Raw genomic sequence first — 57,118 nt, 5'->3', positions numbered from 1 at the left:
GCAGTCTTTTCGACCTTGGACAGGTCAACGCAGCACACCTGTGGAGCGAGGAAGACCTTGAAGCCCGCCTTCTTCGTCGCGTTGATATGCGTGATGAGGTCGGCGTCGGGGTAGGTGTGACCGAAGCCTTCATTGGTCATCACCGGCGGGTTCGTCTTGGCGTAATCCCAGGTAGGCGCGATCTCCACCCACTGCACCCGATCCCGCTTCATGGAGGCATTGGTCGTGTCCAGCAGGGTATGGAAGTTCCCCCACCAGAAGTCCGCGAACTCCATCCCCTTCTGGAACTGCCGGCTACCCACTCTGGGAAGGAAGCTTGTATTGCCTGCTGCGCTCGGTGGTACCACCAGAGCTGCGTCAGACTTCGGCAGCCATCGCCACTTGTTCACCGTGTCCGTGAGGCTCTTTGTGGCACGAGTCACCTTGATCGCCCGATGGCCCTGCTCGGAGTCCGGCGTGAACTCCTCAGCAGCCGTGAACCCCCAGCCGTTGCGCATGTAGCGGTACAGCAGGGTTCCAGGAACGACGTCGATCGTGGCCCCATACAGATTCGAGCCAAGGCTCTTCAACTTGTCCGTGCGCACGCCGATGCCGGCCTGGCTCAGCCTCTCGACGTACACCTGCGTGCCCGCAGGCGTATTTGACGGCACGCGAACCCGAACAGCAACGGGAACGCCTTGAGCACCATTTGCTGCAGCGACGCCGACGCGTGCCGTTCCTGCGGAAGTGGATGAAACTGCCACCGGAACTACGGCCACAACCGCGAATGAAGCCACCGTCGCAAACAGCCGAGCAAATCGGAACGTGCTCATGATTCAAGGCTAGGGACCCGCGGGCGCGCGAAGGAGGGAAGAAGGTCCGAGTGTCAGGTGGAACTGCCCAAGTCCATGCAGCATTCCTGGGCACTTCCGGACAAATTCCATGGATTGGTAACGTCGTCAGATGAGTTCCCTCACGGATGCCATCGACTCCTCCACGGAGGAGCGCTGGGTTACCGGCGACAATTTCGGTCTGCCGATTCCCGCCGATCCCGAGGCACTCCTGGCAGGTGGTGCCGAATTTCTGACGAGGGCCTTTCGCGCTGGCGGCGTCTTGGACGCGAACAACAGCGTCACCTGCATTGTGGAGTCATCGGAGTTCTTCGACGGTGGAAGTGGCAAGAAACTGAAGTTGACCGTGACCTATGAGCATCCGGATACCGCTCTGCCAAATCGCCTCTTCGTGAAGTTCTCACGTCACTTCGACAACGAACTCTGGGACAGCGCCAAGTGGATGATGCTGTCTGAAGTCAATTTCGCGCTCCTTTCACGAGCGCCGGACTTTCCCGTCATGGTCCCCCAATTCATGTTTGCCGACCTCGAAGGCTCATCTGAGACAGGCCTGCTCATCACCGAGCTGATTCCCTATGGCGAAGGCAACGTGGAGCCAGCCCACGCCAAGTGCATGGACTACCTGATTCCTGATGCCGTGGAGCATTACCGAGCCATCTTCAGAAGCCTTGGTCGGCTGTCCGGTGCCCACAGCGCCGGGAAGCTCTCGCCGGAATTCGACGAACTCTTTCCTGATGCGGAGGCGGGGTCAGCAATGTTCCGTATTCCTGTGTCGGACGAGCAGTCGATAGTGCGGGCTCACAAGATGTTCGACTTCATCCAGCGTTATCCGAAGCTGTTCCCCGCGGATCTCCTTGATCCGGCGCTGCGCGAGCAGTTCATCGACTACATGGGTGACGCATTCGCCGCTCGCGACCGGATCAACGAGATTCTCCTGAGCGGCCGTCCGCGCTTTGTTGCATTCGCTCACTGGAACGGCAACATCGACAACTGCTGGTTCGAACGCGATGCGCAAGGCGTGCTCGAGTGCGGCTTCATCGATTGGGCCAACTGCGGACAACTGCCGCTGACACAGGTCGTCGGCGGCGCTCTTGGCTGTGCCGAGTCCTACGTGTACGCCGAGCACTTGGATGAACTGCTGGGAATCATGCTTGATGAGTTCGAGGCTCAGGGTGGCCCGAAGTTGGACCTTGAGGAATTCGGCCTGCACGTCCGCCTCTCCATGGCATCCAATTTCGGCCTGTCGATGGCAGCACCGGTGGCGATCGCTCGCGACACCGATGACATCGATTCCCTCACTGGCCCTCGTGATCCCTTCTTCCGCGACCACTACGCATCGCGAGTCATGCTGCACACGATGACGAGCATGCTGGAGAACTGGAAGAACCTTGGATTGGGTGACCTGGTTCGTCAATTGCATTGACGGCTCTGGCAACGGCACCACCGCCAGGAACTACTTGTTCGTGAAGGTGAACAACACGTCGATCGGCCACGGATTCGGAACGTTCGTGGACGTTCCGCTTACGCCTGCATTCAGGCCGGTTCCTCCGGTGATGGGCATTATCTGAACTGTTGGTGATTGTGCCGCGACATTCGACATCCAGACCTCATTGCCGCCAGTGAGGATCGTACCCTTGGGCAACTCGTAGGTCGTGGTGTTGAGAATTTCGTAGGGGCCGTTGGCGCACACGGACAGCACAGTGTGGACTGACGAGTAGGTGCCGATGACCGTGCCTTGCGGGGTGGCCAATATAGAAGGGCGTTACAGCGATCAGCGAACTCATGACAAGAACGGCTAGGCGTCGCAATTGAACCCCCTCTTCTGCAAGGGGCCGAGCGTGCGACAAATCCCCGCATGAGCGGAGGTCCTCAAAAGTCAATTCTCTCGACTTTCGTCAAAGGATGCGACGGCCTCGTCGACTGTGGCATACAGCGCTTGCAGAACATCGGTGTCCGACCCAGCCCTTTGTAGGAAATCTCGCACTTGGCCAATGCCATGCGCGACCACCAAGCGGACGCCGCGCCCTCGCAACTCCTGGGCTAGCTGCGCCAGCATCTCGGTGGCGGTTACGTCTATTGCAGGAGTGGTCGCCAAGTCCAGGACCACTCCGATCGTCTTCTCTGTGATGTGCTGTCGAATAGCCGAGCGCACATTGTCAGCGTTAGCGAAGAACAGGGCAGATTCCACACGCAGCACCGAGATATCGTCACGGACCAGAATTTCGGGATGGCGTGTCGTATCTACCCACATACTCTGCACGCCTCCCGGTTCGATGCTTCTGCCAAGAGCTGCGACCTCCGGGCGGGAGGAGCGAAAGACCAGTAGCAGCACCGAGATTGTGATGCCGATGAACAAGCCCGGCAGAGTGTCAAAGACGAGCACTCCTACTAAAGCTGCCGTGGCAGCAATAAAGTCGGCCCTGGCAGCCCAGCCGTATATCTGGCCGAGTGCTCCCGTCCACACACGGTAGAACCTGGCCAGTGCAGGGAAGTCGACGAGTTCGATCACTGCAGCGATAACAACAGCCGCCAGGGTCGCCTCAGGGAGGGATTCGAATAGGCCTGTGAGAAACAGCAGCGTGATGACCGTGAGGGCAGCGACTGTGAGTCCGGAGAGCTGCGTTCTGGCTCCACTGTTCGCATTGACAGCACTCTTGGACAGGCTCCCGTTGACAACCATCCCCGAGGTCAGGCCCGCCCCGAGATTGGCCGCACCAAGGCCGATGAGTTCGCGATTGGCATCGACGTCGTAGCCGTCGCGCGCGGCATATGTCTTGGCCGGACCAAGACCTTCCACGAAGCCCAGGAGGAGAACCCCCGCAGCCGCAAGCCCCAGTGCGAGGTAGTCCTCGAAGCCCAGGCCATCTGGCAAACCCACGCTCGGCAAACCTGCAGAAATGGGGCCGACAACCTCAACGCCTTTGGCTGGCAGGTCCAGCAGTGTGGTTGCAAGGATGCCGAGCACGACTGCGGCAAGCGATCCAGGAAGCAGCGGCAGCCACCGACGAAAGCCAAGGACCACTGTGAGACTCACCAGCCCGACAGCCAAAGTCGCCGAGTTCGTAGACGGGAGGTTCCCGATGAGTCCAGCGATCTCTTGAAAGAAATTGCCCGACTCTTTGGTGACGCCGAAGAGCTCGGGCAACTGTCCGGCGATGATGGTCAGTGCGAGTCCGACGATGAACCCCTTGAGCACAGGCTCAGAGATGAAGTTGGCCAAGAAACCCAGGCGCGCCAAACCTGCGGCGATACCTAGGATCCCGGTGACGATTGCAAGCGCGGCGGTGATCGCGATGAAGTCCTGACCCGACGGAGCAGCGAAGTCAGCCACGATGCTTGCCGACAGCGCAGCAGTCGCAGACATTGTGGCGACGACAAGGATCCGAGAAGACCCGAATATGGCGTAAAGGATCAGAGCCGGAATGGCCGCGTACAGCCCGACAACGGGTGGCACTCCCGCGATAGTCGCATATGCGAGCGACTCAGGGACGAGGACAGCCCAGACCGAAACACCTGCGACGAGGTCAAGTCGCAGCGTCTTGGGCCGGTAGCTGCGCAGGGAACTCAGGACAGAGGGCATTCGTTTTTGTCAGTCGGTGATGAGCGCATCCGCCCACCAGGACGGAGGCGGATTGGGCGAGTTCATCGGAGGACCGCTGATGTCCGTGGGGCCCACCACGGGCCAAGCGAACGGATCAATAGTTGTCTGTCGTGCCACGATAGATGCCCGGCTGACGGTGAATGCGGTGAGATCCTGAGCAATAGTCACAGGGCCGTCATATTTCGTACGCATCTCACTGAATACAGGACCCACGGTGTCATGGTCAACGGCGAGATGCCACATCACCGACATGCGCGCTCCAGCCTTCGCAAACACCATGCCAGCGGCAGCCGGGCTGGTGTGCACCCCGTTCACCACCTGCTCTGCAAATGCCAATGGGACACCCGCCTTCTGCGCGAAGACCCCCGCCGAGGGAAATGTCTCGTGGATGAGCAGATCCGTGCCGTCGCATGCATCCACGAGAGTATGACTGGGTCTGGTGTCACCTGAGAAGACCACGCTCAGCCCGTTGTAGTCCAGGCGGTAGCCCACTGCTCCATTCAAGATGTGAATGACAGGGAAGGACGAGATTCGGACACCATTGCGCTCGTACACAGTTGACGTAGTGTCGAACGGTACTTCTGCCACCTCCATTTGAGCGCCAGACTGACCTGGATGTCCGTTGAGTGAAGCGGTGTCCCACGCATGTGCCGCAGTCAAGTGATTTGCGTACGCCCGCGTGCCCAGTTCGGGTCGCTCACCACCGGGGCCCCAAACTTCCACCGGGTCCCGGCGCCCAGCCTTTGCCATGCTCCACACCAGCGTCGGCAGGTCTCCTACATGGTCAGCATGCAGATGGGTGAGGAATACCTTGCGCGTTGCTGTCACCGGCAAATGCAGGCCATTGAAGTTCGCCAAGGCGCCCGAACCCAAATCAAAGAAGAAGAAATCGCGTTCTGCATTGCCCACTTCCATCAACACGGATGCAGAAGCCTGAGCCTTATTCGTGAACGGGTCTCCACTGCCCAGAATGGTGACCCGGATCTCGCCATCCCCCACTCGCTCGGCAAGTGGGAGCACCGTTGGCGCATATTCACGGCTCGGGCTACCAACGACGGGAGTCATCGTCAGGGGCATTTCATTGCCCTCGTATGCAAGTTCGGTCATGTCATTGATCTCAGCGTTCATGTCTAAGCCCTCCTCAACACCTGCGGCATCTCTGACCGCGCCAATACTTTTGGCGCGGTCGCTCAAACTGACTCCAATTACCCTGCGAGGGCCTTGGTCTTCAATGCTGCGAACTCGTCCTGAGTGATGGCGCCGGAGTCGAGCAGCGACTTGGCTGAACTGATCTGGTCTGTCGCGGTTGTGCTCGCGCCGGCCACTGATTTGATGTAACTCGCCTGAGCCTGCTGCATTTGTTGGGCCTGTTCGATCTGACGCTCCTGCATGCCCTTGCCGCGAGCGATCAGGTACACCAAGAGACCCAGCCACGGAATGATGATGACGAAGAAGATCCAGAAGGTCTTTGCCCCACCACCGATGTCCTTGCTGCGGAAGATGTCACCGAGAACCCAGAACAGGCACATGAACCAGGCGAAGAACAGGAAGAACTCGAACATCGCCAATAGGAACGAACCATTGTCATTGAACATGGGAATCACTCTCTCTCGATGATTTGGTGCTGGCCGTCAACCGGTCTGAGACCAGTAGGCATTCCGTGCCAGTTCATACGTCGAACGTACGCTCCGCGATGACACCTGCGCCTCAACCGGAAAGGAGGACATTGCGGGACAACGAGGACTGCGCTGAATGGCATTCAGCCGCCAACCATTGGCTGGAGAACCTTGATGACGCTTTTCAGTCGCTTAGCGGGCCCTCGACAAGCCCAAGCGCCCGCGCCTGCACCACTGCTTCAGCGCGCGAGCCGACCCCGAACTTTCGGTAGATCGAAAGAACATGTGTCTTAACTGTCGACTGCGAAACAAATAGTCGGTCACCGATTTGTTGGAGAGTCAGGTGGCTGGGCAGGAATTGCACTATGCGTAATTCAGCCGGCGTGAGCGCGCCCGCCGGACCTCCAAGATCAGCCATCTGCGCGAGTGCCGACTCGACTTGTTCGAGGCTCTCAGCCACTGTCGTTGCGCGTAGTTCGACCGTCATGCGCCTGCGAGCCTCGGAGATCAACACACGTGCTGTGGGAGAGTCACCGAGCAGAATGGCGGTTCGTGCTTGGATGATTCGTCCCGACACAGCGAACCATGGCGCGATCTCTCCTGCAACCTCCGCCAGGCGGCGCGCAGTGGCAAAAGTCATCGACGCCGCCGCCTTCTCGCCTTGTAGAGCCTGGACGTATGCCTGTGCAGCCAAGCACAGTGCTCCTGTTGCCAGACGATCCAGATGATGGCGGCGGATGACTTCGGAGGCTTCGGCGATCACGCGCATGCCGTCATCGTGCTGTCCGTCGGCAATCGCCAACAACCCCAGCCATGACTTGGCATTGGCCTGAACAACAGGGACGCCAAGTGATCGGCCAAGCAATTCGGCCTCGATGAGGCTGGCTCGACCACCTTCAAGATCCCGTTGCAGGGAGAGGGCTACGCCAAGCTGCTGAGCGGCTGAGGCGCGAAAACAATCATCCGGGGGCAGCCCACTCAGAGCCCGCTTACAAAGGTCACGCGTGTCATCCAGTCCGCCCTGCCCCACGAGCGCGTGCAGAACCCCCAGAGTTGCCGCATACGAGTCACTGCTCGCGATCTCCCGCCACGCAGTTCCCGCATGGCGCTCGGCATGCCTTGCCCAGCGTCCCATCGCCGTGCCATCGCCTTGCTGCAGGGAAGCCCAGGCAGCTGCCAGACACAGCCAACGGTCCTCGGAAATCTGCCGTTCCGACAGTCCGCCCAGCCACGAATGCAGAATACCGAGTCGACCGGATGCCAAGCACCCAGCTACTTGCGGCCAGATCATTCGCGAAGCCAAGTTGGTATTTCCTGAAGCTGTTGCGTGCCTAATCGCAGAGTCAATGTCGCCATTTGAGTCGAACCAATGGCACGCGCGTTCATGCAGCCCTGCAATTGAGGCTGGCTCGAGCACGTGCAGATCCGCAAGAAGCTCTTCACTGAGCAACTGGTGGCAGCGGAACTGCTCACGGTCGGGGCCGATCGCAATGACAAGTTGCACACGAGTGTGGATTTCGGCCAGAACTTCAGCCGAGTCGCTTCGCTCAAGGACCGCGTCGCACAAGGAGCCGTTGAGTTCCTCGAGCACAGACGTGCGGACCAGGAAGCGTTGCTGGTCCTCGCTGAGCGAGCGCAGCACCTGCGTGCGCAGATAATCAGCAACGAAGCGGTCCGAGCCCTTGGCGATACGCACCTTGTTTGAGCCCTTGGCGGCGTCATCGCGAAGGCTCAAGGCAGTCAAGTACACGCCAACCGCCCAGCCCTCGGTGTGCTCGACGATGGCCGCCACTTCAGACTTGTCCAGGTGCACCCCCATGCACTCCAAGAGCAAGTTCGCTTCATCGAAGTCGAAGTCCATCTGGTAAGCCGAGATCTCCAACAGTTCGCCAGTCGAGCGAATACGGGCCATCCAGTCCGGAGTCATAGTTCGGGTAAGCAGCACGATCGTCGAATCGTGCGGGATTGCCTCGCACACGGCCTGCAGTACGTGATGGGCGTCGCTCGATTCCAGAAGATGGACATCTTCCACGACAAGGACAAATGGCTCGGATCGTGTCTGGACCACTCGTGACAGCGCAGGCAGGAGGATGGTGGAGAAAGCTGGTTCAAGGTTGGTAGCACACGCTCTGGCCTCGGGCGCCTGGGGACCGAAGCTCTCAAGGACTTCGATGATCTGAAGGCTGAGCAGGGCGGGGTCGTCCATATATCTGCCAAGTCGCAGAACTGCGTGCGCTCGAGTGCCACGAGAGATCCACTGGCGGGCAAGGATTGACTTACCCGAGCCGGCGGGCGCACTGATCACGACAACACGGTTCGTGCTGTCGTCGAGAATTCGCAGAGTCCGTCGTCGTTCGACTTCACCCACGATCGCATTGCTCCGCACGGTCAACTCAGACGGCACGAAGCAAGTGTATGAACACACGCCTCCCTTCATGCGGCATTGGAACCATTCGAGTAGTGCCGAGAAATATCCACCCAACAGGTGGATTCGCGATGGTCGCAGTGGCGATCACGATGAGACGCACCCACGACAGGAAGCAGGTCAGCCATGACTGAAGCACTCGAGATCAATGTCGACGAACTCGGTCCAGTCGATTACCTCATCATTGAATTCCCCGCTGACGCACAGAACTTCACAGGCGAGATGGCCGAAGAGTTGGTGCGGCTTTCCAATACGGGCATCATCCGTGTCCTTGATGTCATCCTGATCCAGAAGAACGATGACGGCACACTCGACGCCCTCGAACTCGATGAGACCTCCAATCTCGACGAAATTCGATCACTGGAAGCCGACTTTGCTGAGATTCTCGCGGCCGATGACGTCATCTACCTAGCCGCCGCAATGGACCCCGGCACGATTGCAGCTGTGCTGGTGTGGGAAAACGCTTGGGCGGCACCATTTGCCAGTGCTGCGCGTCGCGCAGGCGGCCAATTGGTCGCCACAGGGCGCATCCCCATCCAAGCAATCGCGGCATCAATGGAAGCCGAGATTGCCCTCGAGGAAGGAAACTGACATGCCACTACGACCTGCACGCGCAGCGCGACGAGGTGTCATCGGCGCCCCAGTCGCTCGGACCGCAGCAACAGTCGCAACAGTCGCCGTCGTCGCCAAGGGCGTCGACAGGCGAGGCGATCGGCGTGACGATCGCCGGGATAGACGCTGACCAAGGTCAGTTGCGATTGAACACGCAACACGAGGACTGCTGATATGAGCGACGACGCATCATCCAATGCGTCCCGTCAATCTGTTCACGATGCCTACGGACATCGATCACCTTTCGCCTCGTCTTCCAAGCCGCCACTACTGCAGCGCTTCTTTCCTCTTACGAGTTCCCTGAAGGGTTACTCCACAGGGCGCCTGCGGATCGATGCAACAGCAGGACTTACGGTCGCGGCGCTTGCCTTGCCCGCGGGCATGGCCTATGCCGAGCTCGCGGGTCTTCCGGTTACCGCAGGGCTCTACGCCCTGCTGTTGCCCGTTCTCATCTACGCCGGACTCGGCGCTACGCGCCGTGGAGTGATCGGCCCGGAGGGAGCAGTTGCCCTGCTCGTGGCAACTGCGCTTGCGCCGCTGGCAATCGCCGGGTCTGCGGAGTACACGACACTTGCAGCCGCCCTCGCTATTGCGGTGGGCTGCATCTTCATACTCGCCCGCCTACTGCATCTTGGCTGGCTGGCTGACTACTTCTCTCAGTCAGTGCTCGTCGGATACATCTCCGGAGTCGCCATCCTTATGGCGCTGGGCCAACTTTCCAAGCTGACCGGCGTCTCAAGTGATGCAGAGGGCGACATCAGGGTGGCGCTGGACATCCTTGCCCACTTGAACGATGCCAATGTGTGGACTGTTGCAGTTGCACTGATGAGTTTGGCTGTTCTTGTTCTCCTTCAAAGGTTTGCCCCTCGGATGCCTGGCGCCCTCATCGTCGTGATCTTAGGAATGTTCTTCTCTTGGGCCCTTGACCTCGCATCGCACGGAGTGGCACTCACTGGCCCCATCCCTGCCGGGCTGCCCGAACTCGAGCGCCCCAACATCGATGGGACCGAACTGACTTCGCTGATCGTTCCGGCGATCGCAATCTTCTTGGTCAGTTTCGCCGATGCCATTCTCACCGCCAGATCATTTGCCGCCAAGCATCGTGAGACTGTCGATGCCGACCAAGAACTGCTCGCCTTCGGGGCGGCGAGCGTGGCTTCCGGGTTTAGCCAAGGAATGCCTATTGGGGCGAGCGGCTCGCGCACGGCTGTCAATGATTCGATGCGCGCAACCAGTCAGGTGAGCGGGGTGGTTGGGTTCACGGCGATTGCTTTGATCTTGCTGTTTCTCACCGCGCCGATTCAGTACTTGCCTTCTGCAGTCCTGGGAGCCGTAATCCTGTTCGCCTCGCTTCGGCTGATCGACGTTGAGCAATGGCGTTCTTTGGCTCGAAGCAGCCGCTCGGAAGTGGCAATCGCCGCGATCACCGCTCTGTTCGTCATCACTATCGGCGTGCTGGCTGCCATCGCCGTCGCCGTGGTGTTGTCCATCGTCGATGTCATCAGACGAGTTGCTGCTCCTGATGATGCGGTGCTTGGCTGGTCTGAGAGTGAAGGTCGATACTCGGACGTGCGATCGCATCCGCAGGCTGTTGTGGCACCTGGCGTGGTTGTCTACCGGCTCATCGGACGATTGTTCTTCGCCAATGCGCATTTCTTCAAGCGACGAGTCTGGTCAGCTGTAGACGGTGCACCCAAACCAGTGGCCCATATCGTTCTCGATGCGAGCGCCATCTCCGGCTTGGATGCAAGTGCAGTGGACGCTGTTGCAGAAGTTCACGCTGGCTGTTTGGCACGCAATATCACTCTTGAGATTGCGCAGGCGCCGAGTGAGCTCCGCAATCGATTCGACGAAACAGGTCTGACAGACATCATCGGAGCAGAGCACTTCCACCCGACTGTGCTGGCGGCGGTCGCATCAACGCAAAGCGGTCCTACACCCTGAAGAGGCACGGCACCAAAAGGGAGGGAAGCCAATGAACAACACTGCACTGCCTAGTGCAATTCGGCAACCAGCGGCAGCGGCCATGGCGGGGCTGATCTTCGGGTTCACCCTTGGGTGGATGCTGTTGCTGGTCCACAGCGTCGCTCCCACCGATGCAACGCTGTGGACAGACTGGGCCGACGACGCAAGTCGGCGCGAGGCGATCAACCTCGCGGTTAACCTCATTCCGTTCGCTGGAATCGCCTTCTTGTGGTTCATCGCGGTAGTGCGAGCCCGAGTGGGTTCGAGCACAGATCGATTCTTCGAGACGGTCTTCCTGGGATCCGGATTGCTGTTCATCGCCGCTCTGTTCGTAACAGCGGCAGCTTTGAAGGCCATCTTGCTGCTTACAGACGCAGGTATTGAGCTTTCATCAGACACGTTGGGATTTGCGTGGGCATTTGGCTCAGCCATGCTCGGAACCTTCGGAGCACGCATGGCTGCGATATTCACCTTGACTGTTGCCACAACCGGTATGCGCAGCAAGACCATCCCCCGCTGGCTAGCAATCGCCGGTTACGCCATTGGGATCCTGCTTCTCCTGACACCGCCGCTACCAAGCCTTGTGCAATTCCTGTTCCCGGCTTGGGTAGTAGCTCTCAGCGTCCTCATTCTCGTTCGTAGTCGACGTCGATGAAGAACGTGAACCGTTACGAGTGCACGCCGCTTCGCCTGCAGGCGCACTCATAGTCTCAGCTGATCGGGTTGATGTGCTGCTGTGAGCAGCGCCATAACTTTGGTCGTTGAACAGACAAGGGAGTTGAAATGATCTGGGCAATCCTGATCTTCATTGGCATTCCGCTGTGGCTCATCGCCATGATCCTGATCTTCCTTGTCCGGACACGATCCAAAGTAGGCAGCATCCCTGGTTCGCTCCGCTGCAAGGTGCGTACATCGACGAACAAGATCCCAGGGCTCAACACTGAATTCGCACGTTATACGTCAACTGCCCACTGGGTACATGACGTCCTGATTGTCCATGGCGGCACTTTTCTCATTCGTACTCTGCCATTGGGAATGGCGGGGGGCACCTCGAAACCTATGCCAGCCACCGAGAACTCCAGGACCAAGAAATTTGCGAGCCCCGTCAGTCTTCGATTCACTCACGACTCTGGCATCGAAATTGAGTTTGTATGTGCGGCCTCGGATGCTGCTGGACTCCTTGGTCCCTTCGCGGACTAGTCCCTCTCACCATCGCGATTGAACGCCTCTGCTAGAGCAGCTTCCGCGACACCGAGCCACGGCCAGACCCGCTGAGTTGCACAGAGGAAGGGCGATGGCAAGCGCGAGGGCCTTGGTCTTCAATGCAGCGAACTCATCCTCAGTGATGGCGCCAGAGTCAAGCAGCGACTTGGCTGAACTGATCTGATCAGTCGCGGTCGTACTCGCGCCGGCGACTGACTTGATGTAACTCGCCTGAGCTGCCTGCATTTGTTGGGCCAGTTCGATCTGACGCTCCTGCATGCCCTTGCCGCGAGCGATCAGATACACCAGGAGACCCAGCCACGGAATGATGATTACGAAGAAGATCCAGAAGGTCTTCGCCCCACCACCGATGTCCCTGCTGCGGAAGATGTCACCGAGCAGGTGCTCGCCGATCTGCTTAGTGTCAGATGACTGGCGAAGAACCGCAGAAGGCGCAATGGCATTCAGGTTGATATCGGCGGAACCCTGAAATGAATGTTGCCTACAAAGACCATGTTTGTCGCTCATGAGCACTCCGTAGTTTCAGGAGCACCGAAATGTAAAGCATCTACGTCAGTTACACATGGAGCCGCCTCGGGGATTTGAACCCCGGACCTACGCATTACGAGCGCCATGGCCGAACGGCTTTCCTCACAAAAGTTGTTCCACCGCAAGCCATTTCCCTCATAGAGCTCCGCGGCAGTTCACGCAGCGCCGGGTTATTAGCGGGTTATTAGCAAAGGTCTTCGATCAGCGATTGGAACTGCTGCGAGCACCATCATCACCGATTTCGCGCCACGCCTGCAAGACCGTGCTCCTGGCATCCGCAGCACTGATGTTCAGTCGAGTCTGGTGTGCCAGGTCGCGCTGCCATATCTCTTCGGATGGTGCCGGTGGCAGTGAAGATTCAGTCGGTCGTGATGTGAAGATCCCAAGACGTCCGAAGAGGTCTGTGGCCTCGGATGTGTACGCACCGACGTCAGCAAGGGCGGCAAGGTCCCAGAGGTCGCGCGACGCGCGACGGTCGATGTATGTCGTGGTTTTCCAAGCGACGAAGGCGGGAAGCGTCGGCACTTGAAAAACGGCAGGACCAGTATCTGAGTAGCGCTGTTCAAGCTCAACGGATTCGAATGGCCACGACGGGTAGTGGTCTTCGGGCAGCAATTGAATCTGGACCGTCGACCCGCTGGGGAATGACGCAGTGACTGGCTGCTCAGGCCGCACGTCGGCTAGGGAACGAGTGAATGTCGGGCGTCCGAACTCCCGTGCCAGGCGACGCGTCAGGGTGTTTGTGATGAGTTCGGCAATCTCGGGTCTCGGGCCTATCGCGATGAGGTCGATGTCCTCGCTGAGCCTTCCGCTGGTGAGAAAGCTGCGTGACAGGGCCGTCCCGCCGAAGAATCGGATCCGATCGGGCATCTCTTGAGAGAGGGCCGCCAGCGCGTGCGAGATGAGGTGGTCGCGTCGGACTTGGTCGTCGTCGACTCCGAAGAGTTCTTTGACTCGCCGCCTGTCGTCGTCAGTGAGCATCCGCCACCAGCCTGTTTGCACGTGCGAGGGCAGCACGACCACGCACACGAGTGGCGACTTCATCCAGTCGGTCTGGGTTAGCAAGCGCCATGAGGTTGCGCACCGCCTCAACCCGAGGCTCTGATTCGTCACTGAAGGCTCGCACGCTGAGATCGAGGATCGTTTGCTCAATGCTCGTCACAAGCCCGGGGCCGAGTTCGGTGGTCAGGTACTCAAGTTCAAGCCTTTCGGGATCACGCTTGCGGAACTCGACTTTGCCCTGCCGGACGGTCAGGGCGATTGCACGGTGCTGGTTCGGTCCAAGGGCGAAGCCGGTAGCCAGTGCTCGCGGCAGTGCACCATGCACGCGCGCGGCCGACAGACCCCAGAGTGCGCCATGGCCCGGCCCGTAGATTGCCGTGGCCAGCCCGGCGGTGAGTGTTTCAAGGGATGGCAGCCAGTCCCCCTTGCGTTTGTCAACAGGAATCGCTGCGTAGTAGCCCCGAGCAATCTTGATAATCGCGCCGGACTTGGCCAGCCTGCTCAATTCGGCTCCCGGCTGCGCGTACACCGTTGCAGCACTTCGCCCCGTTAGCATGAGCGTCGGCTGAATGAGCGCTTTCGCGGGCACTGCAGCCTCATGAGTGACGAGGTTCATGGATCAATAGTATGCAGATTCTTGGCTATTAGCCAATAACTCGCATACTATTGGGCCTTCAGGCGTGAGGAAGGCCTTTCATTAGCCCAGCCGTGGATTCGCATAGCAATCGACTGGGACACATCCGTAATGCCTGCGAAGCAGAGAACCGCCGCAAATGCCGCCCATGACTCACGCTCAGCGAAGGGCGTTAGAAGCGCAGGGTTATTAGCGGGTTATTAGGGACACCGAGTGTCCGTTTTGTCATGGAGCCGCCTCGGGGATTTGAACCCCGGACCTACGCATTACGAGTGCGTTGCTCTACCCCTGAGCTAAGGCGGCCTTGCACTTGGGGAGGCCTCGCGGCAGCCCCCCAAGGGCCCGCCGATCCTAGCCCAGTGCCTCGAGTTGCTTTCGCGGTCGGCTGCTAACTTCAGCTTGCTCGCTCAGTGCTCTTCTTCCACGTTGGGATTCAGTGATGTTGGTGGTGTTCGCGTGGTGACCCGTGTCCCGCAGGCCACCTACTTCACGGTGGGTTTGCTCATGCTCACTGCATCAACGGGCATCATCGATGCGGCCTCCTACATCGCGCTCGATCGCGTCTTCACCGGCAACATGACTGGCAATGTGCTGTTCATCGGCTTCGGCTTGATCGGTGTTGACGGTATTCCGTTCGTGAACAACTCCTTCGCCTTGGCCGGGTTCATCGTCGGCGCAGTGCTGGGCGCCAGGACGAACAAGCGTTCAGTGCGACTCGGCTTCGAGCTGTCGGGGGGTCTGGTGCTGGTGGTGTCGAGCCTCATTACATTGGCCATCGCGATCTACTGGCACGCAACCCCTGGTCTAGCTGGAGCCGAGCAGATCGCATTGACGACAGTGCTCGCCGGGTTGATGGGAGCGCAGGTTGCATCGGTACGGCCGATCGGCAATTCCGACATCACCACTGTTGTGGTGACGAGCACGATCACGAACCTTGCTCGCGATAGTCGACTTGCGGGTCACGGTCAGCCTCGACATATCTGGATGCGCCGCTTGGCCGCTATCGCGTCAATAGGAATTGGCGGAGCACTCGGCGCGCTGATGGTGATGCACTGGGGCGGTCCGTCGTGCCTCGTGCTTGCTGCAGTGACCAGCGCTATTGCGACCACGCTCTTGATTCTCGGCTCCCGTATTCACGGAACCTCAAACCTGCTGTAGTCCTGAGCGCGTGATGGTGGTGGAGCTCTTCGGCTACAGCACCATCACAGCGTCAGCGTCATGCTCAGTCATGTCGTCCTTGGTCATGTTGACCAGGAACACCCAGATGAGACCGGCGAAGGCAAGAATGCCCACGCTCCACCAGAAGGCAGTTCCGAAGCCTGTGACGAGCGATTTCACAAAGAAGTCCGGATCAGTCTGCGAGGTTGCGGCATTGGCCACGACGTACGCAGTGGTGGCTGAGGCCGCGATCGTGTTCAAGAAGGCAAGCCCCACCGAGCCACCGATCTGCTGGCTGGTGTTGAGCACAGCTGAAGCCACACCGGCGTCATGGTTGCCAACGCCAAACAGTGCAACGGCTGAGAGTGGCACGAAGATCAAGCCCATACCTAGACTCATCACAATCATGCCGGGCAGGATGTCGGGCCAGTATGTGGCGTCGTAGGCCATCTGTGTGAACAGGACCATGCCGATGACACCCAGCACAAATCCAGCAAAAGTCACCCAACGAGGCCCGTACCTCGGGAGCAACTGACTGGCGATGCCTGCACTGATGACAACACCCACCGAGAACGGCAGGAACAGCAGACCGCTCTTGAGAGCGGAGTAGCCGAGAACTGCCTGGAAGAAGTAGGACAGGAACAGGAACATTGCGAACATGCCGATGCCGACGAAGAACGAGGCGAGATAGGCACCACCGCGGTTACGGTTCAAGAGGATCGAAAGTGGGAGCAGAGGATGGCTCGTCCTTGCTTCAATAACGATGAAGACCATGAGGATGAGCAAGCCGCCGATCAAGAAAGTCAGCGTGCTCGTGCCGGTCCACCCATCGGTGGTGGCTTTCGAGATGCCGTAGACGACAGACACCATGCCAAGAGTTCCAGTGATCGCACCCGGAATGTCGTACTTGGTATTGCCAGTCGCCTTCGACTCGTGCACATAGGCAATGGCGAGGAACACTGCGCCAATTGCAATCGGGACGTTCACCAACAGAGTCCAGTGCCAAGAGGTGTACTCGACGAGAATGCCACCCATGATCAGTCCGATTGCGGCACCTGCGCCGGAGAGTGCGCCATACACGCCGAAGGCTTTTGCGCGCTCCTTGCTGTCGGTGAATGTCACCGTAATGAGAGACAGCGCTGCCGGAGCCAAGAGTGCCGCCATTGCGCCTTGAAGTCCGCGGGCGAAGATCAGCATGCCTTCGGTTTGCGCAACGCCACCGAGTGCTGATGCTGCTGCGAAGCCGATCAGACCGACGATGAGCATGCGCTTGCGACCGGCGTAGTCAGCGATACGACCACCGAGCAGCAGCAGACCACCGAAGGCAAGGGTGTAGGCCGTGACAATCCACTGACGGTTGGCATCAGAGATGCCAAGGTCTTCTTGCATGGCAGGCAGCGCGATGTTCACGATCGAAGCGTCAAGCACCACCATCAACTGCGAGATCGCGATGACGACCAGCGCTTTCCAGCGCATTGGATCCGGGGCAGGAACAACTAAGGGCTGTGACACGAGAACTCCAAGGGCAGCAGAGTCTTACTTGAGTACCGCCGCACGCTACCAGCCCTAAGTGACAGTTCTTAGACGCTGCATACCTCGTTCGCCGAGGGCATAGTCCCCTGAAGCAGGTAGAAATCAACGACTTCGTCGATGCACGAAGATCCCTGCTGATAGGCAGTGTGGTTGTAGGCATCCCACGTGATCAGCCTCGAATTACGAACTTGATTCGACAGTTTCTCACCCCACATCCCGGGAGTGGCCGGGTCATGTGTGGTGCTCACGATGAGGATTGGAGCGGTTCCTTCAATATTCACGTTCTTGGCTGGCCCTGTTTCCTTTGCGGGCCAATTCGCGCACGGGAACAATCCCCAAGCCAATCCGGCACCGAATGTCGGCGAGATTTGCTTCCAACGTTTCGCCAACTCACTGACATCACTCGCTGTGGCTGAGTATTGGCGGTCAAGACAGGTCACCGCGTAGAAAGCATCTGCTGCATTGTCGATGTATCTGCCGTCGATTTGGCGGCCACTGCGCTCATCCAGCAAAGCCAAGAGGGGCTCACCGTTCTTGTCGCTTACCGCAGCCTTGAGAGCTTCACGCAATCGTGGATAGTCACGTGATGGGAAATACAGATACGAGAGCACCGCGCTGGTCGCCAAAGAACCATTGAGCATGCGATCTCGAACAGGAAGCGGATTGCTTTCAAGGCTCACCAGAAAACTGCGAATATTCTCAGCGACCTGCTCGGCAGTGCCCTCGTAAGGGCAGTTGTCCTTGCTTGCGCAGTCCTTGGCAAAGTGCTTGAACGAGTCTTCGAATCCCACCGCCTGGCTCCTGGTGATCTCTTCCAACCCGAGATCAGTAGGCAACACCCCGTCGAGCACCATGCGGCCCACGCGTTGTGGGAAGAGTTCTGCGTAGTCAATTCCTATGGAGGTGCCATAGGACTTGCCGAGGTAGTTGAAGCGAGGGTCGCCTACGAGGTGCCGCACGATGTCGAAATCTCTCGCGACGCTCATGGTGTCGACAAACCTGAACACTGGGTTCGCATTGGCCTTGCACCCTTGCGCTGGGAGTGTGCCAGTCGCAATCAGCGTCGCCTGGTCACGCGCATTCTCTGCTGTGAAATCGACTGCCGCCACTTCATCGCGTTCGGCATCAGTCAGACACACAACGGGTTCGCTCTTGGAGACACCACGGGGATCAACGCCAATGACGTCGAAATGCTTCGTGATGGCTTGGGACAAACTCAAGTTCGCCGACTTGGCATAGTCGAAGCCGCTGCCGCCTGGTCCACCAGGGTTCACAAACAGCGCCCCAAGCGATTCGCCTGTAGCCGGCACCTTGGTGAGAGCTAGGGAGATAGTGGCGCCATCTGGTGCTGAGTAGTCGAGGGGCACCTTGACTGTTGTGCACTGCGGTCCCCCACAGTCCACCCATTGCAGATCTTGGTCGTAGTACTGCTGTAGTTCGACTGGAATGGTCGCCGTGCTCGATGGTGTTGGGATCGGCACAGCGGTGTTTGTGTTGCTGCATGCAACAAGCAAGGTGCACGCAAGAGCCGCAGCGAGTAATCCCGCTGATCTACGAGGCGACACGGAGCCAGGGATCCTTCAGCTCAACCATCAACGCCTCAAGTGCAATCAGCGGTGTGACGTTGGCATCGATCTGCTTGCGCGTGTAGTTCACTGCAAGGAGTCGCCGTCCAGTGTCCTGCTGTTGGCCTTGCGCAGCGAGTTGCGAGAGAACGGGCCGCATTTCTTCATTGATCAGCGCGAGGTCGGCATTGGTCTGTAGCAACAGCACGTCGCGGTAGAGCCCGAGCAAATCAACCAAGGCGCGATCCACCTGATCGCGAATCGTCCGGGTCCGTCGGCGCTTCTGCTGCGCTTCGAGCTGCCTCACTGCACTGTCAAGCGACCTCTTCAGCTGACCTTTCAGGCGCATGTCTGAGTCGGCGCCGAATGCCTTGCGAAGTTGCACCTGCTCGTGTTCATCGAGCGGATCGGTGATGGACTTGGCATCCAGGTTGGCAGCCTCGAGCAGATTTGCGGCGTGCGTGAAGCAGGCGGGCAGGTCGTGCAACTGCATCGGAATGCGCAGCACTTCGTGTCTGCGCAATCTGGCGTGCTCATCTGTGGCCAGAGCTCGCGCGCGGCCGATGTGGCCCTGAGATGCCCTCGCGGCAAAGGAAGCAACAGCGGCGTCGACGCCGTAGCGATCAATCAGCGCCTCCATCACGACCTTGGTCGCAGGAGTACGCAGCACAACGTGACGGGTGCGGGAAAGAATTGTTGGCAAGACATCTTCAGCACTAGGAGCGCAGAGAATCCACACAGTGTGCGGCGGCGGTTCTTCGATTGCTTTGAGCAGCACGTTGACCGCTTGGTCGGTCAGTCGATCTGCATCTTCGACAACCACGACATGCCATTGACTCATTGTCGGTGACATTGCTGCCTGCTTTATGAGGTCGCGCGCCTCATCAACTCCGTAGCTGAGTCCTTGCGGACGAACAATGTCGACGTCGGGATGACCATCTGTCGGGGCATTGCGGCATGCCTGGCATTCGCCGCAGCCACCCTCGTTGCAGACGAGCGCTGCCGCGAAACACGTGGCCGCATTTGATCGCCCGGAGCCGGGTGGACCGGTGAACAGCCAGGCATGCGTCATCGCCGGCCCTGGCTCACCACGCGTCATCAGCTCAGCGTCGTGCACTGCACGCTCGAGTTTGGCGACAACGTCGTCCTGGCCAATGAGCACCTGCCAAATTGGCGCGGTCATGCGGGCTTTCCTGCGATGAACTCATCGACTGCAAGACGAATGCGCTGAGCCACTTCTTGAATCGTGCCTACTGCACTGACTACGCGGTACCGCTGCGGATCGTGGATGGCCAACTCAACAAAGGCTCGTCGCACGCGGTCGTGATACTCCTGCGGTTCAAGTTCGAGACGATCGCGCTCCCCGACACGTGCCATTCCCTCAGCGGCATCGAGATCAAGCACGAGGGTGAGGTCCGGCAGGAGATCAGTGGTGGCCCACAGGCTCAGTTCTCGAATGCGATCACTGCCCAGAGAACGACCGACGCCTTGATAGGCAACCGAGGAATCGATGTAGCGATCGCACACGACAATCTCGCCACGTTGCAAAGCCGGGCGGATCACTTGGGCCACATGCTCCGCGCGAGCTGCTGCGAACAACAAGGCTTCAGTGCGGTCATCGAGCCCGGAAAATTCGGGATTCAGCACTAGTGATCGGATGGCCTCTGCTGCAGGGGTGCCACCTGGCTCGCGCGTCTGCACAACTGTGCGCCCACGACTGGACAGATGGTCAACCAGCAGCCGGGTCTGGGTCGATTTTCCGGAACCATCGGGCCCCTCAAGGACGATGAACATGACCCGCTGGCTGCCTAGACCGCTACTTTTTTCGCAACGGTCTTCTTGGCAGCAGCCTTCTTGGATGCTGCCTTCTTCACCGTGCGCGTAGTGAGGTTACGATCAACGGCCTTGCGCGCAGTTGCCTTCTTTGCCACTGACTTTTTCGCCGATGCCTTCTTCGCAGCCTTTTTGACTGTGCGCTTGGCTGGCTTGCCCTCGAGTGCTTCCTTGGCCCGGCGCTCAGAGAGCAGATCTGATGCCCGCTCGGCCGTGACGGTCATCGGATCATCAGCCGTGCGAAGCGAGGCATTGGTTTCACCGTCCGTGACGTACGGACCAAAGCGGCCGTCGCGCACCACAATGTTCAGATTTGTCGTGGGATCCGCGCCGATGACGCGCAAGGGTTCGGCCGCCTGACCGCGTCCGCGGCGTTGCTTGGGCTGGGCGTAGAGCGCGAGTGCTTGATCAAGGGTGACCGTGAAGATCTCGTCCTCTCCACCAATCGATCGCGAGTCATTACCACGCAGCAGGTAGGGGCCGTAGCGGCCGTTCTGCACAGTGATGTCTTCCTTGGATTCAGGATCCACCCCGACTACGCGCGGAAGACTCAGCAGACGCAGAGCGTCATCAAGGGTGACCTCATTGAGATTCATGTCCTTGAACAGCGAGGCAGTGCGGGGCTTAGCCGACTTCGGTGATCCCTCTGGCAGCACCTCGGTGACGTATGGCCCGTAGCGCCCCGACTTTGCCATCACGTTGAGACCGGTCTGCGGATCCACACCAAGCTCACGATCGCCCGTGGGCTCAGACAGCAACTGCTCAGCTTTCTCAGCAGTGAGTTCATCTGGAGCAAGATCAACTGGGATGTTGGCTCGTTCTTCACCGCGCTCGACGTACGCGCCATAACGACCAACGCGGATCATGGCATCGGTGCCCGGGATCGGCATCGTGGCAATCCCGCGGGCATCAATAGCGCCGAGATCCTCGGTGAGTGGCTTGATTCCCGGGAACGGGCCGGCCAGCGAATCGCCACCCAGCCAGAATGCCTGCAACTGCTCTACTCGATTGGCTTCCCCGCGGGCGATGAGGTCGAGCAGGTTCTCCATGTTTGCCGTGAAGTCGTAGTCGATGAGCTCGGCAAAGTGCTCTTCGAGTAAACGCACAACAGAGAATGCGATGAAGCTCGGTACAAGTGCCGAGCCCTTCTTCCAGACATATCCGCGATCAAGGATCGTGGTCATGATCGATGCATAGGTAGAAGGGCGACCGATGCCGAGCTCTTCCAGGCGCTGCACAAGCTTGGCTTCAGTGAATCGCGCCGGCGGGCTGGTGGTGTGACCGATGGCGTTGAGTTCACGAGCATCGACAACCTGACCCTCAGTCAGCGCTGGCAATTCGTGCTCATTCTCGCTGCCTTCTTCAGGCACATCTTTCAGTGCTGCGTAGAAACCAGGGAACACCACGACGGTTCCAGAAGCGGTGAACTCAGCAACAGTGCCATCAACTGACGTGCCAACGATCTTTGCCGTGGTTGTCGCGACGCGGGCGTTGACCATCTGCGAGGCGACTGTGCGCTTCCAGATCAGGTCGTACAGCGCAAACTCATCGGTGTTGAGTTCACGGCGCAATTGATCAGGGGTCTGGAATGCGTCGCCCGCCGGACGAATGGCCTCGTGCGCCTCTTGAGCATTCTTGGACTTGTTGGGAAATGTCCGAGGCGTGGCTTCGACGTATTGCGGACCGTACAACTCAGTGACCTGCACGCGAGCAGCATTGAGTGCCTGGCTCGAAAGACTGACCGAGTCAGTACGCATGTAGGTGATGTAGCCGTTCTCGTACAGGCTCTGCGCAATGCGCATTGTGCGCTGCCCGCCCCAACGAAGTCGGTTGGACGCTTCTTGCTGCATCGTGGAAGTGGTGAACGGAGCCGAGGGCTTGCGCTGTGAAGGCTTCTGCTCAACTGAACGCACAGTGAAGACGGCACCAGTCAGGCCCGCTGCCAGCGCAGTAGCACGTGCTTCATCCAGAAGCGTGACCTTGTCCTGTGCCTTGAGCGCACCCAATTGATCGAAGTCCTTGCCGATCGCCACGCGAGTGCCATCAAGGGTGGTGAGGCGCGCCTTGAAGTCCTCAGGGGAGAAGACTGCATCGATGTCCCAGTAACCAGCCGAATTGAATGCGATGCGCTCACGTTCACGGTCGACCACCAGGCGCACTGCAACTGACTGCACTCGGCCAGCGGACTTTGCATCCCGGCCGATCTTCTTCCAGAGCACTTCGGAGACGGGGTAGCCGTAAAGACGATCAACAATGCGGCGCGTTTCCTGAGCATCGACCAGTTGCATGTCGAGCTCGCGAGGATTGGCCACGGCTTCACGGATCGCCTCAGGCGTGATCTCGTTGAAGACCATGCGGTGCACAGGAACCTTTGGCTTGAGTACCTCAAGCAAGTGCCAACTGATGGCTTCTCCCTCGCGGTCCTCATCAGTTGCGAGCAGTAGTTCTTTGGCATCTTTCAGTGCGGCCTTGAGGTCGCGAATGGTCTGGGCCTTTGACGGGTGGACGATGTAATAGGGGCGATAGCCGTCATCAACATTTACGGCGAGCTTGGACCAGGAGTGCTTGCGATCGCCCTCCGGAAGGTCCGAGGCCTTCGAAGCCAAATCGCGGATGTGCCCGACAGAGGCCATGACGATGTAGTCCTCGCCAAGATATCCAGCGATCTTCTTGGCTTTCGCTGGTGATTCAACGATCACCAGCGTCTTGTCCTTGGCCACCCGGGTCCTTTCAGTCGGAGCGGAGTCTGACGTTAAGCCACACCCCTATGTCAAATCTCAGGTACCCCCATGAGGGCTTGCTCTGACTTAACCAACAACCTAGTCTGTTTATATGACGATGACCGTTGGCGTGTTCGAGGCCAAGACCAAGCTCTCAGAGTTGTTGGACAAGGTTGCCGCTGGCGAGGAGGTCATCATCACCAAGCGAGGGGTGCCGGTTGCCTACCTATCGGGCATAGAGGATCGACGGGCGCGCACTCGCGCTGCCGTGGCCGCACTGCGAGAGTTGAGCAAGCAGGTAAAGCCCGGGCCCGAATCGGTTATGGATCTCATCGAAGAGGGTCGGAGCCAGCGGCGGTGGTGATTGACGCCTCCGTTGCCCTTGCCAATGCACTGCCCGACGAACAGTCCGCATACGCCGAAAGTATCTTCGACCGACTGAGCGATGAGCCCGCGCTTGTGCCAACCTCGTGGATTTACGAAATCATCTCTGCATTGCGTTTGGCTGAGGTGCGAAACCGCATTACTCCAGAGTTCTCCAATCAGGTAGTCGCACAACTCAAGGAGCTCCACATTGAGGTTGAACACCCTGATGGACTCCGCACCCTCGAAGTCGCTCGCCAGACTGGTCTCACTGTCCACGACGCGAGCTACGTGGCGCTGTGTCTGCAGCACCAATTGCCGCTTGCCAGTCTTGATCGCCGACTCTTGCAAGCCGCACGTGATCTGGGCATCGTCGTCCTGACGTGACCGAACAAAGAACGACCCCGCACTCAGGAAAGAGCGCGGGGTCGTCTTCTATGAATTACGCGTTGATGTGAGCTTCCACTTCAATATCGCCCACTGCAATCGGACGTCGCTTGCTGACGACGACCGCGATCACGACGATCAGTGCTGCACCGAGCGAGATCGCCCAACGCAGACCGGAGTTCGCCGAATCGCCAATGCTCAGGGCCACGACGCCCGGGGCAATCAGCAGCGCGACGAGGTTCATGACCTTGATCAACGGGTTGATGGCAGGACCGGCGGTGTCCTTGAACGGATCACCAACGGTGTCGCCGATGACGGTTGCGGCGTGGGCATCAGAGCCCTTGCCACCGTGATTGCCGTCTTCAACGAACTTCTTCGCGTTGTCCCAGGCGCCACCGGAGTTCGACAGGAACACGGCCATGAGCACGCCTGTGGCAATAGTTCCGGCGAGGTAGGCGCCCAGTGGGCCGATGCCAAGGCCGAAGCCGACGGCGATCGGGGTGAGTACCGCGAGGATTCCCGGGGTGATGAGTTCACGCAACGAGTCGCGGGTGACGATGTCGACCACCTTGGCGTACTCGGGCTTCTCGGTGCCTTCCATGATTCCCGGATGATCGCGGAACTGGCGACGCACTTCGAAGATCACTGCACCGGCAGCGCGGGACACCGCATTGATGGCCAGACCCGAGAACAAGAACACCACAGCAGCACCGATGATCAGGCCCACAAGGTTTGCCGGGCTTGCGACATCCAGGATGCCCAAGTACTCCAGATTGGAGAACACATCGGTAATGCTCGCGCCTGACGTTGCCGTGGCTGACTGCACTGCATCTCGGAATGCGCCGAACAGTGCCGTTGCCGCTAGTACTGCGGTGGCAATGGCGATGCCCTTGGTGATGGCCTTTGTCGAGTTGCCGACAGCATCCAAGCGAGTGAGCACTGCTGCACCCTCTCCGTGGACGTCGCCGGACATCTCCGCGATGCCCTGCGCGTTGTCGGAGACTGGACCGAAAGTGTCCATCGAGACGATGACGCCCACCGTGGTGAGGAGGCCGGTACCAGCAAGGGCAATCGCGAACAGCGAAAGGATCACCACGCCACCGCCGATGAGGTAGGCCGCGTAGACCGCTGCGCCAATGATCAATGCTGAGTACACGGCTGACTCAAGTCCAAGCGAGATGCCGGACAGAATGACCGTTGCCGGACCGGTCAGCGAGGTCTTGGCGACATCGTCAACAGGGCGGCGGTTGGTCTCAGTGAAGTAGGCAGTCAGCTGCTGAATCACAGCTGCCAGCACGATGCCGATGAGCACCGCGAGGATGACGTACCAACGAGGACCAATGCTGTCCAAGCCATTTGCGCTGGTGATGGCATCCAAGGCGAGGCCGGTAGGTGCGTAGGTCGTGAGGATCTCGGTCCACGTGGCAGGGATCCAGACAAAGGCAGCGCCTATAACCAGCAGCAGCGACAGCGCCGCCGAGATGAAGAAGCCTCGGTTGATTGCGGACATCCCCGAACGATCGCCCTTGCGTGGGGCAACTGCGAAGATGCCGACCACGGCAGTCACCACGCCAATGGCGGGCACGACCAGTGGGAACACCAGACCAAGCGAGCCGAAGGCTGCCTGACCCAGAATCAGTGCGGCGACCAAGGTCACTGCATAGGACTCGAAGAGGTCTGCTGCCATACCGGCGCAGTCACCAACGTTGTCTCCAACGTTGTCAGCGATCGTTGCGGCATTGCGTGGGTCGTCTTCAGGGATGCCCTGCTCAACCTTGCCGACCAGATCAGCACCGACGTCAGCTGCCTTGGTGAAGATTCCTCCACCGACACGCATGAACATGGCAAGCAGCGCAGCGCCGAAGCCGAAGCCCTCAAGAACTTTGGGAGCCTCACTCTTATATACGAGCACCACTAGTGCAGCGCCGAAGAGACCAAGCCCAACGGTGAACATGCCTGCGACGCCACCGGTGCGGAAGGCAATGCGCATGGCCTTCTGCTCGCCACCCTCAGCAAGGTTGGCAGCAGCTGCCACGCGAACGTTTCCGCGCACTGCTAGCCACATACCCATGTAACCGGTCGTCGCTGAGAACACAGCACCAACCAGGAAGAAGATGCTTCGGCCGATGCGCTCGCTCGTGGACTGTGCGGGCAGCGCAAGGAGCAAGATCGGGACAATCACAACGAAGACAGCGAGGGTCTTGAACTGTCGGTTCAGGAAAGCTGAAGCGCCCTCTTGAATCGCGCCAGCGATCTCCTGCATCTTCGGGGTGCCTGCATCTGCTGCGAGGACTTCGCGTACCAACACGGCCGCCACAACCAGGGCAGCCAATGCGATGACGGCAACGACGACGACGGTCGTCAGATTGCCTCCGCTGAGCTCAATCATGGGTCTCCTGACTAAACGTGCATGAACGTTCTGGGAATCGCGCGGAGTCTATTCAGCCAGAGCCTGAAATCCGCCGGAATTGGGAAATTGTCCGTTTCGTTCGCACTACGTGTTGCGGAGCGCTTCTTCCACTGTCGAGTAAATCGCCACATGCTCATCGAGTCCAGTGATGGCAAGGACTTTGTGCACTCGAGAACCAACAGCCGCCATTGCGACCCGCCCGCCCTCTTCACGCGCTCGGAGGGCTGCCTTGACCAGGACGCCAAGACCTGTCGAGTCCATGAACGGCACATCACCAGCATCAATCACCAGGCTCTGCGGCGGGATCCACACGTCAGCGATCGCTGATTCAAGCGCCGGTGCCGTGGCCAGATCGACATCGCCATGGACAGTCAGGATGGCCGCGTTCTGACGCATCTCGGCGGAGACCGCGAAGCTCATGGCGAAAGGGTGGCACACCATCGCGCTACGGTGAACAAAATGAGTGGAAGTGTCGACGACGTACTGACGCGGCTTGCGCAAGGCCGCGAGGAACGACTGCGCCATGTTGAGGTGCGTCCAGCGCGCTCTGCCGTGCACGCTCCATGGCCAGATTGGGTCTCCCCGGAGATCAGAGAGAGCTTCCCCGGGATCAACCAACCATGGCTTCATCAGGTCCAGGCAGCTGAGATAGCCCACAGCGGACAACACGTCGTGCTCGCTACCGGCACAGCTTCGGGCAAGTCTCTGGCCTACTCAATGCCGATTCTCACCAGCATCCAGGCCGGGCTGACCGCGGCAAACGGTCGCGGAGCAACCGCCCTCTATATAGCGCCAACAAAGGCACTCGCGCACGATCAGCTGCGCACCTTTGCTGAGCGAGAGCTCCCTTGGCTGCGCGCAGCAACCGTCGATGGCGATAACTCACGGGAAGAGCGGACCTGGGCGCAGAATCACGCAAATCTGATCCTCACGAATCCCGACCTTCTGCACCATTCCATGCTGGGCAACCACGAGCGGTGGGCGCCATTTCTGAAGAAACTCCAATACATCGTCATCGACGAGGCCCATGTGTATCGGGGAGTCTTCGGCGCGCACGTTTCCGCGGTGATCCGACGACTTCGCCGCATCTGCGTCCACCTTGGCAGCGATCCCATCGTCATTGCTGCCTCGGCGACAGTGGCTGATCCGGCAATTGCTTTGGAGCGACTCATTGGCGACTCTGTGCGCGAGATCACCGAAGATGCAGCACCAACGCCAGAGCGAACGATTGCCCTGTGGCAGCCGCTGGACTTAAATGGACCCGAGACCACTCATCGCACTGCTACCACTGAGGCTGCGCATCTGCTTGCTGATCTCGTTGCCGACGGGCGTCAGACCTTGGCCTTTGTGCGCAGCCGTCGGGCAGCTGAAGGCGTGGCCGCACTCACCCGCGATCTGCTGCGTGACATTGATCCCGAACTTGTCCAGACCGTGGCTTCATACAGAGGTGGCTACCTGCCCGAAGAACGCCGAGCGCTTGAGTCCTCCTTGCGCGAGGGTCACATCCGGGCCTTGGCCACCACCAATGCCCTTGAGCTTGGCATCGATATCAGCGGTCTGGATGCAGTGGTCATCGCAGGCTGGCCTGGCACCCGCGCATCGCTCTGGCAGCAGTTCGGCAGAGCTGGGCGCGGAGACGCCCCTGCCCTGGCCATCTTCATCGCGCGCGAAGACCCACTTGATGCATTCGTTGTAGAGCACCCTTCATCAATTCTGGACGCACCCGTTGAGGCCTCAGTTTTCGATCCGACCAACCCGGTGATCCTTGGACCCCACCTGTGCGCTGCGGCATCTGAGTTGCCGCTCACTGATGCCGATGCTGAGCGCTGGTTTGGTACAAACGCTTTGCCGCTGCTCGCGGACCTGGCCGAACAAGGATTTCTGCGCAAACGAGCCAGCGGCTGGTTCTGGACCCGCCGCGAAAGAGCAAGCGACCTTGCAGATCTACGCAGCACCGGTGGGGCTCCAATCCGCATCGTCGAGCAGGAGACCGGTCGTTTGCTTGGCACCATCGATCAGGCCTCCTCGCACAGCACAGTGCATCCGGGCGCGGTGTACGCGCATCAAGGTGTGATTTCACTCGTCACTGACTTGGATCTCGATGAATCTGTCGCGACGGTGATTGAGGAGGTGGTCGACTACACCACCATTGCGCATGAGGTGAGCGAGATTCGCATCATGCGCACGTCGCAGTCGAAGACCTGGGGTGCAGCAACGGTCAATGTTGGGCAGGTGCAGGTGACCAGTCAGGTGCTCAGCTTTCAAAAACGGCGGGTCCTCACTGGCGAGAATCTCGGCGAGCAAGGTCTGGATCTGCCTGAACGCGAGCTCATCACCACCGCCGTGTGGTGGACGATCACCGACGATCAATGTGCCGCGGCATCTGTTGAACTGACTGAAGTTCCCGGCGCGGTGCACGCAGCCGAACACGCCTCGATCGCCCTGCTTCCACTCTTTGCAACCTGCGATCGCTGGGACATCGGAGGCGTGTCAACTGCACTGCACATCGACACGGGTCAGACGACGGTCTTCGTCTACGACGGGTACCCCGGCGGAGCCGGTTTTGCGCAGCACGGCTTTGACATCGCGCGCACTTGGCTGACCGCAACTCGAGATTTGATCCGTGAGTGTCGATGCCGCGACGGCTGCCCCTCATGTGTGCAATCACCAAAATGCGGCAATGGCAACCATCCCCTGGACAAACTCGCAGCAATACGCATCCTGACTGAGATCCTGCGTGGGGCCGACAACGCAAGCTGAGCTCCAGACGCCCGGGTGATCAACACATCACTCGAAGCCAGCTCTTGCGGAAGCCTGAATCGGGGCAGATTGCACGTGCGCGAAATCGAGCAGTGCCGCCACAAGATTCGGCAGATCCGACTCAACGCGCACGACGAAGTCATCGTCCTGCGTTGTGCATTCAACAAGCCGTACCCGATTGGCCTCAGCGACAGCATCGGCATGCGTGCACGCATCACTGGCCGCCTGGGCCGCTGCGATCGCAGCCAGATCTGCGGCGCCTTGCACTGCATGAGTCTTGATGACGGCCTGCACTTGCACCAATACCAGAAGCCCGGCGGCGGCAATCGCGAACATGAAACCGAGACTGAGGACGGATCCGTTTCCGCGATCACGCGGAGTCATGCAGACTCTTGTGGCGCGGCAGCCGACCGCTCAATGGTGAAACTGAATCGATCGAACAAGGGAATGGGCAGGTCGATCTCCTGGCTTAGCGACACCTCGACGAGGCCGGAGTCTGCCGATATTTCAAGTTCCGCATTCGGTGCCATTTGACTTGCCGTCGCCATTGCTTCGACTTCTGGAACCCCGCGCGCGAGAGCGCGCGCAAGGTCATGTGCGGTATCGCCCAGTCGGATGGCCGTGCTGCCAACCGCCACAGCCGTGAGTAGGACAGAGGTGACCGAAAGCAGTACCGGCACCATCAAGGCAGTCTCCAGAATCGCACTTCCGCGTTCGCGTCCTGCGCATCGGTCACATTGGGTCGAGTCGGCACCTGACCGACTCGACCCCGGCAATGTGCACACCTAGAAGAAGACCGAAAGCGCGCTGCTCACGACCTTCCAGATCAAGTTGCGCACCTCTTGGCTGGTGAGCACTTTGATGAGTATCCCGCCGAACCCAGCAGCAGCGACCGTTCCGACGGCGTATTCAGCAGTCGTCAGGCCTCGCTCGTCACTGCGGATGCGTTGCATCAGTTGGTTCATGTGTGTCCTCCCCCGACGCCAGGCCCAATGCCTGGCAAGGACAACGGTGGGACTTCGCAGCGCTCGGCGATACTGGGACAAGAGTCGCTGTGGACGCCGCCAAGGAAGTGCAAGGTTTTGGGGAAGGACTACTCGGCGAACACCTCGATAGCAATCGACGCAACAACCGGCACGATCCCCAGCAAGATGAATGCCGGCAGGAAGCAGGCAGCAAGCGGTGCCACTGCGCGCACTCCCGCTGAGCGTGCAGCAATCTCAACAGCTGACTTTCGTCTACGCCGTTCATCTCGCGCCAAGGCCGTCAATACGTCTGCAATCGGGGCACCTGACACCGCCGACCGCTCAAAGCTCGCCTGCAGGCGAATGAACTCAGGCACAACTACAGCTTCGCGCCAAGCAGTCGCCGGTGAGGCGCCGAGGTTGAGTGCAGCCACCACACGCAAGAGCTCTTCTGATGCCGGAGGCTCACTGGCCTTGGCTACGGCAGCCAATGCGGCCTGCACAGGGGCGCCTGAAGCCAGAGTCGCTGCCAGGAGATCACAGACCTCCGGAAGTTGCCGCTCAAGGCGCATACGCCGATGGCGAGTCGTGCGCGACTCAAGACGATTCATGAACCTGCGAGTGACGACTACGGCAACGAGCCCGATTACTGCTCCCCAGAATGAGGCAAGCAGCACAGCAATCCCAATGCCAAGACAGATAGCCGCCAGATCAGCAGAGGGCAGACTTCGCGCCACCGAACTGCGGCCAGGCACAGCGAACGCGCGCAATCGCTGATGGCTTGATCGAGGAGTCAGGAGCCAACATGCTGTGGCCACCAGGCCAGCGGCGATCAGGATCACAATTGACTTTCTACTTTGCCGACCAGTTGCCTGGACCAGAGCCAACCGGCCGCTGTGAGCAGGAGCCCGCCAGTTGCACAGACCAGACCAAAGGCAGTGCCAAGCAGCCAGCCAAGGGGATCGGCGCCAAGGCTGAAGCCAAGCAGGATGCCAATTGCAGGCAGCAGCATCAGCACGCGTGTTGTCGCGCGCGGACCCGCGAGTTCGGCGTTCAGCGTGGCTGCCAATTCTTCACGTGTGCGAGCTGACTCGGCCAGCATCGCAACTGACTGACCCAGCCCGCTGCCTGTGTGGGAGGCCACCTCCCAACAGGCAGCGAGGTGAAGAAGTACGGGCACCTGGCGCCCGTCCATTCGCAAGCCCTGTGCAACGTCGCCGCCAATGCGCAATGCCGCAATTGCGGATGGCCATACCGGCGGTAGTCCGGCAGCGCGAAGCAGAGCAACACCCGGCGCTTGGCCCGATTGGAGTTCGGCTTCCAGACTGGAAAGCGCATCAATCGATTGTGCGGACTGCTGCTTGCCACGGGCCGATCGAGATCGCATCGCTGCCACGAGGGATCCGGTCGACGTTGCGTCGCTCTTCAAGCGGAGACGATGGAGCCGATTGACAGCCTCGCTCGGCCAGGCAAGCAGCATGGCGATGACCACCAGTGCCGCAATTGTCAGCGCGAACATGCCGCTGAGCCTTGCTGAGCGGGGGCTCTTGATCCGAGTAGTTCAACAAGAGTGTCAAAGGCTTCGCCCGGTTCAAGATGCGATCCACTGCGATGCAGCGCGCAGTGAGCGCGCACGCGATAGTGCTCGTCGACCTCAAACACGTGGATACCTTGCACGCGACGAAATCCATCTCGGTCACGTTCGAGATGAATGACTGCTGCGAGTCCGGCAGCCAGCAGCCCGTGAATAGCCTCGCGACTCAATCCCGCTTGCAAACCCAGGGCCTCAATTCGAGCGGGAACATCTGCCGCGGAATTGGCATGGATTGTGCCGCAGCCACCCTCATGGCCTGTGTTGAGCGCAGACAGCAAGTCGATGACTTCAGCCCCGCGCACTTCACCGATGACGATGCGATCTGGTCGCATGCGCAGGGTTTGCCGCACCAGGCTTTGCATGGTGATCGCCCCCGCGCCTTCAAGGTTGGCTGGACGCGCTTGCAGTCGCACAATGTGTGGATGATCGGGACGTAACTCGGCAGAGTCCTCCACAATGACCACTCGCTCTACAGGACTCACGAGCCCTAAGAGCGCCCCGAGAATCGTGGTCTTCCCCGAACCCGTGCCGCCACTGATGAGGAAGGCGATTCGCGCTTCGACGATCGCGCGCAGCCACGCAGCACCTTGTTCATCAACACTGCCAGCAGCAATGAGATCCTCCAAAGCAAACGCATGCGCTCGCGGAATGCGCAGGGAGATGAGCGTGCCGTCCAAGGCAATAGTTGCGAGCACGGCGTGCAATCGAATGCCCGAATCAAGGCGCGCGTCGACGAACGGACTTGCCTCATCAAGTCGTCTTCCGACAGTGCCAGCCAATCGCTGCGCCAATGCCCGCACCTCGACCTCATCAGCGAAATTCACCGCAGCTCGCTCCATGCCCGAACCCCGGTCAATCCAGACGTCGTGCGCACTGTTGACCAACACATCAGTCACTCCGGGCTGACGAACAAGGGCATCGAGGGGGCCAAGACCCAAGTACTCCCGTCGCAGTTCTGCCACGAGCGACATGAGCGCGCCTTCACCGAGCACGATGCCTTCGTCGAGCAACGCTGCAGCCACTTCAGCCGGCGAAGTCTGCGCCTGGTTCAGGACCAAGCGGGAGCGCACGCGATCGGCAAGCCTCACTTCGGCGACAGTTCAATCGCGAGCTGCGCGCACGCTTTCGCAAAGGCGCCACCACTGACTTCGCCCAACTCACCTGCTGCCATGACGGCGACGTCGTTCGGCACGATGCCCAATGGCGTGCGCCCGAGCGCGCGAGCAAGATCACTGGGCGAGAGTCCTCGCTCGCTGTGTCGCGCGATGACCTCGACTCGTTGCCAGCACTGATCCCAACGCTCCAAACTGACCGCCGCCGCCGCAATCGGGCGGATGCGAGTCGGCACAACGCACCACAGTTCAGTCGCAACATCGGGCGGCCACCACTGATCGGCAACAAGTGCCTGACCGCGTTGCAGGTCGACAATGACGAGATCGAAGTTGCGTTCACCGAAATTCAGCAGCGAGGCCCACGCTTGTGGAGTCGGTTCGGCGATGGAATTGCGCGAACTTGAAAGCAGGGAGATTCCGCACGTGCTTGGCAATGTCGGAAGCAAACTGGCAGTGCTCAATCGGCCGGTGAGATCGGATAGTTCGGGCCAACGAGTGCCTGCCAGACCTTCGCCGCCAAGCAGGAGATCAATCCCGCCACCAGAGAAATCCCCGTCGACAAGGAGCACCGTGCTGCCTGCCTTTTGCACAGCTGACGCCAGGCCGACGGCAAGACTCGAGGCTCCAGCGCCTCCACACACTCCACTGATCGCCAGCACTCGACCAGTGCCTTCATTTGGCTGCTCTGGCCCAGTCAGCAGCTCTGCCAACCATGAGTCGGCTTCTGGCAGCTGGACGACGTGCTCAGCGCCCAGGGCCAGTGCGGTTTGCCACACAACTGACGGGGTCTCCGAGCCCGTGAACGGCTGCCAGAGCAGAACGCTGACGTCACGACGCTTGGGCAGACCGGTCAACTGCTCGCAGAGATCATCACCGACGAGGATCAATAGGCGTGAGTTCCACTGCTCGCGAGCCTGCGCCACATTCTCGGCTACTTCAACGCCGATTCCACCGGCATCAGCGAGGCTGCGCACATGTTCGATGAGTGGGAGATTTGCGCTGACGAGCAGTGGCCTGATGTCCATAGTCCGACCTTCATCGGACCTCAATCACAGATCTTCACTCAGTGATTGCCCTGTGGACACCCTTGCGCAAATTGGTTCGTGTGGATGACTGAGTTACCGTGGAACCATGTCGACGGCAGCATTCTTCGACCTCGATAAGACCATTCTGGCCAAGTCGAGCGCATTTGCATTTGCCCGTCCCTTCTTTCGCGGCGGGCTGATCGGTCGTCGTGAAGTGCTGCGCAGCGCCTACGCTCAACTTGTCTTTGTCACCTCTGGGGCGGACAAGGATCTGATGGAGCAGATGCGCTCCTATGTCTCAAACCTGGTGATCGGCTGGGATGTGGAGACCGTGCGGTCCATCGTCGCGGAGACTCTGGACACCATCATCGATCCGATGGTCTATCAGGAGGCCGTCGATCTCATGGCCGAACATCGCGCAGCCGGACACGAAATCGTGATTCTCTCCGCTTCAGGCACTGACCTCGTTGAGCCCATCGGAGCACGACTCGGCGTTGATGTCGCGATCGGCACTCAGGCTGCAATCGAGCATGGTCGGTACACCGGCGAAATCCTGTTCTACGCATATGGCGAGAACAAGGCAGAGGCGATGCGTGCTCTAGCCGAGCAGCGTGGCTATGACCTTGCGTCTTGCTACGCATACAGCGACTCGCAAACAGACTTGCCAATGCTGCAGGCAGTGGGCCATCCGGTTGCGGTGAACCCTGATGCGGCACTGCGTGAAACAGCACTCGACAACGAGTGGCCGATCATGGATTTCGCCCGGCCAGTGGGCCTGAAGTCGCACTCCAAGCAGATTGCGGCAACCAGTTCTGGGCTAGTGATTGGCGCAGTCGCCCTCGGTCTGGCCTGGTATGCGATCCGCCGCTACACCCGCGCGGCAAGCCACTCCTGAACCCGCGGGATAGTGTCACGTCCTGTGAGTCAGGTCTTCCAGCCAGCGTTCCTCGAGCAGCTCTTGGCTCGCGAGGATGTTGCTGCCGCATTGTTGGGTGCCCGTGAGGACATCGACGCGGTGCTGTGGCGTCGAGACGTCCGCGCGGCAGCCGCGGAAGTAGCGGCAACTTCCGCGCAGCGAGGAGCTCACGCTTCGGCTACCATCGACGGAGCCGATGTCGTGGTGGCTGAGGATTCGCCAATGGGGCGGGTGCTGGACAGCGCGCTGCGGGTGACCGCAGCAATCCCCGGACAAGTCGATGCTTGGGGCAAGGCTCCTCTGCAAGTCATTGCGCATCTCCATGCGATCACCTCAAGTGAGTTCGAACCGGCAGATTCACTTGGACGGCCTCGGTCAGGTGACGATGCGGATGATCCACTGCGAATTGGCGCCTTGCCGCCCACTATCGATTTGGCACCTCACTTGATGGCACTGGCAAGCCTTGTCACCCGAAGAACAGACCTGCCCGGGCTGCTCACGGCCGGGCTCGTGCACAACGAGATTCTGTGGCTGCGACCCTTTGCCTGGGGCTCTGGCCTGATCGGCAGAGCGCTGGTGCGCTGCGTACTGGCCGAGCGCGGACTTGATCCTTCGTTGTTCACCATCCCTGAGCATGGCTTCGTTGAATCAGGCCGGCCGGCGTATGTGCAGGCGATCAAGAACTACGGCTCTGGCTCGGTGGATGGCGTTGCCGAGTCGATCCTGTGGTTTGCCACCTCATGCGCGATGGGCGCTGCCGCAGTCACCGTCTAGGCCTAGACTCCCAACATTCGCCACAGCGTGCTTAGGTAGGCAGATGAGCGAAACAATTGCGAACCTGGGCAGCGAGGATCGCCTCTTCCCGCCGACACCTGCGTTTGCGGCGCAAGCCAATGCACAGCCCGGGATCTTCGAGAGTGCAGACGCTGACCGTTTGGGGTTCTGGGCTGAACAGGCACGGCACATCTCTTGGGAGCAGCCGTTCAACTCTGTGCTCGATTGGTCGAATGTGCCGTTTGCTCACTGGTTTGTCGACGGGAAGCTCAACGTGGCCTACAACTGCGTTGACCGCCATGTCGAGGATGGCTACGGCGACCAGGTCGCGCTGCGTTTTGAGGGCGAGCCCGGGGACCGTCGCGATCTGACCTATGCAGATTTGTTGGGTGAGGTCAGCAAGGCTGCGAATGCTTTGACTTCGCTGGGCATCAAAGCCGGTGACCGTGTCACGATCTACCTGCCGATGATTCCGGAGGCAGTCATCTCCATGCTCGCGTGCGCACGCATCGGTGCACCGCATTCCGTGGTCTTTGCTGGATTCTCAGCAACGGCACTGCGCAGTCGCATAGACGACGCACAGGCCTCGCTCGTCATCACGGCCGACGGGCAGTACAGACGCGGAGCAGCAATGCCGTTGAAGCCCGCCGTCGACGAGGCGCTTGCATCGCCGACGCCGGTCAACAAGGTCATCGTCGTGAAGCGCACCGGCGGCGAAGTTGACTGGGTCCAGGGTCGCGACTTGTGGTGGCACGACGTTGTGGAGGAGCAGTCAGAGCAGCACACACCAGTTGCCTTCGACAGTGAGCAGCCGCTGTTCATTCTCTACACCTCTGGCACCACGGGGAAGCCCAAGGGGATCCTGCACACCTCTGGTGGCTACCTGGTGCAAGCGGCATACACCCATCGTGTGGTCTTTGATCTCAAGCCCGACACTGACATCTACTGGTGCACAGCCGACATTGGCTGGGTCACCGGTCACTCATATGTCGTCTACGGGCCACTGGCCAATCGCGTCACTCAAGTCATCTACGAAGGCACGCCTGATACTCCCACTCGAGATCGCTGGTGGGACATCATCGAACGGCACAAGGTCTCCATCCTCTACACCGCGCCCACGGCAATCCGCACGTGCATGAAGTGGGGCGATGAACTTCCGCAAGGCCATGACCTGTCGTCACTGCGCGTACTCGGATCAGTCGGCGAACCCATTAATCCTGAGGCGTGGATGTGGTACCGCGAAGTCATTGGCAACAACAACTGCCCGATCGTTGACACCTGGTGGCAAACCGAAACCGGCGGCATCATGATCAGCCCGCTTCCGGGGATCACTGCAACAAAGCCCGGCTCGGCCATGGGCCCGATCCCTGGCATCAGCGCGGTCGTGGTTGATGATCACGGAGTCCCTGTTCCACCTGGCTCCGGCGGCTACCTTGTGCTGACAGAGCCGTGGCCAGCGATGCTGCGCGGCATCTGGGGTGACAACGATCGTTACGTCGAGACCTACTGGACGCGCTGGCCAAACGAGTACTTCGCAGGCGATGGAGCCAAGCTCGACTCAGACAAGGCCATCTGGATTCTTGGGCGCGTGGACGATGTCATGAACATCTCTGGCCATCGCATCTCCACAACGGAGGTCGAGTCAGCGCTGGTCTCCCATCCCAAGGTCGCCGAGGCAGCCGTAGTCGGAGCTGAAGACGAACGCACAGGACAAGGAATCGTGGCGTTCGTCATCCTGCGCGCCGGAGCTGAGGACGGGCCTGACTTGGCTCAAGAGCTGCGCAATCACGTCGCCCACGAGATCGGACCTATCGCTAAGCCGAGACAGATCCTGATCGTGGCTGAACTTCCAAAGACCCGCTCCGGAAAGATCATGCGTCGCCTGTTGCGCGACGTCGCAGAACATCGCGATCTCGGTGATGCGACGACTCTCGCGGACCCAACCGTCATGAATCTGATCTCAGCTGGACTTGCGCAGGGGAAGAGCCAGGATTGAACGCCCAACGGGAAGAATTTCTGGGCAAGCTTTCGTCCACTCAACGTGGTTGGGTTGTCGAACAGCTTCGCGACGAGACAGTCGGCGGAGTACTGCTGCTCATTGCAGCAGCAGTTGCGCTGATCTGGGCGAATTCGCCTTGGGGGGATGTCTACGCCGATCTCGTACAGTTCCAATTTGGTCCTGAGGCATTGCACCTGAATCTGTCTTTCAGCGCCTGGTCAGCTGACGGACTGCTTGCAGTGTTCTTTTTCGTCATTGGTCTGGAACTCAAGCACGAACTCGTACTCGGCTCTCTTTCAAATGTGCGCAAGGCTGCCGTGCCGATCGCCGCTGCGATCGGTGGCATGGCAGTCCCCGCATTGTTCTTCGTCGGCGTCAACCTTGCATCTCCTGATGGCATGCCCGGCGGTTGGGGCATACCGATGGCAACGGATATTGCCTTCGCGCTTGCCGTCCTTGCTGTCCTTGGACGAAAACTCCCGATCGCGCTTCGAGCATTTCTCCTGACACTCGCGGTAGTCGATGACCTTGGAGCCATCATGGTGATCGCGATCTTCTACACCGAGAGCATCAACGTCGGTTGGTTCGCACTCTCGGTCCTTTGCTGCGTGGGCTATGCCTGGGCACAACGTCAACGCATTCGATCCGCGTTTCTCTACGTGCCACTTGCTCTGCTGACCTGGGAGTTCATGCATATGAGCGGCGTCCACGCGACGGTGGCAGGTGTGACCCTAGGGCTCCTGACGCGAGTGCGAGCTGATCCAGGCGAGGCTGTGTCTCCGGCTGACCGCCTCGCGCACCGTCTGCATCCGCTGAGTGCGGGCATCTGCGTGCCGATATTCGCCTTCGTGGCTGCCGGCGTCGACCTTCGGTCGATAGGCGTGGTCACAGCGATCACGTCACCCATCGCTGTTGGCATCATGGCCGGCCTCGTGCTTGGAAAGCCGATCGGCATTCTGCTGACTTCATGGGGTGTCGCCCGCTTCACCAAGGCCTCACTTGCACCCTCACTTCGATGGCTCGACATTGTTGCCGTCGGCCTGCTGGGCGGTATCGGCTTCACCGTCGCGCTGCTGATCTCCGAACTCAGCTACACCGGCGACTCACTTGATTCGGCAAAGCTCGCGGTGCTCGCGGCATCACTGATCGCAGCGACCCTTGCCGGTATTGCTCTGCTCCTACGAGGCCGATCATCGGCGGGGCTGCAGGGCGAGGCGGGTGAGGACACTGGGGAGGATTCCCCGACACCGATGGTCCAGCCGGACCAGGACCGGTAACCTCAACTCATGCCTGACAGCCCTCAGCCCAGCATCATGGATCTGGTCTCCAAGACCGTGACTGACGCCAAGCGTCTGGCCAAGGCCAATTTGGCTCTGGCGCAAGCAGAGATGAAGGCCTCGCGCAACGCGATGACCAGCGCCACCGCCCTTGGTTTGGTTTCTCTCATCTCGGCACCTCTTGTTCTGATGTTCCTGCTGTTCACCATCGTCTATGTCCTTGTGCAACTCGGATTGCAGACGTGGGCGGCCTTTGGCATCGTCACTTTGCTCCTGCTTGGAGTCACGCTGCTCACAGCTCTGTTGGCAAGAAATCAGGCGCGCAAGATCAAGGGCCCAGCATTGGCTATTCGTGAAATGGAAAAGACTTCAGAGGCCTTCGCACCAACCGATACACCTTCCTGAACGTGGCGCTCGCTGAGCGCGTCATCTACGCGCCCGGACCTTGGCAGCATCGCGATGTCTCGGCGAATGGAGCTCGATTCCACGTAGTGGAGCAGGGCGCGGGCCCAGCCGTCATCCTGTTGCACGGCTTTCCGACATTTTGGTGGACCTGGCGCCAGCAGATTACCGCGCTTGCCGATGCTGGCTACCGCGCCATTGCTGTTGATATGCGTGGCTACGGAGGCTCCGACCACCCTCCACATGGCTATGACCCCTTCACTCTTGCTGCGGACATCGCCGGCCTGACGCGCAGCCTGGGCGAAGAACGCGCCGTCATCGTTGGTCACGGCTGGGGGGGGATGGTCGCGTGGGCGATGTCGGTTATGCATCCTGAGGTGGTTGCGGCCATCGTTCCCGTGGCGATGCCGCACCCCCGAAGTCTTCGCGGGAATCTTCTTAAACAGCAGCAGTTGAAGCGCTTGATGTACGCCGTGGGATTTCAAATTCCAATTCGCCCAGAACGTCGCTTGGCGAAGAAGGATGCAGCGAGAGTTGAACGCCTGCTGCGCAAATGGTCAGCCGACGATACCTGGGTCAACAATCAGTCTGAGATCTACCGTGCGGCCTTCAGTCGTTGGCCTACAGCCCATACATCGATCGAATACCACCGCTGGGCAGTCCGGTCGCTTCCTCGTGCTGACGGTCGGCGCTTCTATACAGCGATGAAGCAGGACGTCACTTGCCCTGTTCTGCACCTGCAGGGCGCCGACGACCCAATGTGCCTGCCAAGCACAAGCGAGGGCAGCGCCGACAGGTGCACCGGCCGATACGAATGGCATGAATTCTCAAGCGGTCACTTCCCTCAAGAAGAGACACCAGACGCATTCAATGCTGTTCTTCTGCAATGGCTGCGCAGACTTCCATGAGTTCCGAGCGATCCTTGCACTAGTCCCGAAGAACGCAGGTCCCGGTTGACACTGGCTTTTGCGCGCTGCTGCCTTCGATGATTGCCGGCTTCAGCTCACTTGAAGCAATCGCGAATCCAGTCGTCGCATCTCCTATGCCAGAGCCGAAGACCATGCCCAGCACAGCGCCATCAGGTGCAAGCAGAGGTCCACCAGAGTCTCCCTGGATGACATTGCCCTTGAAGGTGATCACTTGCCGCTGCACCCCTGACTTGCCGTAGATGTCGTCGCCACGCGCATCGACCAAAGCCCTGATTCGCGCCGGCAGGATCTGCAGATCTCCACCCCCCGGGTACCCGATTGCGACAGCATCCGATCCCGACGCAGGAGGACTGGTGCGCAAAGCCAGCGGCGGAACAGAGATCACGTCGATCTTCAAAGCCGCAACGTCAAGTTGCGGATCGAAGTAGACGACTGAAGCAGGCCATCTCTGGTTGCCAACCTGCACTTCTGGATTGGTCACGCCAGCAACCACATGCGCGTTGGTGAGAAGGAAGCCCTGGCCGACAAAGAATCCAGAGCCGGACAGACTTGTGCTGCAATCCGCTGCAATGCCAACGATGCGCGCGACCGAACTCGCAGACTGCTGAATGACTGGCGCATTGACCAATGAATCGTCAGGCGCGGGGACTTCAGGGCCAACGATTTCAGCCAGAGTCGAGAACACCCTTGGCAGCGCACCTTCGCCAACGGCATCACGAAGGTGAACGAAGGCATCGCGCACCTGGTCTGGCACGAGCCCGTCCAAGGTGGTGACCACTTTGGATTGCTGGATCATTGATGTGGCCTCTGTGCGCGGCAGCATCGCGATGGCACTGGCCAGAATCCAGGTCATCACCGCAAGTGCCAACACATTGAGCGCCGCGCCAAGAATGTTGTCGACCAATCGCGCTGGTCTCCACGTGATGGCATCACGCAGCCATCGACCAAGGATCGAAGTCAGGCCTTGGCCCAAGAGTGCTGACAACAGGATCGCACCGATCAGTATCACCGCGCGCATAACACCTTCGCTGACCCGAGAGGAGATCACATCGGGCAGTAAGAAGGCCGCCAGCAGGCCACCACCAAGGAATCCCGCGAAGGACAACAGGCCAGCCACGAAGCCCTGCCGCCATCCGGCCCAGGCAAAGACGATGACCGCGCCGATGAGTACCCAGTCGACCAGACTCACTAGCCACGCCCCGCTAAGCGAACCAACTTGGCCGCGGCCACCGGATCAGTGGGCCCCTCGCCATAGGCAGGACACCAGCGCACCAACGTGCATGCACCGCAGGCCGGTCGAATGGCATGGCATCGACGACGCCCATGCCAGATTAAGAGCTGGGATGCCTTGGTCCAATGCTTCTTGGGCCAAAGGACCATCAAATCGCGTTCGACTTTCACCGGGTCGGTGTGTGTTGTCCAGCCGAGTCGTCGAGCAAGCCGCCCAAGGTGCGTATCGACGGTGATGCCCGGAAGTCCGAAGGCTTCGCCGAGCAGCACATTTGCCGTCTTGCGACCGACACCGGGCAGCGTCACCAATTCTTCAAGGGTCATTGGCACTTCGCCATCGAAGCGATCACAGAGCTGCTGACCCAATCCCTGCAGGCTTGCTGCCTTGGCTCGGAAGAAGCCCGTGGGATAGATGATGCGCTCGATATCGGCTCGATCCGCCCCGGCGAAATCCGCCGCTGATCGATATCGCGCAAACAGCTCTGGAGTCACCTTGTTCACACGCACATCTGTGCTTTGAGCGCTCAAGATGGTGGCGGCCAGAAGCTGGAGGGGGGTGGTGAAGTCCAACTCGCACTTCACGTCTGGATATTGCTCCTCCAGGGCGAGAAATACGGCGCGAAATCGCCGTTTTTGTGTTGCCAACTCGACCATCCGGACAGCGTATGCGCCCACGTGATGACTAGCCGTGTACCGGGTCGCCGCCTGATAGGTCAGAATGTGTCTGTGGACGAAGTCGTGATGGGTGCCCCGCTGTTCGCAGCGTTGGATATCGAGGGTGCCACGGCACTGCGTGCCTCGCTGGTAGAGCGCACGGTCGTCAAGGGAGAAGTGCTCTTCGCTGAGGGAGAGCCCGGCGATCGCATGTACGTCATCGTTGACGGCAAGGTCAAGCTCGGTCAGACCTCTGCTGACGGTCGAGAGTCACTGCTGGCAGTGCTTGGCCCTGGTGAAATGTTCGGCGAACTCAGTTTGTTTGATCCAGGTCAGCGCACTTCGACAGCCACAGCACTCACCGATGCAGTCGTGCTCGGCTTGGGCAACGATCAACTCCGCCCGTGGCTTGCCGGCCGCCCCGAAGTTGCCACGGCATTGCTGCAGGCACTCGCGCGTCGCCTCCGACGAACCAATGAAGCCATGGCCGATCTCGTCTTCTCTGATGTGCCCGGACGCGTTGCCAAGGCATTGATGGATCTCGGCGAGAAGTTCGGCACCATCACGCCTGAGGGCTTGATGGTCACTCATGACATGACCCAAGAAGAACTCGCTCAACTCGTTGGAGCCTCGCGCGAGACAGTCAACAAGGCTCTGGCTGATTTTGCGCAGCGCGGTTGGATCCGACTCGAATCGCGTCAGGTGCTAATACTCGACGTCGAGCGTCTTGGTCGGCGGGCTCGTTAGATCCTCGTCAGTTGTGAACTGACCAAGGCCCTGCAAGTGCAGCAACTGCGCCTTCACCGACTGCAGAGCCGCAGGCCGTAGTTTCTCTGGAGTTGTGGCATACACCTGATCGAGCACCTCTTCAGAGGTGCGCAACCCAATAGTCGTTGCCACGCGCACTTCTTCAAGCCGCGCCACCCGATGCTCGTAGTAGCCATTGAGTATGTCGTCCGGCGCATCAAGACACGGGCCGTGGCCTGGCAGCAGCAAGCCGACTGCATTCTGCGCCACCGCATCTCGCATGCGCTTCAGGCTGTCCAGGTAAGCACCCACATTGCCGTCGGGAGCCGAGATAACTGCGGTTCCGCGACCGAGCACGGTGTCGCCGGTCAGCATCGAATTGTCATGCGTCATCAGAAAACTCACGCTGTCGCTGGAATGTCCGGGCGTGGAGATGACGCGAAGCTCTGTTTGATCAACCACGATCACGTCGCCGGTTTCAAGTCCTTCGGCACCCAGGCGAAACTCAGGATCAGCTGCACGCACATAGGACTTCGTCCGCTCAGCCAATGATTTTGCACCTGCCGAATGATCTGAGTGTCGATGGGTCAGCAGAATCGCGCCGATTTCAGCATCGCGCAATTCGGCAGCAGCGATGATCGCTTCGAAGTGTCCCTTCTCATCTGGACCGGGGTCGATCACAATGCACTTTCGCGAGCCCGGCACGTGCAGGAGCCAGGTGTTGGTGCCATCCAGAGTCATCACATTGGGATTGTGCGCCAGCACGCAAACTGCGCTATTCGTTACCGAACCGCCCTCCCACGAAGCCCGAGAACCAAGAAAAGGCAGCGGTCGGCCACTCATACGGGCCTGCTGGTCTCAGTCGGTGGTGCAGGACGATCGCTCGTGAGGATCTCACCCGTGCGGTCGTGCACGATGGCAAAGCTCGTGGAACCGTCGTCGTGCACATGCAGGCGATCCATACGCGGCACGATCTCACGCGCATGCGCGGCTTCGATGAGAAGTTCAATCTGCGAATGCTCAAGTAAATGCTCAAGGGCCGCTCGCGTCGGTGCCATCAGCAAGATCTCTCCGGCATTGGCTTCTTGAATGGCTTGGGCCGGCTCCAGCCAGCGGGCTTCAACCGCCTCAGTGCCCCGAGGTTGCGGGGCCTGGTCATCAGGCAGGTAGGCAACAAAGAATCGAACGTCGTAACGCAAGGGCTCCCACTCCGGCGTCACCCAGTGATCAATCACCACAAGTGTTCGCGGATCAACCACGACGCCCGCTTCCTCCTCCAACTCCCTGGCAGCGCAGACCAGCAAGCCGCGAGCTTCGCGTTCATCGGTGCTCAATCGACTTGCGAGTGCAGTGAAATCGAAGATGGGGTCATCGAGCAGCGCACCCTGTTCAAGATCTTCTGGATCCAGCCTTCCCCCGGGAAAGACATACGCATTTGCCGCAAAGGCCATTGTGCGAGCCCTCTTCATCATGTACGTCTCAAGACCGGATTCGGTCTCTCGCAGCAGCAGCACCGTGGCAGCCGAGCGAGGCGGCGCAGGGGCCCAGTTGGCCTTTCCGGAAGCGAGTTCTCGAGCACGCACGAGTGCGTCATCGGGAAGATCACTCACGAGCCAAGAACCTCCACAATGAGTTCGACCTCAACTGGCGCATCCAGCGGCAATGAAGCAACGCCAAGCGACGAGCGGGCATGCACCCCTGCATCGCCGAACGCTTGCCCCAACACAGCGCTCGCACCGTTGACGACAATCGGCTGGGAGGTGAAGCCGGGAGCGCTGGCGACAAAGCCCGTAACTTTCACCACGCGCACGACCTTCTCAAGGTCACCAATGACGCCCTTCACTGCGGCGATCGCATTGAGTGCGCAGATCTTGGCCAACTCTGCGGCCTCATCTGGCGTAACCTCAGCACCAACCTTGCCGGTCATCGGGATTTCACCATTGAGCATCGGCAACTGACCAGACGTGAACACCAGATTTCCTGAACGCACGGCAGGCACATATGCGGCCACCGGGGCAGCAATCTCGGGGACGCTCAGGCCAATTTCAGCAAGACGACTCTCGACTGTCATGTCAGGCGGCCGCAATCGGACGCTTCAGATACGCCACGAGCTGGTCGGTGTTTGGACCGGGTACGACCTGCACAAGTTCCCAGCCATCCATGCCCCAGTTATCCAGAATCTGCTTGGTGGCGTGAACGAGCAGCGGCACTGTGACGTATTCCCATTTGGTCATGCTCCAGACCCTAGCTGCATCGAGGCAACGCTCGACTACCGTCTCGGATTACGCTGACCGGATGGTCAACTGGTCGGGAACGGCACTGCATGTCGTCTCCGGCAAAGGTGGCGCGGGGAAAACAACGGTGGCAGCGGCCTTGGCCATGTGTCTGGCCCGCGATGGCAAGCGGACGCTGTTGATGGAAGTTGAAGGTCGGCAGGGCATCGCTCAGCTCTTTGACACCGCACCGCTGCCCTACGAGGAGCGCCGAATCGCTATTGCTCCCGGCGACGGTGAGGTCTGGGCATTGGCTGTTGACCCCGATGACGCCCTGGTCGACTACCTCGCCAGCTTCTACAACCTTGGTCGAGCCGGCTCTGCGATGCGAAAGATGGGGGCTATCGACTTCGCCACAACTTTGGCGCCAGGGCTTCGTGATGTGCTCCTCACTGGCAAGGCGTGCGAGGTCGTGCGACGAAAGACCAAGCGGGCGTCCAACGCATACGACCATGTCGTCATCGATGCCCCACCCACTGGTCGCATCGCGCAATTCCTCAATGTCACCGCACAAGTCTCCGCGCTTGCCAAGACCGGTCCCATCCATCGTCACGCCGAAATGGTGATGGGGGTCATTGGCTCGCCTCAGACGGCCGTGCACCTGGTGACCTTGCTTGAGGAAATGCCAGTGCAGGAGACCATCGACGGCATCAATGAGTTACGCGCGGCCCAGCTTCCCGTGGGTGCGGTGTTCGTCAACATGGTGCGCACGCCACTGCTCGATGAACGCCAGAGCGCACGGGTCCGCAAGGGCACGCTTCCCAGATCCAAGGTCGGTGAACTCGCTGTAGCAGCGGGCATCCGCCAGCCCGCCAAGGATGTTGCATCCGGCCTGCTGCAGGAGGCCATTGATCACGTACGCCGCACAGATCTTGAGGCGCGCGAACAAGAACGCATCGACGAACTTGAACTACCCCTGTTCACGCTGCCGTACTTAGCGCAAGGAGTTGCGCTTGGTGAGCTCTACGCACTCGCGGAGACCATGTTCGAAGAAGGCATCCAATGAGTGGATCGGTGTTGACCTCCCCTGCGCTACATCTCGACTCGATCGTTTCCGACCCAAACGTGCACATCATTGTGTGCACTGGTTCGGGTGGAGTCGGAAAAACGACAACAGCCGCAGCTATCGCATTGCGGGCGGCCGAAAGCGGTCGCAGGGTGTGTGTGCTGACGATCGACCCTGCCCGACGCCTTGCGCAGGCTATGGGCATTGCCGAGTTGGACAACACCCCAAGACCGGTCGAGGGCGTTGACACAGAAGCTGGCGGAAGCCTGGACGCGATGATGCTGGATATGAAGCGGACCTTCGACGACGTCGTCGAGCGACATGCTGACCCTGATCGCGCCAAGACCATTTTGGAGAACCCTTTCTACCAATCACTGTCGTCCTCGTTTGCCGGGACACAGGAGTACATGGCAATGGAGAAACTTGGTCAACTCCATGCCCAAGCACAAGCCGATGGCAGTTGGGATCTCATCGTTGTAGACACCCCACCGTCCCGGACGGCATTGGATTTCCTTGACGCACCCGCTCGGTTGGGATCCTTTCTTGATGGGCGCTTCATTCGCGTGCTGACAGCACCGGCACGTGGTGCAGGCAAGGGCATCGGAAGACTTGCTTCGGTGGGCTTCGGATTCTTCACAAGTGTGCTGTCACGGATTCTTGGATCACAGGTGCTCAATGACGTGGGTTCCTTCGTGGCCGCGATCGACACCACCTTCGGCGGATTTCGCGAGCGCGCGGATGCGACCTATGCGCTGTTGAAGGATTCCGGAACGTCATTTGTTGTAGTAGCGACCCCGGAAGCCGACGCACTGCGCGAGGCTTCGTACTTTGTTGAACGCCTGCACGCCGATGGCATGCCCTTGGCCGGACTCGTGCTCAATCGAGTTCAGGAGCTCAGCTTGCCGAAGGTCTCACGTGAGCAGGCGCTGGCAGCAGCCGAGCGCCTCAGTGACGGCGATGCCAACAGTCGCCTCGTTGCCTCGCTCCTGCTTCTGCACGCAGATCGCGCAGCCACCATGCAACGTCAGCAGCAACTCACGGCAAGATTCACATCAGCACATGCTCTGGTGCCGATCACAACAGTGCCGGCGCTAGCCGAGGATGTTCACGACCTTGAGGGACTTCGTCAGATTGGCGAGTTGCTCGCCGCTGAATAACCGACGATGTCTAGGAGACGCGCACAGCCATTGGCGTCTGTCGAGCAAAATCCTCGCTCGCGTTCTGCAGGAGCAGGCGCCAAGAGGCGACATTTGGACGACGGCGCAGCAGCGCACGGCGCTCACGCTCGGTCATGCCACCCCACACGCCAAATTCCACGCGGTTATCAAGGGCGTCTGCAAGACATTCCGTACGCACGATGCATCCGGAGCAAATAGCCTTCGCTCGATTCTGAGCGGCACCCTGCACGAACAATGTGTCTGGATCTGCTGTCCGGCATGCTGCTTGTGCTGCCCAGTCGGTGTCGAAGGTCATAAGTCGAACCCCTTTTGCTCGTTGATCATCTGATTTGTAGTGATCTGGCCCACAGGTATGACCGTGACGCTACGCAGATGAAGAGACCAACAATAGGTTCATAAGAACCATTTATTTATAGCTACAAAGAGCTATTCGATATCGATATAGGGAGGGTGACGATCAGCTGACACCGAGAGCGGCCTTTACCGCCGCGGCAACGGCTGCACCATCGGCTCGACCCTTGACGGCAGGCTGGACAAGCTTCATGACAGCCCCCATGGCTGCGCCCCCGGAAAGTCCCTGCTCACCGACCTGGGCCACCGCAGCGGTGATGATCGACTGCACCTCATCGGCGCTCAATCCCTCCGGAAGATAGGACTCCAGTACTGCGAGTTCATCGCGCTCCTTGGTCGCCAGCTCAGGGCGATCCGCAGCGTCATAGGCCTCCGCCGCCTCACGGCGCTTCTTGGCTTCCTTGCCCAATACTGCGAGTACGTCCTCATCGCTGAGTACGCGCGCTTGCTTGCCCGCTACCTCTTCATTTGTGACGGCCGTGAGCGCCATGCGCAGTGTGGAAGCGGTGAGTTGATCTCGCGCCTTCATCGCAGTCTTCAGATCGGCCTGCAGTTGGGCTTTGAGTACGGTCATATCGGCATTGTGGCCTACCCGCAATTGCTGGGAACAGCCTTGGGGTGTCACCATCGACCCATGGGTATTGGCAAAGCAGTCGTCGGCACGGCTGCACTCGGGGCGGCTGGATTGGCCTATGCCTACTGGGAGACGCAAGCCTTCACCGTGCGCAGGGCAGAAGTCACGGTGCTTCCACTGGGGCAACCGGACCTGCGGATCCTACATATCTCGGACATGCATTTCGTCCCAGGTCAGAGCAAGAAACACCTGTGGCTGCAGTCCTTGCGCGATCTTGAGCCGGACCTCGTTGTCGTGACCGGCGATTTCCTGGCAGATCTGGATGCGATTCCGCATGTGCTCGACAGCCTGGACCCACTCTTTGATCTGCCGGGTGCCTTCGTGCTTGGCAGCAATGACTACTTCGCGCCACGACCCCTCAACCCCTTCATGTACTTCAAGTCGCCGACCCAACGCGAGCCGGTTCGGCCGATGCTGCCCTGGCAGGATCTCGTTGACGGGCTGATAGACATGGGCTGGCAGGACCTGACGAATCAATCGGCAACGATGAAGGCCGACGGGCGAGCTCTTGAACTGCGCGGGGTTGACGATCCGCACATCAGCCGCGATCGCTATCAGGACGTGGCCGGTCCCTTTGACCCGGATGCCGACTTGGCGATCGGCGTCGTACATGCGCCGTATCGAAGAGTGCTTGATGGCTTCGTCGGTGATGGCGCTGACCTCGTGCTTGCCGGGCACACCCACGGCGGACAACTGCGCGTCCCTGGCTTCGGAGCTCTGGTCACCAATTGCGATTTGGATCGCAAGGCTTCGCGTGGCCTGTCCACCTATGAGCTCCAAGACGCTGATGGTCAGCTGAAGAGCTCGCCATTGCACGTCTCCGCTGGATGCGGCACATCGCCTTATGCGCCTTTCCGATTTGCCTGTCGACCAGAGGCAACCCTGCTCACCCTGACCGCCCCGCTGTCGTCCTCGCTCCGTTAGACTCCGCTGGTCCTTCGGGGTGTGGCGCAGCTTGGTAGCGTGCTTCGTTCGGGACGAAGAGGTCGTGGGTTCGAATCCCGCCACCCCGACGCTGATGCGGGGGCCGACGCGGAGTCGGCCCCCGCATTTAAATAGGAGGCTGTCGACATGAATCGTCGTCCGTCTGTGAGCGAGCTCGGCAAGGTGACGGGACGCTATGTCCAATCGATGGGCTGGCGATCAATCAATCTGCACACGCACATCTCCTTGGTGAACAAGTACGTCTACTTCGAGGTTCCAAAGGCCGGCTGCGGCACGATGAAGTCAACTCTGGGCGGACTGGAAGCTTCGCGCTTCAGCGAGGCCCTCGTTGAGCAGATTCAAGACAACCCCCATAACCGAAAACTGGCGACACCCTTCATCAAGCCATACCAACTTCCACAGGCAGAGCTTGAAGATGTGCTCACCAGTCGAAAGCTGCAGCGATTCGCGATTGTTCGCGAGCCAGCATCGCGACTGCTCTCAGGGTGGCTGGAGAAGATCACCCAAGGCCTGCAACAAAGTGAACCAATTTTTGAGATTCTTAAAGAACAGGGGCGGGCTCCCGCGAGCCCTCAAGACATCAGCTTCGCCGACTTCATCGACGTGGTGACGGCACTGCCTTCACGGCAACAGGATCCGCATTGGCGGCGCCAAACCGATCAGGTCGGCTTTGGCTTCATCAAGTTCAATGCCCTCATCCATCTTGAAGACCTCGAAGACTCCTGGGACCTTCTCGGCAGGCTGACTTCCACGCCTGACTTGAAGGAGGAGTTCTTCTGTCGCAAGGCGACAAACGCCGGCTCACATATGAACGAGCACTACACACCTGAACTTCTGACCAAAGTGGTCAAGGCCTATGCCGCGGACTACGAGGCCTTCGGCTATGCCGTACCGCGCCTGGGTTAGCGCGACAAAGCATGCACTGCAGCCCTTGGCTGACCCAGCCGATGCCATAGGAATGCAGCGCTACATGAAGGACATCGCGCCGTACCTCGGCATCAGAAGCGCTCCCCGCCGCAAGGCACAGAAGCTCGCTTGGAAAGCCCTGCCCGTGCTTGACGAAAGCAACCTCGCTCGATTCGCACATGAGATGTGGAAACTGCCGCAGCGAGAATTTCAATATGCTGCCATTGATGCGTTCGACTGGTACCGAGGCGAACTGAAAGCAGACTTCCTGCTTCAGCCTGTGCAGTACTTGGTGGCCACCAAGCCATGGTGGGACACGGTCGACGGACTCGGATCAGCGATCATCACGCCTTTGGTCAACACCTACCCTGAGCTTCAAGGAACCATGTGGCAGTGGCTGAAGTCAAAGGACATCTGGCTGGCTCGAGCGGCGATTCAACACCAACGTGGCAACAAGGATGAGACAGATCTGGAGCTGCTCTTTGCCATGTGCGAGGTACACATCAGTGATCGCGAGTTCTGGCTTGCCAAGGCAATCGGCTGGGCCTTGCGAGATGCAAGCGCGTATTGGCCACAGGATGTGCAGGCCTTCGTTGACAGTCATCCCAACATTGCCCCGGTTGCTAAGCGCGAAGCTCAACGCGGAATCGATCGCGCGCTAATGCGGCAAAGGCCTTAGGCGCATCATAGCCTTCACAACTTCACTCAACTCTGGAGCCGGCGGAATCTTCTTTTCAGGATTCACCAAGATTGAGCGGAGGAAATGGGCAAGCAATCGCTTCGACGCAACTCCGGCGACATCTCCGCCTGCGTCCACAATGTCAGTGTTTGCCAGTATTTGCCGCCATGAAGATCATCAAGTCCAGGGGCGAGTAGTCCTTGCGCAAGCAGCCGCGCCGCTTTGCCCGACGGGTCATTACCCGAAGACCCTCAACTCCGCGCAGGCGCGTGGACTCGAATTCCGGAGACAGCGGAAAGCTCATCGTCATGACGTCTGCGTAGCCACGGAATGAGAACTGCAAATCGAACAGTCCGGTCAGGACATTGCCAAGACCATCACAGGGGTCCGATTCCTTGAGTGCTTCTTGGTTTGAATTTGCCCAGCCATTGATCGCTGGCTCGTAGACAGCAACGATGAGTTCGGCCCACGACGGGAACCGACGGTAGAGGGTTCCGATGCCCACTCCGGCTTTCTTGGCCACTTTTCGAGAGAGGGCCTTGCTTCACGCCGACAAATAGCTCGTGCAAACAACACCACACCCTCACGAAGATCCGACAAGAATTCATTCCTCTACATAAGGGCTCCAGTTCCACGTGCCACATTCCATCTCACTGAAACAACTTCATTCACGGGGTTAGACATCCTGATCCGGATCTTCGTATCTGCTGAGATCACTTGCGGTCTGTCGCTTGACATTTCGCTCCCACAACGCTGCGAATCCTCACTGGTCAGGAGGCAATCAAACTCGGGGCAATCCCGCGCGAAAAGAAATTGATAATGCGACATTCAATTGGTGAAAAGCGGTTGACGCTCACTCTCAGTGCACTCACACTCACAGTTCTGCGCTCCCAGAGAGGTGCCCAGCGCTTTACGACTGAGAGGTGGCGAGATGTTGCGATCATCTTCAAGCCGAATTGCACGGAGCTTGCTCGTGATATTGATTGTGACATTTGCCGTCACTGCGATGCTGAGTCTCGCTCCTGGTTCTGTTGCCGGCGTGATCCTGGGCGAGAATGCCACGCCTGATCAGGTGGCCGCACTAAATGAGAAGCTGGGATTGAACCAGCCAATTCTGGTGCAGTACTGGAATTGGCTGATCAATGCGCTGCAAGGAGATCTAGGCAACTCAGCAATCACAGGTCAGTCGGTGACTTCTGCCATCATCGAGCGAATTCCCGTCACACTTGAGTTGGCACTTCTTGCGGTTTCGATGGCACTCGTTATTGCAGTACCCCTGGCGATCATCTCCGCCACGCGCCCTGGTTCTCGCACGGATCGAGTGATCAATGCATTCTCGTCGATGTTCCTGTCGATCCCCGCGTTCGTTGCTGGGCCCGTGCTCATCTATCTGTTCGCAGTGCAATTCAATCTCTTCCCGGTCAACGGGTGGAGTCGCATCGAGGAAGACGGACTCCTACTGAACTTGCGTTCTGCGTTTCTCCCGGCTCTTGCAATTGCCCTTCCCGAGATTGCTTCCTTCCACCGGCTCCTACGCACCGATCTCATCACCACATTGCGCGAGGACTACATCGCAGCAGCACGGGCAAAGGGCATGACTGGATCATTTGTGCTGGTGCGGCACGCACTTCGTCCGTCATCGTTCTCCCTTGTCACCCTCTTCGGCATCAACCTCGGTCGAGCAATTGGTGGCGCAGTCATCGTGGAGAGTCTGTTCTCGCTGCCTGGCTTGGGACAGTTGGTGGTCACATCCATATCTGCACGCGACATCACGATGGCAACGGGTGTGGTCGTATTCACCGCTGTCGTCTATGTCGTGATCAATACGTGCATTGATTTCAGTTACGGATTCTTAGATCCAAGAGTGCGCAAAGGATCAACTTCATGACGGTAACGACGCATACAAGCGACATGGCCGAACCGCTCTCTGGCGGAACAGGCCTCGCCCCCACAAATGATCCGCTGGTTCCGGCAACTCAGAAAACACGCTCCGTGATGGTGTATCTGTCGTTCGCGTGGCTGGCGTTGGTTGTCTTCTTAGCGCTTTTCGCGAGTCTGCTGCCGATTGGCTCCTACGAGGTTCCTATAGGCAGGCCACGCCAGCCACCACAGCTCGGCTCAATTGAGATGCTGCTGGGAACTGATCAACTCGGTAGATCCGTTCTGGCCAGGCTCGTCTATGGAGCAAGAGTCTCGCTATTGGTCGGAACCGTTTCAGGGATAGCCGGCTTCACCATCGGTACGACGCTTGGGATGATCGGCGGGTACTTCGGACGAAAGATTGATGCGGTCATCACTATTGTCACTGATGCCCTCTTGGCCTTCCCCGCGCTGATCCTCCTGCTTGCGCTCTCTTCCATCTTGACCCCGAGTTTGCAGACGATGATGATCGGGTTGACCCTCATTGTGGTGCCCACGTTCGTGCGATTGTCGCGGGCGACCACGATTGCATGGAACGCTCGTGAGTTCATCCGAGCAGCGCGCAATATGGGAGCTGGAAACACCCGGATCATCGCTAGGGAACTGCTGCCGAATGTACTGCCGCCAATCGCCACCTACCTGCCGATTGTCATCGCAGCTCTCATCGTCGCGGAAGGTTCTTTGAGCTTCCTTGGACTCGGCATCCCTCCGCCAACTCCAAGCTGGGGCGGGATGATCGCATCCGGCAAAGACGTGATCGCCAACTATCCGGCCTTGGTATTCATTCCGGCAGGGGTCATCTTCCTGACTGTGTTCTCACTCAATCAAGCTGGAGACTTCCTCCGGGTTCGCCTTGATCGCACGATGCAGGACTAGTACCAACGAGTGGGGAATGCATTCACCATTCACAACACAACCGAAGGGAATTCGATGAAACGAATGAGGAAATCGATCCTCACCACCTCCATGGTGAGTGTCGCGGCACTATTGCTTGCGGCATGCGGTGGAGGTGGAGAGGCGGACGTAACCAGCACAGGTGGCACCACCTCAGGCGAGCCTGTAGCGGGCGGTAGTGCATCACTCCTGATGATGACGGAGCCAACCAGTCTGGATCCGGCGAAGATCACAGTGGGTTACTCGGGAAGCGCTCCCGTGGGAACCTCGCTCTACGGAACGCTCTTCACGCAGGACCTCACCACGTACGAATTGGTTCCCTCAATCGGAGAGAGCCTGACGTCGAGTGACGCTGGCAAGACCTTCGACCTCAAGCTCCGGCCTGGCGTCACCTTCAGCGACGGCTCCGCACTCAATGCTGAGGCCGTGAAGTTCAATTGGGATCGCATGAAGAATCCCGAGTTGGGATCCGCTTCGTTGGGCACGGCTGCGCAGGTGACCTCTACCAAAGTTGTCGATGACCTGACCATGCAATTCACCATGGGAGTGCCCAATCCGAACTTCGGGCAGGGCATCACAGTCTCGTCGCTGAACTGGATTGCTTCCCCGGCCGCGCTGAAGAAGGGCTCAGAGGCGTTCGATGCCAATCCAATCGGTGCCGGTCCTTTCACATTGAAGAGTTGGATTCGCCAGGACAAGATGGAACTGTCCAAGAACCCCTCGTACTGGAATGCGCCAAAGCCGTACCTCGACTCCCTCACGATCCGCACAGTTCTGGATTCCGCACAACGCCTGAACACCCTCCAGGCAGATGGCGTGGATATTGTTGTTGATAACAAGGCCGACAACACTCAGAAGGCCGAAGCTGCCGGTTACGGCACCTACCAGGTGATGCTCAATGGCGGCAATGGCTTCGCCTTGAACTTCCGCAAGGCGCCATTCGATGATCCCAAGGTACGAGAAGCATTCGTGAAGGCGATCGATATCAGCCTCATCAACGAGGTTGTCTACGAAGGCGTGGCAGAACTGCCAACATCGCTCTTCAATGCTGATGCCCCGTTCTACACAGGAACGGAGATCACGCAGTTCAATGCCACCGAAGCGCAGGCGCTCTTCGATGAGATTGCAGCAAAGCAGGGAAAGCCCGTGGCGATCACGCTGACCGCGTACTCACTGCCACCGAGCAATACCGTCGCTCAGGCGATGCAGGCACAGATGTCGACCTACAAGAACGTCACCGTGAAGGTGGAGGAGTTCGACTTCCCCACTGCACAGGGCAAGTCACTCAGTGGTGACTTCCAGGCGATGAGTTCGGGGACGAACTTCCTGGATCCGGAGACCCAGATGTACACCTGGTTCCACGGGGATTCGAAGGGGAACACCAGCGGCATCAATGATCCGGTGCTCAATGATGCGCTCGACACCGGACGCCAGGCGACTGACATCGGTGAGCGCAAGGATGCCTACGCGATCGCTCAGGAGCGGATCACGTCGCTGAATCCTTACCTCTGGTACGTCACACCTCAGGGCTACTTCTGGACAGGAAAGAAGTTCGGAGGCGGCATCGAGTACTACGGCAGTGGCTCACTTGTCACTGAAGGACTGTGGATGCAGCCATAGAAGTGCGGATTGCTGACAGCTCCATTTGATTCCCAGGAGGCCCGACTCATCATGACGAACACCACCCCCTTGCTCGAGGTGCAGCATCTACGAGCGCATATCGGAACCCCACGAGGGTCCGTGCGCGCTGTCGATGATGTCTCATTGAACCTTGAGGCAGGGCAGGCGTTGGGAGTCGTTGGTGAGTCGGGCTCTGGGAAGTCCATCATGGCCCGGGCGATCATGGGCCTGATGCCCCCACGCTCAGCCTGCACAGGCGAGGTTCGCCTTCAGGGAAGAGACCTCTTCTCGCTTTCCAAGAAGGAGAAGCAGGAACTGCTGGGCAATCAGATCGCCATGGTGTTCCAGGACCCGGGGAGATCGCTGAACCCTGTAGTGAGGGTGGAGCGCCAGATCTCAGAGGGCATGCGAAAGCATCTCGGTGTAAGCAAGAGCGAGGCTCACACCCGCGCCCTGCAGCTTCTCGTTGAAGTTGGTGTCCCGGATCCTGAACCTCGTCTTCGCAACTACCCCCATGAGATGTCTGGAGGCATGCGCCAACGCGTCATGCTTGCCATCGCATTGGCGTGTGAGCCAGTGCTGCTGATTGCCGATGAGCCCACCACCGCGCTGGACGTGACGATTCAGCGGCAGATCCTGGATCTTCTGAGATCTGTGCAGCGCGAACGCGGCATGGCCATGATGCTCATCAGCCACGATCTTTCAGTCGTGGCCGGCAGAACGGATCGTGTATCGGTGATGTATGCAGGAAGACTGTCCGAGACTGGCCCCACTCGCGAAGTCTTCGAGACCCCCCGACACCGGTACACCGAAGCGCTTCTTGGCGCTACACCATCGATCGCCACGGAACGGCATCAGAGGCTCCGTGTGATCGATGGCTCCCTGCCTGATCCCGTGAGCCCCCCGGAGGGCTGCCGCTTTGCTCCGCGATGCGAATTCAACACACCTGAGTGCATCGATCCGGGTCCAGCGTTGATCACAGCGAGTACAGAACACCAGTTCGCCTGCTTGCACCCTGTCGAGCATGCAGCGCGGGACACCGTGAACGTTGGACAAGGGGGACGCTGACATGGCTGGTAGCGGTACAGCACACCTGCGTGACGAACAAGCACTGCTTTCGGTCAAGGATCTGGTGGTCGAGTATCCGACTTCAGGCGGCCTGGTCCAAGCAGTATCGAAAGTGAGCTTCGACGTGGTACGCGGCGAGACCTTGGGCATCGTTGGCGAGTCTGGTTGCGGAAAGTCCACGACAGGCCGATCAGTGCTTCGACTCGACCGGTTGACATCGGGGCAGATCTCCTTCAAAGGCGAGTCAATCGAGCGTGCAAGCGAACGCGAGATGCGCAAGCTTCGACGCGAGATGCAGATGATCTTCCAAGATCCGATCGCCTCGTTGAATCCGCGGAGAAGGGTGGAAGACATAGTCGTCGAGGGCCTTGCAGTAGCCAAGCGGCCGGAGGAGGAGCGGAAGCAGACATCGAAAGATGTGCTGAGCCAGGTCGGACTGTCGGGTGAACGGTTCGCCAAGGCCTTACCGCGGGCTCTCTCAGGAGGCCAGGCGCAAAGAGTCGCGATCGCACGTGCGTTGGCCCTGCGCCCTGACCTCCTCATTTGCGATGAGCCGGTTTCGGCACTTGATGTCTCCGTTCAAGCACAGGTTCTGAATCTCCTTGAAGACCTCAAAGCCGAACACAACCTCACCATCATCTTCATCTCGCATGACTTGGGCGTAGTACGCACAGTGAGTGATCGAGTGATGGTGATGTACCTCGGCAAGGTCTGCGAGATCGGAGAGCCGGAGGCTGTCTACAACCAGCCAGCTCACCCATACACTCGCGCGCTCCTGGATTCCGTGCCTCAGGCAGATCCTGACGTCGCGTTCGGAGGGCCTGCCCTCGAGGGCGACGTGCCTTCCCCTCTTT

Annotated in this window: 59 protein-coding genes and 2 tRNA genes (2 of these 61 running past the window's edge); 28 read left to right on the top strand and 33 right to left on the bottom strand. The window is 59.4% G+C overall.

Annotated features, from left to right (window positions below):
- Nucleotides 1–812, bottom strand: the 5' portion of a protein-coding gene (locus Q8M73_03450; GenBank protein ID MDP2287602.1) for a hypothetical protein. 709 nt of this gene lie to the left of the window's left edge; only the first 812 of its 1,521 coding nucleotides appear in the window; the start codon lies at nt 810–812; its stop codon lies beyond the left edge, outside the window.
- Between the two features lie 130 nt (nt 813–942).
- Here Q8M73_03450 and Q8M73_03445 point away from each other — a divergent pair, with 130 nt between their 5' ends.
- Nucleotides 943–2,253 carry a hypothetical protein gene (locus tag Q8M73_03445; GenBank protein ID MDP2287601.1) on the top strand — a complete coding sequence of 437 codons (1,311 nt, stop codon included), beginning with the start codon at nt 943–945 and terminating at the stop codon, nt 2,251–2,253.
- A gap of 30 nt (nt 2,254–2,283) precedes the next feature.
- Here Q8M73_03445 and Q8M73_03440 read toward each other — a convergent pair whose 3' ends face one another.
- From Q8M73_03440 to Q8M73_03420, 5 genes are all read right to left on the bottom strand, one after another.
- Complete coding sequence (locus Q8M73_03440) at nt 2,284–2,580, bottom strand: hypothetical protein (protein ID MDP2287600.1); 297 nt, start codon at nt 2,578–2,580, stop codon at nt 2,284–2,286.
- 126 nt (nt 2,581–2,706) lie between these two features.
- A complete protein-coding gene (locus Q8M73_03435) occupies nt 2,707–4,410 on the bottom strand; it encodes a SulP family inorganic anion transporter (GenBank protein ID MDP2287599.1) in 1,704 nt (567 codons plus the stop codon).
- 9 nt (nt 4,411–4,419) lie between these two features.
- On the bottom strand, nt 4,420–5,559 hold the full coding sequence (gene gntH, locus Q8M73_03430; GenBank protein ID MDP2287598.1) for a guanitoxin biosynthesis MBL fold metallo-hydrolase GntH: 1,140 nt from the start codon (nt 5,557–5,559) through the stop codon (nt 4,420–4,422).
- 77 nt (nt 5,560–5,636) lie between these two features.
- Nucleotides 5,637–6,026, bottom strand: coding sequence for an SHOCT domain-containing protein (locus Q8M73_03425; protein ID MDP2287597.1), 390 nt, complete (start codon nt 6,024–6,026; stop codon nt 5,637–5,639).
- Between the two features lie 205 nt (nt 6,027–6,231).
- Nucleotides 6,232–8,451 carry a LuxR C-terminal-related transcriptional regulator gene (locus Q8M73_03420; GenBank protein ID MDP2287596.1) on the bottom strand — a complete coding sequence of 740 codons (2,220 nt, stop codon included), beginning with the start codon at nt 8,449–8,451 and terminating at the stop codon, nt 6,232–6,234.
- A gap of 147 nt (nt 8,452–8,598) precedes the next feature.
- On the opposite strand from Q8M73_03420, the gene Q8M73_03415 reads away from it, so the two are divergent.
- From Q8M73_03415 to Q8M73_03395, 5 genes are all read left to right on the top strand, one after another.
- Nucleotides 8,599–9,063 (top strand): DUF6325 family protein, encoded by a 465-nt coding sequence (locus Q8M73_03415; protein MDP2287595.1) that lies wholly within the window; start codon nt 8,599–8,601, stop codon nt 9,061–9,063.
- Nucleotide 9,064: 1 nt separating this feature from the next.
- Nucleotides 9,065–9,214 carry a hypothetical protein gene (locus Q8M73_03410; GenBank protein MDP2287594.1) on the top strand — a complete coding sequence of 50 codons (150 nt, stop codon included), beginning with the start codon at nt 9,065–9,067 and terminating at the stop codon, nt 9,212–9,214.
- A gap of 44 nt (nt 9,215–9,258) precedes the next feature.
- Entirely contained in the window at nt 9,259–11,028 is a 1,770-nt protein-coding gene (locus Q8M73_03405; GenBank protein MDP2287593.1) for a SulP family inorganic anion transporter, read from the top strand.
- A 31-nt stretch (nt 11,029–11,059) separates the two neighbouring features.
- Nucleotides 11,060–11,704, top strand: a complete 645-nt coding sequence (locus Q8M73_03400; GenBank protein MDP2287592.1) for a hypothetical protein — start codon at nt 11,060–11,062, stop codon at nt 11,702–11,704.
- A 128-nt stretch (nt 11,705–11,832) separates the two neighbouring features.
- Nucleotides 11,833–12,249, top strand: coding sequence for a hypothetical protein (locus Q8M73_03395; protein ID MDP2287591.1), 417 nt, complete (start codon nt 11,833–11,835; stop codon nt 12,247–12,249).
- 6 nt (nt 12,250–12,255) lie between these two features.
- On the opposite strand, the gene Q8M73_03390 is transcribed toward Q8M73_03395, so the two are convergent.
- From Q8M73_03390 to Q8M73_03375, 4 genes are all read right to left on the bottom strand, one after another.
- Nucleotides 12,256–12,780 carry an SHOCT domain-containing protein gene (locus tag Q8M73_03390; protein ID MDP2287590.1) on the bottom strand — a complete coding sequence of 175 codons (525 nt, stop codon included), beginning with the start codon at nt 12,778–12,780 and terminating at the stop codon, nt 12,256–12,258.
- A 222-nt stretch (nt 12,781–13,002) separates the two neighbouring features.
- Nucleotides 13,003–13,845: a nucleotidyl transferase AbiEii/AbiGii toxin family protein gene (locus Q8M73_03385; protein ID MDP2287589.1), complete on the bottom strand. Its 843-nt coding sequence runs from the start codon at nt 13,843–13,845 to the stop codon at nt 13,003–13,005.
- Complete coding sequence (locus tag Q8M73_03380; protein ID MDP2287588.1) at nt 13,772–14,419, bottom strand: hypothetical protein; 648 nt, start codon at nt 14,417–14,419, stop codon at nt 13,772–13,774. Before Q8M73_03380 ends, Q8M73_03385 begins: the two co-directional genes overlap by 74 nt.
- A 246-nt stretch (nt 14,420–14,665) precedes the next feature.
- A tRNA-Thr gene (locus tag Q8M73_03375) sits at nt 14,666–14,740 on the bottom strand.
- Nucleotides 14,741–14,893: 153 nt separating this feature from the next.
- Here Q8M73_03375 and Q8M73_03370 point away from each other — a divergent pair.
- Complete coding sequence (locus tag Q8M73_03370) at nt 14,894–15,595, top strand: YoaK family protein (protein ID MDP2287587.1); 702 nt, start codon at nt 14,894–14,896, stop codon at nt 15,593–15,595.
- A gap of 33 nt (nt 15,596–15,628) precedes the next feature.
- Here the strand turns inward: Q8M73_03370 and Q8M73_03365 are convergent, their stop codons facing one another.
- The 5 genes from Q8M73_03365 to topA all read right to left on the bottom strand — a co-directional run bounded on the left by Q8M73_03365 (nt 15,629) and on the right by topA (nt 23,246).
- A complete protein-coding gene (locus tag Q8M73_03365) occupies nt 15,629–17,071 on the bottom strand; it encodes an MFS transporter (GenBank protein MDP2287586.1) in 1,443 nt (480 codons plus the stop codon).
- Nucleotides 17,072–17,175: 104 nt separating this feature from the next.
- Nucleotides 17,176–18,693: an alpha/beta hydrolase gene (locus tag Q8M73_03360; GenBank protein MDP2287585.1), complete on the bottom strand. Its 1,518-nt coding sequence runs from the start codon at nt 18,691–18,693 to the stop codon at nt 17,176–17,178.
- Nucleotides 18,680–19,876 (bottom strand): DNA polymerase III subunit delta', encoded by a 1,197-nt coding sequence (locus Q8M73_03355; GenBank protein MDP2287584.1) that lies wholly within the window; start codon nt 19,874–19,876, stop codon nt 18,680–18,682. Before Q8M73_03355 ends, Q8M73_03360 begins: the two co-directional genes overlap by 14 nt.
- Nucleotides 19,873–20,487: a dTMP kinase gene (gene tmk / locus Q8M73_03350; protein MDP2287583.1), complete on the bottom strand. Its 615-nt coding sequence runs from the start codon at nt 20,485–20,487 to the stop codon at nt 19,873–19,875. The genes Q8M73_03355 and tmk overlap by 4 nt, the downstream gene beginning before the upstream one ends.
- A gap of 14 nt (nt 20,488–20,501) precedes the next feature.
- Complete coding sequence (gene topA, locus Q8M73_03345; protein ID MDP2287582.1) at nt 20,502–23,246, bottom strand: type I DNA topoisomerase; 2,745 nt, start codon at nt 23,244–23,246, stop codon at nt 20,502–20,504.
- 112 nt (nt 23,247–23,358) lie between these two features.
- Here topA and Q8M73_03340 point away from each other — a divergent pair, with 112 nt between their 5' ends.
- Together Q8M73_03340 and Q8M73_03335 are read left to right on the top strand one after the other, a co-directional pair.
- Complete coding sequence (locus Q8M73_03340; protein ID MDP2287581.1) at nt 23,359–23,610, top strand: type II toxin-antitoxin system prevent-host-death family antitoxin; 252 nt, start codon at nt 23,359–23,361, stop codon at nt 23,608–23,610.
- Complete coding sequence (locus tag Q8M73_03335) at nt 23,604–23,996, top strand: type II toxin-antitoxin system VapC family toxin (protein MDP2287580.1); 393 nt, start codon at nt 23,604–23,606, stop codon at nt 23,994–23,996. Before Q8M73_03340 ends, Q8M73_03335 begins: the two co-directional genes overlap by 7 nt.
- Nucleotides 23,997–24,051: 55 nt before the next feature.
- Here the strand turns inward: Q8M73_03335 and Q8M73_03330 are convergent, their stop codons facing one another.
- Entirely contained in the window at nt 24,052–26,385 is a 2,334-nt protein-coding gene (locus tag Q8M73_03330; GenBank protein ID MDP2287579.1) for a sodium-translocating pyrophosphatase, read from the bottom strand.
- A 105-nt stretch (nt 26,386–26,490) separates the two neighbouring features.
- Nucleotides 26,491–26,826, bottom strand: a complete 336-nt coding sequence (locus tag Q8M73_03325; protein ID MDP2287578.1) for an STAS domain-containing protein — start codon at nt 26,824–26,826, stop codon at nt 26,491–26,493.
- A gap of 39 nt (nt 26,827–26,865) precedes the next feature.
- Between Q8M73_03325 and Q8M73_03320 the strand changes: the two genes are divergently transcribed.
- Complete coding sequence (locus tag Q8M73_03320) at nt 26,866–29,166, top strand: DEAD/DEAH box helicase (protein ID MDP2287577.1); 2,301 nt, start codon at nt 26,866–26,868, stop codon at nt 29,164–29,166.
- A 27-nt stretch (nt 29,167–29,193) separates the two neighbouring features.
- Here the strand turns inward: Q8M73_03320 and Q8M73_03315 are convergent, their stop codons facing one another.
- From Q8M73_03315 to Q8M73_03285, 7 genes are all read right to left on the bottom strand, one after another.
- Nucleotides 29,194–29,550 (bottom strand): flp pilus-assembly TadE/G-like family protein, encoded by a 357-nt coding sequence (locus tag Q8M73_03315; GenBank protein ID MDP2287576.1) that lies wholly within the window; start codon nt 29,548–29,550, stop codon nt 29,194–29,196.
- Nucleotides 29,547–29,849 carry a TadE family type IV pilus minor pilin gene (locus Q8M73_03310; protein ID MDP2287575.1) on the bottom strand — a complete coding sequence of 101 codons (303 nt, stop codon included), beginning with the start codon at nt 29,847–29,849 and terminating at the stop codon, nt 29,547–29,549. Before Q8M73_03310 ends, Q8M73_03315 begins: the two co-directional genes overlap by 4 nt.
- Before the next feature lie 102 nt (nt 29,850–29,951).
- Nucleotides 29,952–30,131, bottom strand: a complete 180-nt coding sequence (locus tag Q8M73_03305; protein MDP2287574.1) for a DUF4244 domain-containing protein — start codon at nt 30,129–30,131, stop codon at nt 29,952–29,954.
- Nucleotides 30,132–30,259: 128 nt separating this feature from the next.
- Nucleotides 30,260–30,973, bottom strand: coding sequence for a type II secretion system F family protein (locus Q8M73_03300; GenBank protein ID MDP2287573.1), 714 nt, complete (start codon nt 30,971–30,973; stop codon nt 30,260–30,262).
- Nucleotides 30,970–31,650 (bottom strand): hypothetical protein, encoded by a 681-nt coding sequence (locus tag Q8M73_03295; GenBank protein ID MDP2287572.1) that lies wholly within the window; start codon nt 31,648–31,650, stop codon nt 30,970–30,972. The genes Q8M73_03300 and Q8M73_03295 overlap by 4 nt, the downstream gene beginning before the upstream one ends.
- Nucleotides 31,638–32,813 carry a TadA family conjugal transfer-associated ATPase gene (locus Q8M73_03290; GenBank protein MDP2287571.1) on the bottom strand — a complete coding sequence of 392 codons (1,176 nt, stop codon included), beginning with the start codon at nt 32,811–32,813 and terminating at the stop codon, nt 31,638–31,640. Before Q8M73_03290 ends, Q8M73_03295 begins: the two co-directional genes overlap by 13 nt.
- Nucleotides 32,810–33,862, bottom strand: a complete 1,053-nt coding sequence (locus Q8M73_03285) for a cellulose synthase operon protein YhjQ/BcsQ (protein MDP2287570.1) — start codon at nt 33,860–33,862, stop codon at nt 32,810–32,812. Before Q8M73_03285 ends, Q8M73_03290 begins: the two co-directional genes overlap by 4 nt.
- A 106-nt stretch (nt 33,863–33,968) precedes the next feature.
- Here Q8M73_03285 and Q8M73_03280 point away from each other — a divergent pair, with 106 nt between their 5' ends.
- From Q8M73_03280 to Q8M73_03255, 6 genes are read left to right on the top strand one after another with little or no spacing between them, the layout of a single operon-like run.
- Nucleotides 33,969–34,757: an HAD-IB family hydrolase gene (locus Q8M73_03280; protein MDP2287569.1), complete on the top strand. Its 789-nt coding sequence runs from the start codon at nt 33,969–33,971 to the stop codon at nt 34,755–34,757.
- Between the two features lie 24 nt (nt 34,758–34,781).
- Entirely contained in the window at nt 34,782–35,552 is a 771-nt protein-coding gene (locus tag Q8M73_03275; GenBank protein MDP2287568.1) for an oxidoreductase, read from the top strand.
- A 43-nt stretch (nt 35,553–35,595) separates the two neighbouring features.
- Entirely contained in the window at nt 35,596–37,548 is a 1,953-nt protein-coding gene (gene acs / locus Q8M73_03270) for an acetate--CoA ligase (protein ID MDP2287567.1), read from the top strand.
- Nucleotides 37,545–38,828, top strand: a complete 1,284-nt coding sequence (gene nhaA / locus Q8M73_03265) for a Na+/H+ antiporter NhaA (protein MDP2287566.1) — start codon at nt 37,545–37,547, stop codon at nt 38,826–38,828. Before acs ends, nhaA begins: the two co-directional genes overlap by 4 nt.
- 9 nt (nt 38,829–38,837) lie before the next feature.
- Nucleotides 38,838–39,233 carry a phage holin family protein gene (locus Q8M73_03260; protein ID MDP2287565.1) on the top strand — a complete coding sequence of 132 codons (396 nt, stop codon included), beginning with the start codon at nt 38,838–38,840 and terminating at the stop codon, nt 39,231–39,233.
- Between the two features lie 2 nt (nt 39,234–39,235).
- A complete protein-coding gene (locus Q8M73_03255) occupies nt 39,236–40,138 on the top strand; it encodes an alpha/beta hydrolase (GenBank protein MDP2287564.1) in 903 nt (300 codons plus the stop codon).
- Nucleotides 40,139–40,157: 19 nt separating this feature from the next.
- On the opposite strand, the gene Q8M73_03250 is transcribed toward Q8M73_03255, so the two are convergent.
- Nucleotides 40,158–41,348 (bottom strand): MarP family serine protease, encoded by a 1,191-nt coding sequence (locus tag Q8M73_03250; protein ID MDP2287563.1) that lies wholly within the window; start codon nt 41,346–41,348, stop codon nt 40,158–40,160.
- Complete coding sequence (gene nth / locus Q8M73_03245) at nt 41,348–42,043, bottom strand: endonuclease III (protein MDP2287562.1); 696 nt, start codon at nt 42,041–42,043, stop codon at nt 41,348–41,350. The genes Q8M73_03250 and nth overlap by 1 nt, the downstream gene beginning before the upstream one ends.
- A 72-nt stretch (nt 42,044–42,115) precedes the next feature.
- Here nth and Q8M73_03240 point away from each other — a divergent pair, with 72 nt between their 5' ends.
- Complete coding sequence (locus tag Q8M73_03240) at nt 42,116–42,790, top strand: Crp/Fnr family transcriptional regulator (protein ID MDP2287561.1); 675 nt, start codon at nt 42,116–42,118, stop codon at nt 42,788–42,790.
- Here Q8M73_03240 and Q8M73_03235 read toward each other — a convergent pair.
- From Q8M73_03235 to Q8M73_03220, 4 genes are all read right to left on the bottom strand, one after another.
- Nucleotides 42,749–43,531 (bottom strand): MBL fold metallo-hydrolase, encoded by a 783-nt coding sequence (locus Q8M73_03235; GenBank protein ID MDP2287560.1) that lies wholly within the window; start codon nt 43,529–43,531, stop codon nt 42,749–42,751. The genes Q8M73_03240 and Q8M73_03235 overlap by 42 nt on opposite strands.
- 98 nt (nt 43,532–43,629) lie before the next feature.
- The gene (locus Q8M73_03230; protein ID MDP2287559.1) at nt 43,630–44,400 is read right to left on the bottom strand and encodes an NUDIX hydrolase; all 771 of its coding nucleotides are present in this window, start codon (nt 44,398–44,400) and stop codon (nt 43,630–43,632) included.
- Complete coding sequence (locus Q8M73_03225; GenBank protein ID MDP2287558.1) at nt 44,397–44,861, bottom strand: RidA family protein; 465 nt, start codon at nt 44,859–44,861, stop codon at nt 44,397–44,399. Before Q8M73_03225 ends, Q8M73_03230 begins: the two co-directional genes overlap by 4 nt.
- 1 nt (nt 44,862) lies before the next feature.
- On the bottom strand, nt 44,863–45,024 hold the full coding sequence (locus Q8M73_03220; protein MDP2287557.1) for a hypothetical protein: 162 nt from the start codon (nt 45,022–45,024) through the stop codon (nt 44,863–44,865).
- Between the two features lie 61 nt (nt 45,025–45,085).
- Between Q8M73_03220 and Q8M73_03215 the strand changes: the two genes are divergently transcribed.
- Nucleotides 45,086–46,069, top strand: coding sequence for an ArsA-related P-loop ATPase (locus Q8M73_03215; protein MDP2287556.1), 984 nt, complete (start codon nt 45,086–45,088; stop codon nt 46,067–46,069).
- Nucleotides 46,066–47,226: an ArsA-related P-loop ATPase gene (locus Q8M73_03210; protein MDP2287555.1), complete on the top strand. Its 1,161-nt coding sequence runs from the start codon at nt 46,066–46,068 to the stop codon at nt 47,224–47,226. The genes Q8M73_03215 and Q8M73_03210 overlap by 4 nt, the downstream gene beginning before the upstream one ends.
- Before the next feature lie 10 nt (nt 47,227–47,236).
- Here Q8M73_03210 and Q8M73_03205 read toward each other — a convergent pair whose 3' ends face one another.
- A complete protein-coding gene (locus Q8M73_03205; protein MDP2287554.1) occupies nt 47,237–47,542 on the bottom strand; it encodes a WhiB family transcriptional regulator in 306 nt (101 codons plus the stop codon).
- A 162-nt stretch (nt 47,543–47,704) separates the two neighbouring features.
- A complete protein-coding gene (locus tag Q8M73_03200; GenBank protein ID MDP2287553.1) occupies nt 47,705–48,172 on the bottom strand; it encodes a GatB/YqeY domain-containing protein in 468 nt (155 codons plus the stop codon).
- 60 nt (nt 48,173–48,232) lie between these two features.
- Between Q8M73_03200 and Q8M73_03195 the strand changes: the two genes are divergently transcribed.
- The 4 genes from Q8M73_03195 (at nt 48,233) to Q8M73_03180 (ending at nt 50,762) form a co-directional block, all read left to right on the top strand.
- Nucleotides 48,233–49,156, top strand: coding sequence for a metallophosphoesterase (locus Q8M73_03195; protein MDP2287552.1), 924 nt, complete (start codon nt 48,233–48,235; stop codon nt 49,154–49,156).
- A gap of 15 nt (nt 49,157–49,171) precedes the next feature.
- Nucleotides 49,172–49,245 (top strand) — tRNA-Pro (locus tag Q8M73_03190).
- A gap of 58 nt (nt 49,246–49,303) precedes the next feature.
- Nucleotides 49,304–50,083 carry a sulfotransferase family protein gene (locus Q8M73_03185; GenBank protein MDP2287551.1) on the top strand — a complete coding sequence of 260 codons (780 nt, stop codon included), beginning with the start codon at nt 49,304–49,306 and terminating at the stop codon, nt 50,081–50,083.
- Nucleotides 50,061–50,762: a DNA alkylation repair protein gene (locus Q8M73_03180; GenBank protein ID MDP2287550.1), complete on the top strand. Its 702-nt coding sequence runs from the start codon at nt 50,061–50,063 to the stop codon at nt 50,760–50,762. Before Q8M73_03185 ends, Q8M73_03180 begins: the two co-directional genes overlap by 23 nt.
- 142 nt (nt 50,763–50,904) lie before the next feature.
- Here the strand turns inward: Q8M73_03180 and Q8M73_03175 are convergent, their stop codons facing one another.
- Complete coding sequence (locus tag Q8M73_03175) at nt 50,905–51,285, bottom strand: TetR/AcrR family transcriptional regulator (GenBank protein ID MDP2287549.1); 381 nt, start codon at nt 51,283–51,285, stop codon at nt 50,905–50,907.
- A 408-nt stretch (nt 51,286–51,693) separates the two neighbouring features.
- On the opposite strand from Q8M73_03175, the gene Q8M73_03170 reads away from it, so the two are divergent.
- The 5 genes in view from Q8M73_03170 to Q8M73_03150 are tightly spaced (at most 54 nt apart) and all read left to right on the top strand, a layout consistent with a single transcriptional unit that may run on beyond the window.
- Nucleotides 51,694–52,650: an ABC transporter permease gene (locus Q8M73_03170; GenBank protein MDP2287548.1), complete on the top strand. Its 957-nt coding sequence runs from the start codon at nt 51,694–51,696 to the stop codon at nt 52,648–52,650.
- Between the two features lie 23 nt (nt 52,651–52,673).
- Nucleotides 52,674–53,558, top strand: coding sequence for an ABC transporter permease (locus Q8M73_03165; GenBank protein ID MDP2287547.1), 885 nt, complete (start codon nt 52,674–52,676; stop codon nt 53,556–53,558).
- A gap of 54 nt (nt 53,559–53,612) precedes the next feature.
- Nucleotides 53,613–55,196, top strand: a complete 1,584-nt coding sequence (locus Q8M73_03160; GenBank protein ID MDP2287546.1) for an ABC transporter substrate-binding protein — start codon at nt 53,613–53,615, stop codon at nt 55,194–55,196.
- A 51-nt stretch (nt 55,197–55,247) separates the two neighbouring features.
- Complete coding sequence (locus Q8M73_03155) at nt 55,248–56,264, top strand: ABC transporter ATP-binding protein (GenBank protein MDP2287545.1); 1,017 nt, start codon at nt 55,248–55,250, stop codon at nt 56,262–56,264.
- 1 nt (nt 56,265) lies between these two features.
- Nucleotides 56,266–57,118 carry the 5' portion of an ABC transporter ATP-binding protein gene (locus tag Q8M73_03150; protein MDP2287544.1) on the top strand. 176 nt of this gene lie beyond the right edge of the window, so the window shows 853 of its 1,029 coding nt (coding positions 1–853); the start codon lies at nt 56,266–56,268; its stop codon lies off the right edge, out of view.

It is taken from the genome of Actinomycetota bacterium, from assembly GCA_030684515.1.
Lineage (GTDB): Bacteria > Actinomycetota > Actinomycetes > S36-B12 > S36-B12 > UBA11398.
The sequence above is the reverse complement of the archived record's forward strand: the minus strand, read 5'-3'. Positions and strand labels throughout refer to the sequence as shown.

Coding starts and splice junctions, on each gene's coding strand:
- Q8M73_03445 (MDP2287601.1), top strand. CDS start 943: ATGAGTTCCCTCACGGATGCCATCGACTCCTCCACGGAGGAGCGCTGG.
- Q8M73_03435 (MDP2287599.1), bottom strand. CDS start 4,410: ATGCCCTCTGTCCTGAGTTCCCTGCGCAGCTACCGGCCCAAGACGCTG.
- gntH (MDP2287598.1), bottom strand. CDS start 5,559: ATGAACGCTGAGATCAATGACATGACCGAACTTGCATACGAGGGCAAT.
- Q8M73_03425 (MDP2287597.1), bottom strand. CDS start 6,026: ATGTTCAATGACAATGGTTCGTTCCTATTGGCGATGTTCGAGTTCTTC.
- Q8M73_03415 (MDP2287595.1), top strand. CDS start 8,599: ATGACTGAAGCACTCGAGATCAATGTCGACGAACTCGGTCCAGTCGAT.
- Q8M73_03410 (MDP2287594.1), top strand. CDS start 9,065: ATGCCACTACGACCTGCACGCGCAGCGCGACGAGGTGTCATCGGCGCC.
- Q8M73_03405 (MDP2287593.1), top strand. CDS start 9,259: ATGAGCGACGACGCATCATCCAATGCGTCCCGTCAATCTGTTCACGAT.
- Q8M73_03400 (MDP2287592.1), top strand. CDS start 11,060: ATGAACAACACTGCACTGCCTAGTGCAATTCGGCAACCAGCGGCAGCG.
- Q8M73_03395 (MDP2287591.1), top strand. CDS start 11,833: ATGATCTGGGCAATCCTGATCTTCATTGGCATTCCGCTGTGGCTCATC.
- Q8M73_03390 (MDP2287590.1), bottom strand. CDS start 12,780: ATGAGCGACAAACATGGTCTTTGTAGGCAACATTCATTTCAGGGTTCC.
- Q8M73_03385 (MDP2287589.1), bottom strand. CDS start 13,845: ATGAAGTCGCCACTCGTGTGCGTGGTCGTGCTGCCCTCGCACGTGCAA.
- Q8M73_03380 (MDP2287588.1), bottom strand. CDS start 14,419: ATGAACCTCGTCACTCATGAGGCTGCAGTGCCCGCGAAAGCGCTCATT.
- Q8M73_03365 (MDP2287586.1), bottom strand. CDS start 17,071: ATGCGCTGGAAAGCGCTGGTCGTCATCGCGATCTCGCAGTTGATGGTG.
- Q8M73_03355 (MDP2287584.1), bottom strand. CDS start 19,876: ATGACCGCGCCAATTTGGCAGGTGCTCATTGGCCAGGACGACGTTGTC.
- tmk (MDP2287583.1), bottom strand. CDS start 20,487: ATGTTCATCGTCCTTGAGGGGCCCGATGGTTCCGGAAAATCGACCCAG.
- Q8M73_03340 (MDP2287581.1), top strand. CDS start 23,359: ATGACGATGACCGTTGGCGTGTTCGAGGCCAAGACCAAGCTCTCAGAG.
- Q8M73_03330 (MDP2287579.1), bottom strand. CDS start 26,385: ATGATTGAGCTCAGCGGAGGCAATCTGACGACCGTCGTCGTCGTTGCC.
- Q8M73_03325 (MDP2287578.1), bottom strand. CDS start 26,826: ATGAGCTTCGCGGTCTCCGCCGAGATGCGTCAGAACGCGGCCATCCTG.
- Q8M73_03320 (MDP2287577.1), top strand. CDS start 26,866: ATGAGTGGAAGTGTCGACGACGTACTGACGCGGCTTGCGCAAGGCCGC.
- Q8M73_03315 (MDP2287576.1), bottom strand. CDS start 29,550: ATGACTCCGCGTGATCGCGGAAACGGATCCGTCCTCAGTCTCGGTTTC.
- Q8M73_03310 (MDP2287575.1), bottom strand. CDS start 29,849: ATGGTGCCGGTACTGCTTTCGGTCACCTCTGTCCTACTCACGGCTGTG.
- Q8M73_03305 (MDP2287574.1), bottom strand. CDS start 30,131: ATGAACCAACTGATGCAACGCATCCGCAGTGACGAGCGAGGCCTGACG.
- Q8M73_03295 (MDP2287572.1), bottom strand. CDS start 31,650: ATGTTCGCGCTGACAATTGCGGCACTGGTGGTCATCGCCATGCTGCTT.
- Q8M73_03285 (MDP2287570.1), bottom strand. CDS start 33,862: ATGGACATCAGGCCACTGCTCGTCAGCGCAAATCTCCCACTCATCGAA.
- Q8M73_03280 (MDP2287569.1), top strand. CDS start 33,969: ATGTCGACGGCAGCATTCTTCGACCTCGATAAGACCATTCTGGCCAAG.
- acs (MDP2287567.1), top strand. CDS start 35,596: ATGAGCGAAACAATTGCGAACCTGGGCAGCGAGGATCGCCTCTTCCCG.
- Q8M73_03260 (MDP2287565.1), top strand. CDS start 38,838: ATGCCTGACAGCCCTCAGCCCAGCATCATGGATCTGGTCTCCAAGACC.
- nth (MDP2287562.1), bottom strand. CDS start 42,043: ATGGTCGAGTTGGCAACACAAAAACGGCGATTTCGCGCCGTATTTCTC.
- Q8M73_03235 (MDP2287560.1), bottom strand. CDS start 43,531: ATGACTCTGGATGGCACCAACACCTGGCTCCTGCACGTGCCGGGCTCG.
- Q8M73_03225 (MDP2287558.1), bottom strand. CDS start 44,861: ATGACAGTCGAGAGTCGTCTTGCTGAAATTGGCCTGAGCGTCCCCGAG.
- Q8M73_03220 (MDP2287557.1), bottom strand. CDS start 45,024: ATGACCAAATGGGAATACGTCACAGTGCCGCTGCTCGTTCACGCCACC.
- Q8M73_03215 (MDP2287556.1), top strand. CDS start 45,086: ATGGTCAACTGGTCGGGAACGGCACTGCATGTCGTCTCCGGCAAAGGT.
- Q8M73_03210 (MDP2287555.1), top strand. CDS start 46,066: ATGAGTGGATCGGTGTTGACCTCCCCTGCGCTACATCTCGACTCGATC.
- Q8M73_03205 (MDP2287554.1), bottom strand. CDS start 47,542: ATGACCTTCGACACCGACTGGGCAGCACAAGCAGCATGCCGGACAGCA.
- Q8M73_03200 (MDP2287553.1), bottom strand. CDS start 48,172: ATGACCGTACTCAAAGCCCAACTGCAGGCCGATCTGAAGACTGCGATG.
- Q8M73_03195 (MDP2287552.1), top strand. CDS start 48,233: ATGGGTATTGGCAAAGCAGTCGTCGGCACGGCTGCACTCGGGGCGGCT.
- Q8M73_03185 (MDP2287551.1), top strand. CDS start 49,304: ATGAATCGTCGTCCGTCTGTGAGCGAGCTCGGCAAGGTGACGGGACGC.
- Q8M73_03180 (MDP2287550.1), top strand. CDS start 50,061: ATGCCGTACCGCGCCTGGGTTAGCGCGACAAAGCATGCACTGCAGCCC.
- Q8M73_03170 (MDP2287548.1), top strand. CDS start 51,694: ATGTTGCGATCATCTTCAAGCCGAATTGCACGGAGCTTGCTCGTGATA.
- Q8M73_03165 (MDP2287547.1), top strand. CDS start 52,674: ATGGCCGAACCGCTCTCTGGCGGAACAGGCCTCGCCCCCACAAATGAT.
- Q8M73_03160 (MDP2287546.1), top strand. CDS start 53,613: ATGAAACGAATGAGGAAATCGATCCTCACCACCTCCATGGTGAGTGTC.
- Q8M73_03155 (MDP2287545.1), top strand. CDS start 55,248: ATGACGAACACCACCCCCTTGCTCGAGGTGCAGCATCTACGAGCGCAT.